The sequence below is a fragment of the Pseudomonas sp. MYb185 genome (genome assembly GCF_002979975.1).
GTDB lineage: Bacteria > Pseudomonadota > Gammaproteobacteria > Pseudomonadales > Pseudomonadaceae > Halopseudomonas.
In genome coordinates this window covers 1-56598 of the sequence record NZ_PCQD01000011.1, presented here as the reverse complement: position 1 = coordinate 56598, position 56598 = coordinate 1, and the positions used below count along the sequence as shown (strand labels likewise).

Below are 56598 nucleotides of genomic sequence, written 5' to 3'. Positions count from 1 at the left end.
GCAGGTCAGCTGCCGGGGTGCTCAGTTCCAGCAGCAGTTGCTGGCCGTCAATGACGATATCCAGGGTGCCGACGCCATGCTGGTGGGCGGCGGCATTGTGGGACCCGTGGGCATGGTCGTGCGGCTCATGGGCATGCAGAGCGAGACTGACGACAGCGGTCAGAGCGAGAGCGAGGGGGGCGAGGCGCGGCATGCGAAGATCCTTGTTCAGATAATTTGATGTTATCCTATAACAATGTGGCGCCGGATCAAGCCTGCCATGCACCGCCTGGGTAGCGGCCCGCACAATAAGGTGTTACCGGGAGTTGCTGGCGCGAGCAAGATGCTGGTACCTCGCTTGGGTACCAGCATCTTCATTGGTCTAGAAGTGCGCCTTCAATAGCAGGCTGGCGGTATTCTGGTCAGTTGTTCCGACAAATTGCTCACTGACATAGCCGCCATCTTTAATTCCAAATTTGTTCTTCCAATAGTCATACTCGATACCAACATAGACTTTCTCTCTCCAGCCCAGCGCCTTGCCCATGTCATATTTGATCTGCGGATTGATATGGACGTTGGCGTGATATTCGCCGCGGCTGTTCTTATCGTTGTCCACAACCCAATCGATATAGCCATCAATCACCAGGTCGGAGCGGCCCATCGGGATGGTATAGCTCCAGGCCGGGGTTATCTGCCAGACATTGTCGCCGGGCCGGCCACCATCGGTTTTACGCAGATAGGTATTGAGTTGGAAGAAGTCAAATCCCGGTATTGCCAGATCAATGGCAGGACCGATCAGATAGGCTTCGGTGTCGCCTTTACCAAACTCATAGGTCATCGAGACCAGTATGTCGGTAACAGGACCGAGCGCAATGTTGGTGCCACTGATTTTGCCGAACGACAGGCGAGGGGAAAACTCGCCATAGTGGGTCCGATTATCACGGCCGTCATTGGCGCCCTTGCCATTGAAGTTGATCTGATCGATGAAGAGAAATAAATCGCCTACGCTCCAGGCGCTGGCGTGTTCGAAGGTGAAGGTTTGTTGGATCGGCGGGTCTACTTTGTAATTCTTACCGTAGAGATAGGTCAGGCTGTTGGTGTGCCATTGGATAAGCTCGCCAGCGCAAACAGAGCTGGTAGCCACTGCGCCGGCGATAAGCACAAGCGAAGAGCTGGTTATTTTTTTCATGTTCTACTCCAGGATATTATTTTTATTTTACTTGGCCCGACTTCAGATACTTGGGCGCGCTTATTAATACAGGCGGACGAGAATGCCTCCGGTAATCAGCAACGCAATGCCGGCAACTCGCCCGAGACTCAGTGCATGTGGGGTAAATCCCGCCAGACCGAAGTGATCAATCAGGGCTGCAGCAATCATTTGTCCGACCAGCACCATCCCCAGCATGGTCGCTGCGCCCAGTCGTGGGCTGAGCATGACCATTGCGCTGACAAAAAAGGCCCCCATGACCCCTCCGCCCCACTGCCAGAAAGGCACCGAGGCGAGATCGTCCCAGGAAGGACGGGGCAGGCGAACAGTCATGCATACGACTATCAGGAGCAGTAGCCCGATTGCAAAGGAGACGCAGGATGCCCACAGGGCATGCCCCGCGCTCAATGCCAGCTGGGCATTCAGGCCTGCCTGTAACGGCAGGACCGCTCCTGCCGCCAACGCCATGCATAGATATATCCACACTGTGTTTTCCTCGTCCGCGCAGGGGGCTGCTTCGCTGCATCGCTAGCCTTGGCGTATCACAGGCTGCGGTGTATTCAGCTCGTTCTCACGGGCGATAGCATCGAACACCGGGCCAAAGGCGGGCCGGGGAATGTACTGGCCGGCGCCTTCCACTGCGAGAAGCTGACCGTCACGCCAGACGATCTTCCCCCGGCTCAGGGTATGGCTTGGGATGCCGGTCACCGTGCGGCCTTCAAAGATATTGAAGTCGATGTTCTGATGGTGTGTCCGGGCGGAAATAGTGCGTGTGCCGGTGGGATCCCAGACCACCAGATCCGCATCGGCACCCACGGAGACAGAGCCTTTGCGCGGATACATATTGAACAGCTTGGCCGTATTGGTTGAGGTCACCGCGACAAACTCGTTCATGGTCAGGCGACCCTTGTTGACGCCCTCATCCCACATGATCGCCATGCGATCCTCGATGCCGGCGGTGCCGTTGGGAATAAGGGTGAAGTCTTCCTTGCCAGCGGCTTTCTGATCAGCGCAGAAACAGCAGTGATCCGTCGCTGTGGTGTGCAGGTTGCCGCCGCGCAGACCCTGCCAGAGCGCTTCCTGATGTTCTTTGGCACGAAATGGCGGACTCATGACGTGGGCTGCGGCAAATGCAAAGTCAGGATGCCGATAAACGCTTTCATCAATGACCAGATGACCGGCCAGCACCTCGCCGTAAACGCGGTTTCCGTTATTGCGGGCGCGGGTAATGGCCTCCAGAGACTCCTTGCAGGACACATGCACAATATAGATAGGCACGTTCATTGCCTGGGCGATATGGATAGCCCGATTGGCTGCTTCGGCTTCAACCACGGGCGGGCGTGAGAGCGGGTGTGCTTCGGGGCCAGTCATGCCCTTGGCGAGCAACTCCTGCTGCAGTTGAAAGACCAGCTCTCCATTCTCCGCATGAACCGTCGGCATCGCGCCGAGTTCGACAGAACGGCGGAAACTTTTCACCAGGGTTTCATCGTCCGCCATGATCGCGTTCTTATACGCCATGAAGTGCTTGAAGCTGTTGACGCCATGCTCGCGCACCAGCACGCCCATTTCCTCATGTACCGACTCATCCCACCAGGTGATGGCCACGTGAAAGGTATAATCCGCCGCCGCTTTGGCGGCCCAGTCACGCCATTGGTGGAACGCCTCGAGCAGGGACTGCTGGGGCGACGGGATGACGAAGTCGATGATGCTGGTGGTGCCGCCGGCCAATCCGGCGGCCGTCCCGGTATAGAAATCATCGCTGGCCACGGTGCCCATGAACGGTAGTTGCATATGGGTATGGGGATCAATACCACCCGGCATCACATACTGGCCGCCCGCATCTATCACTTCAGCAGTGGCGGGAGCATCCAGATTCTCCCCAATCGCAACAATTTTCCCCTCGTCACAATACACATCGGCTAGATACGTCTTGTCGGCAGTGACCACAGTGCCGTTCTTTATGAGTACGGACATTTCTGGTTCTCCTTACAGGTCTTGGCGAGCCGGCACTTGCAATTGCTTTCCGGCCCGATAGATAACCGAGTTCACTCTGGTGCTTGCATACTGTTGCGCATGAGCAGCAGGTAGACACCGGCAGCAATCGCCAGGCCGACAAACCAGGCATAGGTATAGATCTCCTGGAATACAGCGGGCACGCTATCGATGAAGCCGGCGACATGCAGGAAGCCCGGCAGGTTGGGTAGAACCCCTATCACCAGCGCGATCAGGGCTGCCGGGTTCCAGCCATTGCGGTAGCTGTACTCGCCGTCGTTGCGGAAGAGGGCATGGTGATTCAGCCGGGTTTTCCGAATCACGAAGTAGTCAGCAACCATGATGCCGGCGACCGGGCCGAGCAGTGCCGAGTAGCCAATCAGCCAGGTGAAGATATAGGCACTGGTCGACTCCAGCAGCTTCCATGGCATGATCGCAATACCGATACCTGCGGTCAGGTACCCGCCCATCTTGAATGAGATCTTGCTGGGGCTGAGGTTGGAAAAGCCGTTAGCGGGGGCAACGACATTGGCAGCCAGATTGGTGGTCAGCGTTGCCAGGATCAGGGCGATCAATGCGATGACCACCGCGATACCGCCCATCTGACTGGTCAGCTCAACGGGATCCCAGATGGCCCTGCCATAGATCACCACGGTTGCCGAGGTAACGGCTACGCCGATAAAGGCGAAGAGTGCCATGGGCAAGGGTAACCCCAGGGCCTGGCCGATAAACTGGTCCTTCTGGCTGCGGGCAAAGCGGGTGAAGTCGGGAATGTTGAGGGCCAGCGTGGCCCAGTAACCTACCATCGCCGTCAGTCCTGGCCAGAACACGGACCAGAATTGTCCTTCCCGGGCGCCGCCGGCAATAAATTGCGAGGGCGTCGAGAGCATTTCACCAAAACCGCCGGCCTTGAAATAAGCCCAGCCCAGCAGGGCAAGACCCATGGCGATCAGGAAAGGCGCGGCGTAGGTTTCCAGCCAGCGGATGGATTCAGTGCCGTAGGCGATGAAGACCACATGCATGGCCCAGAACAGCAGGAAACAGACCAGCTGCCCCATATCGATACCGAGAAAACCGATAACGCTGCCGGCGATGGCATTGTCGGTCATGATGTTGACGATAATATAAATCGCCGAGCCACCCACCCAGGTCTGGATACCAAACCAGCCGCAGGCAACCAGCCCCCGCAACATGGCCGGCAACTTGGCGCCCGCTGTGCCGAAAGAAGAGCGCAGCAGCACCGGGAAGGGAATGCCGTGCTTGGTGCCCGCGTGACCAATGGCAATCATGGGGACCAGTACAATAACGTTGCCGAGTAGAACCGTGAGGACCGCTTGCCACCAGGACATGCCTTCGGCTACCAGTCCAGCGGCCATCATGTAGGTTGGAACACAGACAACCATGCCAACCCAGAGCCCCGAGATGCTCTGCCAGGTCCAGGTCTTGTCTTCTGCTCTGGCCGGAGCCAGATCTTCATTCCACAAGTCTGCGCTGGGGCTACTGCTCGCAGCGATATCGTACTGAAGTGAATCAGCTTGAGTGTGCATTGCATTGTGCCTCGAATCTATTGTTTTTATTAAGCACGTCTGTATCCCGCGCCATGCAGGATATTGTGTTCTCGAAACTCCTGGCTCATGCCGAGCGACAAATAGCCGTAATAAGCACGCCGCACCAGCAGCGCACGCTATCTGTATGTCACTGGAATGTATTAAATGTTGCCCGGATAGCCATATCCGAGAGCTGTGGGCTCTCGCTTTATTTCAAGCCGGGTTATCTGGAAGCGGGATCAAGTGGGACCTGGGGATGTAGCTGCACATGGTTTCATCCTCTTATCAGTGTTCTCTCATCGAGATGTTCAAGTCGAATGCTAGTACAACGAATGGGCGCCTATTGTCAGAAAAATATAAGCACCATCTGGTTATGCTTTCACGCTTATTGCCATCTTCTTTTTAGAATTTATAACAACATCATCAATACGATTGAGGCTGTTGTTTGCAAACCTACAATCAAGATTTGGGAGGGTCAAGCATTATTTTTCCAAAAGGTAAAATAATTCTTCCACTAGTAGGCGGGATTTTTCTGGAGCGTATGAGCGCTCCCGGTAGTGGCGTGATTCGCCGGTTTCATGAGCGCGGCCAGTGCGATTGGCTGGTCTGGGTCGCTGCCATCTGAGGACTATTCCGACAATCGATCAAGCTCTTCCAGATAGCTCTCAAGTACCAGGTTAGGCGGGGCGGCTTTGCGAGTGATGGCACTGTAATGGGTGACGTACCGGTTGGCTAACGGGTCGATTGCCTGCATGGCTTCGTCGCGCACCCAGCGTTCGGCGTAATGGGTGGGCAGATAGCCGATATAGCGGCCGGTCAGGATAAGAAAAGCGATTCCTTCGCGGTCCGTTGCCGATGCCGCGGCCTTGAGTGGCTCGTGCAGTGCCTTGATTTCTGGTGTCTGCGCATAGGCCGGCAGGACCGCATCCCAGCCGCTGAGCGTTACCGGCTCCGACGGCGGATGCCGGTACAGCGGATGGCTGGAGCTGCAATACAACTGCGAGGCCTCTTCGTACAGCGGGCGGTATTGCAACCCCGGCAGGGACTTCAAGGCGGGGATGATGCCCACATGCAAACGGCCATCCAGTACAGCCAACTCGATATCATTGGGCGGAATCATCCGGATATTGATCTGTACCTCGGGGCCGCGGTCCTTCAGCGCGCCCAGCGCCTGGGTGATCAGCATCTGCGGCATGGTAACCAGGCTGTCGGTGATGCCGATGTTGAGCTCGCCCTTCAGGTGGTCATGCAAGCTGTTCACGTGGGTGCGAAAGCCTTCGATGGCGGCCAGCATCTGCAGGGTGGCCTGGTAGACCTCGCTGCCTTCCTGGGTCAGGGAAAAGCCGCTACGACCCCGTTGGCAAAGACGCAGTGCAAGACGGCCTTCCAGCTCATTCATGGCGATGCTGATCGCCGCTCGGCTGATATTCAGCTCGACCTCGGCTGCGGAGAAACCCCCGCATTCAACCACCTTGCGAAAAATACGCAGCAAGCGCAGATCGGTATCACTGATTTGTCCAGGCAATGCCAGCTTACGGGCTTTCATCTTGTTGTTTTCCTCGATAACCGCTGTTTGGCAGGATAGCGGAGGGCGGCATGTAAGTTAAGTAATCGATTGCATGAAGATAAGTAAGTTTGGGTTTTACTTTAAATTGCTACTGGCGAGACTGGCTGCACGAACAACGTACATGAAGGGTGATGTTATGTCTGATCTCAATACCCAGCGTCATGCCGGACTGACCCCCGGGCAGCTTGATGCATACTGGCTTCCCTATTCCGCAAACCGCCAGTTCAAAGCGGACCCGCGCATTATCGTCGGTGCCGAAGGCAGTTATTACATCGATGCTGATGGCCGCAGGATATTCGACGGTCTCTCCGGTCTCTGGTGTTGTGGTGCCGGACATAACCGCCCGGAAATTGCCGAAGCGGTTGCCAGGCAGTTGCGTGAACTGGACTATGCCCCCGCTTTTCAGTTTGGTCATCCCAAGGCTTTCGAGCTGGCCGAGCGGATTACCCAGCTGACGCCGAAAGGCCTCGATCATGTGTTTTATACCAACTCCGGGTCGGATGCGGCGGATACCTCGCTGAAGATCGCCCGGGCCTATTGGCGCAAAAAGGGCAAGCCGGCAAAAACCAAGCTGATTGGCCGGGCCAAAGGCTACCATGGGGTCAACTTCGGCGGCATCAGCCTCGGCGGCATCGGTGCCAACCGGACCCTGTTCGGACAGGGTATCGATGCGGACCACCTGCCGCACACCCTGCTCAAGGAAAACCTGTTCAGCCGCGGTATGCCTGAGCGCGGTGTCGAGCGGGCCGAGGATCTGCTGGAGCTGATCGCCCTGCATGATGCCTCGAATATCGCTGCGGTCATTGTCGAGCCGCTGGCCGGTTCGGCGGGCGTATTGCCGCCGCCGGTGGGTTATCTGCAACGCCTGCGGGAGATCTGTGACCAGCATGAGATTCTGCTGATCTTCGATGAGGTGATCACTGGCTTTGGGCGAGTGGGTTCCAATACCGGCGCTGAAGAGTTTGGTGTCATCCCGGACATGATGAACGTGGCCAAGCAGCTCACCAACGGGGCAGTGCCCATGGGCGCGGTGATTGTGCAGCGCGAGATCTATCAGACCTTCATGGAGCAGGGCGGGCCGGAATATGCGATCGAATTACCGCATGGCTACACCTATTCTGGCCACCCGGTGGCCTGTGCCGCAGCGCTGGCCTCTCTGGATATCCTGCAGAACGAGCGCCTGGTTGATCGGGTTCGGGAAATGAGCCCGGTATTCGAAAATGCCCTGCATGGCCTCAAAGGCAGCCGTTACATCACGGATATCCGCAACTACGGGATGGCGGGCGCTCTGCAGATAGAGAGCCATCCAGGGGAGCCCGCGCGGCGCCCCTACGAGATTGCCATGAAGTGCTGGGAAAAAGGTTTCTACGTACGCTATGGCGGCGACACCATTCAATTGGGCATGCCCTTCATCGTCGAACGTGAAGAGATCGACAATGTCGTCAATGCCATTGGCGACGCCATCAACGAACTTGACTGATACCGCTAACAATACAGGCAGAGAGAACAGACGATGAAGACAATCGGACATTTGATCAATGGCACTATTGATACACAAGCCAGCCGTACCCAGGACGTTTTCAACCCGTCGACGGGTGAGGTATCGAAGCAGTTGGCGCTGGCGAGTAAAACCACCGTCGAAGCCGCTATCGCGGCGGCCCAGGCCGCGTATCCCGCCTGGCGCAACACCCCACCACTCAAGCGCGCCAAGATCATGTTCCGCTTCAAGGAATTGCTGGAACGCAATGCAGACGAGATCTGCCGCCTGATCGGCGAAGAGCACGGCAAGATCGCCCATGACGCCATGGGTGAGCTGCAACGGGGTATCGAGAATGTCGAATACGCCTGTGGCGCGCCAGAACTGTTGAAGGGCGAGTACAGCAAGAATGCCGGTCCGGCGATCGACTCCTGGAGCGAGTTCCAGCCCCTGGGCGTGGTGGCGGGTATTACCCCGTTCAACTTCCCGGCCATGGTGCCGCTGTGGATGTACCCGATGGCGATCGTGTGTGGTAACACCTTTGTGCTCAAACCGTCCGAGCGTAATCCATCATCGGTGCTGTTTATCGCTGAGCTGTTGCATGAGGCCGGCCTGCCGCCGGGCGTGCTCAACGTGGTCAATGGCGATAAGGAGGCAGTGGATGTTCTGCTGTCCGATGCGCGCATCCAGGCGGTCAGCTTCGTTGGCTCGACGCCCATCGCTGAATATATCTACACCACGGCGAGCGCCAATGGTAAGCGCTGCCAGGCTCTGGGCGGTGCCAAGAACCACGCCATCATAATGCCGGATGCCGATATGGATAACGCCGTGTCAGCCCTGGTTGGCGCCGCCTTTGGTTCATCGGGAGAGCGTTGCATGGCGCTGTCGGTGGCTGTGGCGGTAGGTGATGAGGCAGCAGATGCGTTGATCAGCAAGATGACCGAACAGATGAAGAACCTCAAGGTCGGTGCCTTCTCGGACAAGAGCAATGACTTCGGCCCGGTCATCACCCGGGCGCACCAGGAAAAGGTCATCGGTTATATCAACAGTGCTGAACAGCAGGGCGCAACGATAGTGGTGGATGGCCGCGAACCGACCGTGGCTGGCTATGACAAGGGGTTCTATGTCGGTGGAACGCTGATCGACAACGTGACCGCCGAAATGACCTGCTACAAGGAAGAGATCTTTGGTCCGGTGCTGTTGGTCATGCGCGTCAACAGCATGCAGGAAGCCATGCAACTGATCGATGATCATGAGTACGGCAATGGCACCTGCATCTTCACCCGTGACGGTGAGGCGGCACGCTATTTCAGTGACAACATCCTGGTGGGGATGGTCGGCATCAACGTACCGCTGCCGGTGCCGGTGGCCTATCACAGCTTTGGCGGCTGGAAGCGCTCGCTGTTTGGTGACCTGCATGCCTACGGCCCGGATGCGGTGCGCTTCTACACCAAGCGCAAGACCGTGACCCAGCGCTGGCCATCGGCCGGGGTGCGGGAAGGAGCGCAGTTCTCTTTCCCCTCCTGAGCAGGAGGTGCATCAGCACAGCCAAGGCCGGATCAGGTGATCCGGCCTTGGCTGTTTCAGTTGCGGCATCGTTCAATCACGATAGCGCCGCGGTACGCGGTTCAGGTTGCAGAACAATTGATAGGCGATGGTATCGGCCCAGGTGGCAACCTCGCTGGCCGGCAAGTCTTTACCCCATAGACGCACAGGACTGCCCAGACCGCTGGTGGGCAGATCGGTGAGATCGACTGTGAGCATATCCATTGAAACCCGACCGATCAGCGTAGTGCGTTGGTTATCGACCAGCACAGGTGTACCACTCCTGGCGTGCCGGGGGTAACCATCGGCATAACCCATGGCGACCACGCCAATCCGGGTAGGGCGCCGGGTAATGAAGCTCGCTCCATAGCCGACCGGCTCAGCGCCTGCCACCTCATGTACGGCAATGATGCTTGAATTCAATTGCATCACCGGCTGCAGCTGCTTGGCATTGTGCTGTGGAAAGTCAAAGGGTGTGGCGCCGTACAGCATGATGCCCGGCCGCAGCCAGTCACCATGAGCCTGCGGCCAGGCGAGTACACCGGGCGAGTTGCACAGGCTCGATGGGCCTGGCAGGTGGCCGGTTACTTCATTGAAGCACAGCAGCTGCTGCTCGGTAGCGCCGCAGTCCGGTTCGTCCGCACGGGCGAAGTGAGTCATTTTCACCAGGCTGGCAATGTTGCGGCTGGCCTGGAGCGCGCCCCATATGCCGGCATATTCCTCGGGCTTGAAGCCCACCCGGTGCATGCCGCTGTCCAGCTTCAGCCAGACGTTCAAGGGCTGCTTTATATCAGCCTGTGCCAAGTCGCGCAGTTGGCCATGGTGGTGGATAACCACCCAGAGGTCGTGTTGCTGGATCAAGGCCAGCTCTGCCGCATCAAACCAGCCTTCGAGTAATAGAATCGGTTGCCGAATACCTGCCTCACGGAGCAGGAGAGCCTCCTCTATACAGGCGACGGCAAAGCCATCGCTCAGGGCCGACAGCGCCTGAGCGCAAGGTATGGCGCCATGGCCATAGGCATTGGCCTTTATGACCGCCAATGCTCTGTTTCCAGAAAGCTGCCTGGCCAACTGGTAGTTATGGCGCAGGGCGCCGAGGTCGATCAGTGCGTGAGCTGGACGCATAGGTTTCATTCCGGAATGTGGTGTTTCTGGGGGCGATGGCCTCAAGAGCGGTAGCGCCCTGAGGCCAGGGTTATCGCGGTGCAGGAAGCTGGCTGGTTAAAGAGTGGCGATGATGGCAACTTCCACCAGGATATCCGGCTTGAGCGCATCGGCCTCCAGTGTGGCGCGAGCGGGTGTTACCCCTTCTGGCAGCCATTGCTTCCATATCAGGTCCATGGCTTCAATATCCGCCTCGATGTTCTTCAGGTAGATGGTGGCGGATAGAAGCCGGGTTTTGTCCGTGCCGGCCTCAATCAACAATCGTTCAATCGCCATCAGGATATTGTCTGCCTGCTCACGGAGATCGTTTTCCAGCGGGGCGCTGTCAGCAAACCTGCCAGCCAGATAAACCATATCCTGATGCACCAGGGTCTGGCTCATTCGCACATTGCTATATAGAGCTTGGGTGTTCATCTCATGCCGCTCCTTATTGTTATCCGGTTATCTCGCGTATCGGTCTACCTCAAAGCCTTCCATGCTGATAGCCATCTTGCTGCCGCCGATTCTGTCGACCAGCAACTGGCTTGAACCACAGGCCATGGTCCAACCCAGGGTGCCGTGGCCGGTATTGAAAAACAGATTGTGGAACTTGCTGGCGCCAATGATCGGTGTGCCATCCGGCGTCATGGGTCGATAACCGGTCCAGAAGTCCAGCTCCTGGGTCTGGCCGCCCTCCGGGAACAGGTCATTGACCACCATTCTTAGCGTGGCGCGGCGCTTTTCCCTCAGCTCGGTATCAAATCCGGCCAGCTCCGCCATTCCCCCCACCCGAATACGGTTGGCAAACCGGGTAATGGCAACCTTATAGGTTTCATCCATTACGGTTGAAACCGGGGCCATCAAGGGGTCGGCAACGGGGAGGGTCAGCGAATAGCCTTTGACCGGATAGATTGGCAGGCTGATACCCAAAGGTTTTACCAGTTGCGGAGAATAGCTGCCCAGCGCGAGCACATAACAATCCGCAGTCAGGATGTCATCATTGGCAAGTTTGACGGCTTGAATCCGATTATCATTTGCCAGCAGGCTGGTGATCGTACGGTCAAACAGGAAGGTGACGCCCATCTCTACGCATTTGGCTGCCAGCTGGGTAGTGAACAGATGGCAGTCGCCGGTTTCATCATTGGGCAGACGCAGGCCGCCGACGAACTTGTCCTTGCTGGGTGCCAGGCCGGGCTCATAGTGTATGCAGCCCGCCTGATCGAGCAACTGGTATGGCACGCCGCAGCGTTGCAGTACGGCGATGTCGCTGGCTGCGGCATCCAGTTGTTTCTGGGTACGCAGCAGTTGCAAGGTGCCGAGCTCGCGGTGTTCATAGTTCACGCCGCTATCCGAGCGCAGCTGGATCAGGCAGTCGCGGCTGTATTCTGCCAGGCGCATCATGCGCTCTTTGTTGACGGCGTAGCGGCCCTCGGTGCAGTTGCAGAGCATCTGCATCATCCAGCGATATTGCTGTGGATCGGAGGTTGGCCGAATGGCCAGGGGAGCATGCTCGGACATCAACCACTTGATCGCCTTGAGCGGAACGCCGGGAGCCGCCCAGGGTGCGGAGTAACCGGGAGAAATCATGCCGGCATTGCCGAAGCTGGTCTCCAGGCCCGGGCCAGGCTGACGATCCACCACGGTTACTTCATGGCCTGCTTTAGCCAAGTACCAGGCGCTGGTTACGCCAAGTACTCCACTGCCAAGGATCAACACTTTCATTGTTTCCTCACGAGCGCAACACAGTGCGCGGTTGTTCGTTTTTTTATTGTTTCAAGGGAAACGCTGGGCTGGTTATCGCAGCCGCCACCTTCTGGTGGATGTTTTTCTGCTAGTGGTGCCGCCCTCTTGTCTGGACCCCCTGGCGGTCTGGCTCGCTAGTTGCCGGGGTGACCAGGGTGTATAATCGTGCGCCTTACGAGCCCGGCTGCACTGGCTGCATGTATGATTGCGAGGCCCGAGCACCAAGGCTGGTGCGCTTGCCGCATTTTATGACTGCAACCAAGAGGTAATCCCTTGGACCAACCCCCCTACCATTTGGCTGAGAACACCCATTCAAATGGCGACGCGGCCAAACCCCGCAAACGCTCAAGCGCCAGGAAAGCCCAGGAATCCCGCATCCTGGAGGCGGCTGAAACGCTATTCGCGCAATATGGCTATAACGGCGCTTCTATCGAGGCGATTGCCGAGCAGGCCGGCCTGTCCAAACAGAACATGCTTTATTACTTCCCCTCCAAGGAAAACCTCTATCACCATGTGCTGAAAAACGTCCTCGATCTCTGGGTCGAGAAAATGACGCTGTTCGAGCAGACAGGTGATGATCCTGCCAGCAAGTTGCGTAGCTATATTCTCGGCAAACTGGAGCTGTCACATCTACGCCCCAATGGTTCCAAGATATTCGCCAACGAGATCATCAATGGCGCGCCCTACATCAAGGACTATCTGCTGCAAAAGCTTTTGCCCAAGCTCGATACCGATATTGCCCTGGTCAGAAAATGGATCGCTGATGGCGTGATGGATCCTGTCGACCCTTACCACCTGTTCTTCTCCATCTGGGCCGCGACCCAGACCTATGCTGACTTTTCTACCCAGATCGCCCTGGTACTGCATAAGGACAGTCTGGATACGCGCGATTTCGAGGATGCCGGGGATTTTCTCACCCACATCATTCTCAAGGGCACCGGGCTTACCAGATAACCTCCCGCTTTGGCTGCCCTGAAAGAGCTGCCTGCTCTATCAGGGCAGCAGCATCAGTGAGCTCAACTATTGGCGCGTTCAACCACAGCCTGAAAAAGTACATTGCAGCCGGCAGCGAGATCTTCCGGTGTCGCATTCTCGGCCTCGTTATGGCTGATGCCATTTTCACAGGGCACAAAGACCATGGCTGTGGGCGCTACACGGGAGATATAGCAGGCGTCATGTCCGGCACCGCTGACGATGTCCCGGTGGCTGTAGCCAAAGTCCTCTGCAGCCTGGCGTACCAGGGCAACACAGTCGGCATCAAAGGGCACTGGCGGGGAATACCAGATCTGTTCAAAAGCCATTTCCAGTCCCAGTTCGGTGGAGACCGAGTCGGCTGTTTCACGCAGGGCCTGATCCATTTTTGCCAGCACATCGGCATCGGGGTGGCGAAAATCAACGGTAAAGAACACCTGGCCGGGAATCACGTTACGTGAGTTGGGGAAGACCTGTAGCAGGCCGACGGTGGCGCAGGCGTTAGGTTGATGGGCGAGGCCGATCCTGTTGACCTGGTCGATCAGGCGGGCGGCACCGACCAAGGCATCACGACGACGGCTCATCGGGGTGGGGCCGGCATGGGATTCCTGTCCGGTCAGGGTGATTTCATACCAGCGCTGGCCTTGCGCATCAGTGACGACACCAATCTGTTTCTTTTCATCCTCGAGGATGGGGCCCTGCTCGATATGCGCTTCAAAAAACGCCTTGAATGGACGGCCTCCGACATCATCCGGGCCGTTATAGCCGATGCGTGCCAGCTCCTCACCCATGGTCTTGCCATCCAGGTCAGCGCGGCTCAGGCCGTAATCCAGCTCAAACACGCCGGCAAACACGCCGGATGCCACCATGGCGGGAGGGAAGCGCGAGCCTTCCTCATTGGTCCACACCGAGGCTTCAATGGGTGCGCGGGTGTCCATGCCCTTGTCATTCAGGGTACGAATCACTTCCAGGCCGGCCAGCACGCCGTAGATACCGTCGAACTTGCCGCCGGTAGGCTGGGTATCCAGATGGCTGCCCATCACCACGGGTGGCAGGGAGTCATCCAGCCCGGCGCGGTGAGCGAAAATATTGCCCATCTTGTCGATGCGAATGGTGCAGCCTGCGTCTTTGCACCATTGAACAAATAGATCACGTGCCTGCTTGTCCAGATCGGTCAAGGCCAGTCGACACACGCCGCCTTTTTCCGTTCCGCCAATCTCGCCCATGTCCATCAGGCTTTGCCACAGCCGTTGCTGGTTGATCATGGTTTTCTGCATTGTCTTTGCCTCATTCGGTCATTGTTGTTCTTGCAGACCGGTGGCGTAGACGCCACCGGTGCCAGCTCAGGCCTGGAATCGGGGAATGATGTGCTCGCCATACTGGGCAATGATGTTTTCCTCATCGCCATTATCGAGGTAGATATTGAACTGGGTGGCGCCAGCCGCCTTGAGCTCGTTGAGCTTGCTGACATGCTGCTCGGCTTCCCCCAGCACGCAGAAGCTTTCAACGATGTCCGGGGTAATGAAGTCCAGGTAGGGGTTATCGCTCTGACCATGCTTGGAATAATCGTAGCCCTTACGCTTCTCGATATAGTCGGTCAGGCTGGAAGGCACGGTGCCGCTGTCACTGCCGTATTTCTCAACGATATCGGCGACGTGGTTGCCGACCATGGCCGGGAACCACTTGGTGGCTTCGATGCACTGATCCCGGCTGCCAAAATAGGCGGGAGCGGCGACGATCACCTTGTAATTGTCCATATTGCGGCCTGCTTCCTTGCCGGCAGTGATGCTCTGCTCGGCCAGCCATTTGACGATGCTCGGCTCGCCGATCTGCAGAATGACGCCATCGCCCACTTCCCCTGCGGTTTTCAGCGCCATGGGGCCATAAGCACCGATATGAACCGGTAACTCGTAGCCATCGGACCAGGGGAATTTGACGGGCTCGGCGCATTCACCGTAGGTCACTTCTTCGCCACGGATCATGGCTTTTACCTTGGTGGTGAATTCGGCTACCCGCGCCAGCGAAGCGGGTTTCTTGCCCATCACTCGCACCGAGCTGTCACCACGGCCAAGGCCGATATCGAAGCGACCGCCGCTTTGCTTGGCGAGACTGCCAAACAGGCTGGCGGCCAGAGACCAGTCGCGGGCATTGGGGTTGGTGACACAGGGCGCAAAGCGCATCTTGGTGGTGTGTTCCATGCACATGGCAATCGCGGGATAACACTCGCGCCATAGAATATGCGAGTCATAGAACCAGCAATAAGCGAAGCCGGCTGCTTCGGCCTGTTTGACCAAGCTGCGGGCCCGTTCGGGGCTGACAAAACCTTTAAAGCAGATACCGAATTCCATTGTTATTCTCCTGTGTCGGTAGGTACTTCTCAATTGCCTCAGGCGCTGGGCGCCCAGATGCGGATTCCTGCGTGGGTGAAAGGGACTTTCTTGGAAATATTCAGGCGTATCAGAATCGGCGTAATGGCCTCGATACAGCGGGCACTGCTGGCCGGGCCGCAATCGTAGGCGGCGATGTCCATTTTGTTGATCAGCTCAATGGCCTTGTCCTTGGCGGCCAGGGTGTCGCCGCAGACCAGTACATCGCAGTTGATGGCGTGGTCCAGATTGTTCAGGGTGGCCGCGGATACGTTATGCAGCGCGCCAACAACGGGAATCGCCTCACCCAGCAGCTGCTGGGCAGCCTCGGTAGCCGAGCCGGCAGCTGGCATGGCCACGGCACGGGGATTACCCTCCGCCAGCGGGACCACGATATCGACCAGAATCTTGTTCTGCAGCAGTTCGCCAATCGATTCGAGGGTGGCGTCATGGGCCGCATAGGGTACGGCCAGTACCACTATCTCATCGGCTGCGCCGACGGCGTCGCGGATATCCATGCCCCGAATAGAGGCAGCCGAGGCTGGCAGCAAGGCCTGGAGTTCCCGGGCTGTGGTGTTGGCCCGCTCGGCATCGCGGGAGCCGATCGCCACCGGTACACCGGCACGTGCCCAGCGTAAAGCCAGTCCCCGGCCCTGCGGGCCGGTACCACCTAGAATTGCAATAGTCATCGGAAAAGGTCCTCTTTTTGTGGTCTTATCAGGTCAGTTGCCGAGCTGTGGGCGGGCTCCCAGTCCACGCCCTGGAAAAGAATCGCGGGTGTTTTGCCGTTCTTGCTCATCAGCAAGCCGGAAGCGGCAGCTATTTCATCGGCCAGGGCTGGGATGGTGACGGCCAGTTCCCGGCCAAAGGCATCCTGGTCACCGACCAGGCTGACCTGGGCGGGCACATTGGCCAGGCCTATGGCGACATTGACCAGTCCCATCCGCCAGGGGCGGCCGAAGGTATCGGTGATCACCACGCCAAGACGTACGGCAAAGGTTTCTTCGAGGGCAGCGCAGAGTCTTCTGGCACTGTTGTCGGGGTCCCTGGGCAGCAGGATGACGGTGTTTTCCTCGCCCACGTTGGACTCATCCACCGCCGCGTTGGCGCAGATAAAGCCCAGCCGGTGTTCAGCGATCAACACGCCCTCGGCCTGTTGTGGATGTTTGAAAGACCGCACCACCCGGCGGGATTCACGCAGAATGACTTCGACCTTGCGTGGGTCCTTGTTCAACTGGGTCGCTAGTTGCCGGGCCTCTTCACCTGGTTTTATGGTTTCCAGCGAAACCACCTGGCCCTCTGCCTTGGAAACGACCTTGTGGGCAATGACCAGGATGTCGCCATCCTTCAACTGAACATCATTACCTTGAATCGCCTTGACCAGGATATCGGCCAGATCGTCGCCAGGCCGGATATCCCCGATACCTGCCAGGGCAAGCATGCTCAGCCCCTGCGGTCGACTCGGCGCAGGGGCGCTCGCTGCGCCTGGCTGCGGCGCTGGTGATGGCAGGTCACCGCATGCAGCTTCGGATTGATGAGCCGGCTCGTTGGATTGACTGGCCAGATGGGCAAGATCATCCGGGGTGTCGATATCAAAACGCAGCTTGGGCAGATGTACCAGGCTGCAGGTGATTCCTCTTTGCTGCGCGGCATTGCGGTGCTGGTCACTGGAATAAGGACCGAAATGAAACGGCAGGACGTTCGGTGGCGTAGTCAGTAGAGCATTGGTGCCACGATCATGTGCCGGGCTGATCAATACCGAGGGGACTGGCCGCGGGTGATTGATCAGGGTGCGTAGCTCGACCTCATCCAGCTGGGCTATATCGGCGGGGATCAACAATTGTGAATCATAGCCGTGCGCACAACTCCACTCGGCGGCCAGTTGCGCAGCGGCTGACATGCCGCTGGCATAGGGTTCACGCAATACCGCAGCGCCATAGCTGCTGGCCAGCTGGGCAATGGTTTCGCACGCCGTGACGACCAGTACATCCTGCTCGGGCATCCGGTCACGGAAGAACATCAGGGTTCGCTCACATAACCAGCGGGCCAGCCCTTCACGCCGGCTGGGTTCGAGCAAGGGCTCCAGCCGGGACTTGGCGTCAGCGAAGTCCCGCACCGGAATCACCACCAGGGTTTTCATCAGCATGCCAGCTTCTCCACGGTAACCAGCTCTTGCGCGAACTGCAGCAGCTCCCGGGCCAGGCGTGCCTTGTCGGCGGTATGCTGCATCAAGGTATGGGTGACCATGACGTTGAGACCGCGTTGTTCAAGGTCGCTGGTCTCGGACTGGTCCTGATGATCGATGATCAGTCCATCAATCAGGTCGGTATAGCAATCAGCGATCCCGACGTTGTCGCAGCTGTAACCACAGGCGCTCAGCATGCGATCGGCCGGGCCTTTCACGGTGGCGCCACCAATCAACGGGGAGACGGCGATCTTGACGGCGTTGGACAGGGCAAAGGCCTGCCCCAGGCCGGGCACCGCCAGGATCGGTCCGATACTGACAATCGGATTGCTTGGCGCGATGACCAACAGGTCCGCCTCGCGGATGGCAGCAAGGGCTTCCGGCGTTACCGTGGCGTGTTCAAGGCCATCCAGCTGGATCTCCAGAATCTCGGGCTGACATTGCTCGCGGACAAAATATTCCTGGAATGACAGCCAGCCCTGAGGGGTCCTGACCCGGGTTTGCAAGCGGTCATCGGTGGGCAGAACGATATTGCTCTGTACGCGGAAGGACTCGGCAATCCGCTGGGCGATAACGCTGGGTCGAACACCCTGCTGGCGCAAATGGCTACGCATGATGTGGGTAGCCAGGTCCTGGTCGCCCAGGTACATCCAGCTGTCGCAGCCCAGGCGTTTCAGGCCGTCGAGTACGCGGTTGCTTTCATTCGCCAGCCCCCAGCCTTTGTCACTGTCGATCCGGCCAGCCAGGGTATAAGTCAGGGTATCGATATCCGGGGATACCCATAGGCCATGGAACTCCTGATCATCCGCGACATTGCCGATAATGCTGAGCTGGCCGGGCTCGCAGATGGCTGCCAGGCCAGCCGCGAGCTTGGCCCCGCCAACCCCGCCGGCGAGCAGGGTGATGCGTGGTTGGTGTCTGTTCATCGCAGCCCCCCGGCAACCTGGGGTAGTTGCACGACAGGCACGATGTCGGGACTGTCATAAACGGTAACGTGACGGTACAGCGTATTGCGCCGGACCGGCTGACGGCCCATGTTGCGCATGATCTGAATGAAACTGTCCGGGTGCATTTCCTGACCGTGCTCAGCCCCTGCCGCCCGGGAGATACTCTCGTTCATCAGCGTGCCACCCAGATCATTCACTCCGGCGGAAAGCATTTGCTGAGCCAGCTCTGGTCCCAGTTTCACCCAGGACGCCTGAATGTTGTCGATCCAGCCGTTGAGCATGAGGCGGGCGACAGCATGCATGCGAATATGCTCCAGCCGGGTGGGGCCCGGCCTGACGCCGTCCTGCTCCAGATACAACGGGGTTTTATGATGGATGAACCCCAGGGGGACGAACTCGGTGAAGCCGCCGGTCTCTTTCTGAATGTCACGCAGCAACGCCAGATGAGCAGCCCAATGTTCTGGCCCGTCAATATGGCCGTACATGATGGTGGAGGTGGTTGGCAGGCCCAGCCTGTGAGCCGTCTTGACGATCTCCACCCATTCTTCGGTGGTCAGTTTGTCGCGGGTCAGCTGTTTGCGGATGGTCGTGTCGAGAATTTCCGCCGCTGTACCGGGCATGGAGCCCAAGCCGTGGTCAATCAGGTCCTGGATAAATTCGGCATAGGACATTTTGCTCTTGCGTGCGCCAAACCAGATTTCGAAAGGTGAAAATGCATGGATATGCATATCCGGCAGCTTGGCTTTGATCGCCTTGAGTATGTCTCGATAGAAGTGCCCGGGAATGCCTGGGTGCAAGCCGCCCTGGATACAGACTTCGGTTGCACCGCGTGCCCATGCCTCTTCGGCCCGGGAAACGATCTCTTCCAGGTCGAAGAACTCGGCGTCAGGGTCATCTTTACGCTTGGCAAAACTGCAGAAGCGGCAACCCATGTAGCAGACATTGGTGTAATTTATATTGCGGTTGATTACGAAGGTCACCGCGTCGCCGACACTGGCGTACCTCAAATGATCAGCGCAGGCAGTTAATGCATCCAGCTCGGCACCCTCGGTGCTGAATAAAAGGATGGCGTCCGCTTCATTAAGTTCCTGGCCCGCTAGTACGCTTTCCAGAATGCGCCGTACTGTTGTACTTACTCCGGGCTGGTAGAGTTCTTTTACCGAGGTAGGCAAGGCGATACTTCCTGGCACTTGTGCATTCATTACGGAACTCCTCATGACAGGCACTGCTGTAACGCCAAGCCGTCAGCGCGAGCGAGAGTGGATAGCCGGGGAGCAATCTCACCAGCAAAGAAATGATCGGGGCGTTCAAGGTAGCTGGGATATACCGCGAGGCGCTCTTCAAGTCCGTAGCCGCAGGCAGCGGTAGCCTGGCGAAGCGCCTCTATTTGTGGCCAGGCACGTTCGGGATTGATGTGATCGATAGTCAGCGGCGAAACACCGCCCCAGTCGTTGATTCCGGCAGCGATGTAAGAGGCAAACCGGGTTTCCAGGTTCGGCGGCGCTTGCAAACTGATGGATGGATCCAGCAGTAGCCGGGCCAGCACCAGCGTGCGAACCATGTCGTTCAGGCTTGGCTCCGGATGGTTAGCCATGGCAGTCCCGGGTTTGGCCCGGAAGTTCTGCACTATGACTTCTTGGATGTGCCCATGCTCAAGATGCAGGTTGTTGATGGTTAGAAGGCTATCCACGCGTTCGGCCCAGGTCTCGCCGATCCCGATCAGGATGCCGGTGGTGAAGGGAACACCGAGGCGACCAGCCCGATCCAGGGTACGGATACGCTGCACGGGGACTTTGTCGGGACAGGCGTAATGGGCTCCGCCCTTGGCAATCAAACGGCGACTGACATTTTCCAGCATCATTCCCATGCTCACGCAGTGGGGCTTGAGCAGCCTGATATCGGCTTCCGAAAGAGTGCCAGCATTCACATGGGGCAGCATGCTGCTTTCATTCAGCACCATGGCGCAAACTTCTGCCAGGTAGCTGATCATGCTGCTATGTCCCTGGCCGGCCAGCGCCGCGCGTGCCTCCGGATAGCGTAACTCGGGCTTTTCTCCAAGACTGAAAAGTACTTCCTTACAGCCCATGCGCTCGCCGTCGCGAACAACCTGCATGACGTCTGCAGGTGTCATCAGTCGTGCATTGGGGGAGCCCGGTTTTTGAACGAAGGTGCAATAACCGCAGTCATCACGGCACATGTTGGTAAGGGGAACGAAAACAGCTCGTGAGTAGCTCAGAGCCTTACCCCAGTGCGTATCTCGAATGCCAGCAGCTTGGCGAGCCAGCTCTATGATTTCGCTGTCAGACGCCTTTTCAAGCGCGAGTGCCTGTGGACGGGTCAACATAATGACCATTGCCTCCGTTATTTTTTTTGTGGAGTCTTAATCATGCCCGTTTTACCAAACGGTAAAAACAGAATAGACCTAATTTTCCCAAATGGTCAAATCTTTAATTGCAATATTGCCAGTCATATTTTCCGGCAGGCGCACGAGTGCCTCTAGAGCGCATGTTTGCTCTATTTCATGGGTGTCTTGCAGGAGTGCAAAAGGCGAGTCGGAGGGCGGCGGAAGATGGAAAATGCGAGATGCCTGGAGCCAGCCATTCGCATGCTCTGCAAGAGCCCGGGCATGCGCCGTTCAAGCGACGTCTTGCATTGATTTCATCGAGTAGGCGGATTTGAGCAGAAGTATTCCCCGGCTTTGCCGGGGAAATTCAGGGCTGTAGCAACGACTTGCCTTTGAAGCCCTGGTTGTTGAGCTGCTCTCAGGCTTTCCTCGTCGCAGTGGAACCTTTGAAGCGAAAGCCTGGGTTATCGCTCATTGCCGTCCCGCGCCCGCCGGCGTGTTGTCTGATATGGAATGACGCCTGTTCAGGCCCATCCATCATTGCGTTTGCGCCCTGAACGCAGCATCGGCGGCAGGACCAGGCCCAGCAGCAGGCCGACACCGGCTATGCCGCCGCCGTAGACCATATAGCGCATCAGTACCTGCTGCTGTTCTGCACCCAGTTGTGCCTGAGCCTCCCGCAGTTGCGAGTGGGCGGCGGTCAGTTCGGCATCCAGCGCTGTGCGCGTGGCCTGCAGCTCGTCGATCAGTGTCTTGCGGGTGTCCAGGGTCTCCTGCATGCCTTGCACGCGAGCTTTCCAGGCGTTGTCGATGTCGGCCAGTTCGGCAGACAGCTGCGCCACCTGCTGCTCCAGTTGCGGCAGGCGCTCGGCATGGCCGGGCACGTTCTGCAGGTCGCTGCTGGGAATCCACACGGTATTGCCATTGGCGCTGCGCACCTGGCTGTAGTCGCCCTGGGTGGCCAGCAGTTGTACTTTCTGCCCGGAGTTCAGTGTGCCGACTATGCGGTAACCATCGGTCGGGCCGCTGCGCACATAGCTGCTCAGGTTGTCGCTGACCCAGCGGGCAGTGTCTGCAGTCTCCTCGGCCTGTGCCGGCAGGATCATGCCCAGCAGGCAGGTGCCGAACAGAGCGGCCCGCAACTGGGAAATACAGGGGATACGGCGGTATGGGGGCATGGGGAAGTCTTCATGTCATGAGGAATGAAACCTGACCTGCAGCCACGGCAGGTGCCAAATTAATCGATAGGAGACAGTAACCAGGCCGCAAAGTTCAAGCGCTGGGTGCTCTGATCAACGAAGCCTTGCCCATGCAGGCAGAAGAGACGCGCTTGGCGTCTGCTTCTTCTGGTCTGTTTCAATACAGCAGCTGGTATAGCTTGCGCCGGTAGCTGATGCTCAGCGGGTGACCATTGCCCAGCAGCTCGAAGGTCTGCAACAGGGTACGTTGCGCGGCGTTGTCGGCATAGCTGCGGTCGCGCTGCATCAGTTGCAGCAGGCCTTCCAGCGCTGCCTGGTGCTGTTGTCCGGCGAGCTGGTGGATGGCCAGCTGGTAGGCCGCTTCGCTGTCGTTCGGGTCGCTGGCCAGGCGTTGCTCCAGCTGGCCGGGGGCGGGCAGGTCGGCGGTCTGGCGAGCAAAGTCCAGCCCGGCGCGCAGCCCGGCAATGGTCTGTTTATGGCTTTCCTTGTCCTCGATCGCGCCGAGTACGGTATCGACATCGTCAAACTGCCGGCTATCCACCAGCGCCCGGGCCAGTAGCAGCAACAGGGGATCGCGACTGTCCTCGGCCATGGTCTGTTGCAGCAGGGCGATGGCCTGCTCCGGCTCACCGGCATCCAGCAGCGCTGCTACCCGGGCTTCCACATCCTCGCCGCTGTCATCGGCTGGCTGGGGCTCTGCCACATGGGGTTCGAGCATGGTACGGATGGCGCTTTCCGGCTGGATACCGGCAAACCCATCCACCGGTTGGCCATCCTTGAACAGCACCACGGTCGGCAGGCTGCGGATGCCGAAGCGTTCGGTCAGTAACGCTTCGGCATCACAGTTGACCTTGGCCAGCAGCAGCTCGCCACCCAGGCTCTCGGTAATGCTGGCGAGCATGGGCATCAGCGCCTTGCACGGGGCGCACCATTCAGCCCAGAAATCCACCAGCACCGGCTTGTGGTGGGAGTTTTCGATCACCAGTTGATCGAAGTTGTCGCTGGTGACGTCAAAGATATAGGGTGACTGGCTCATGCGGAATCCTGAGTAAGAGAAGCTGGCTGTCTTATATGTAGGGGCAATTGATCAATTATCAAGCTGTGGCCTGGTACAAGGCGACCTGGCGAAACGCCAGCGGCTCGCCGAGCTCCGGCCAGGTCTGGCCGTGCAGTATGGCCAATTTGCGGTAGTGCGCATGTTGCAGATCACGTACCCGTGAGTCAGCGACCAATACCGCGCTGGCGCGTTGACGGAACTGGTCGAGAAAACCATGGTTGTCCCGGTCATAGAGCACATCGGCGGCAAGGATCAGATCCAGCTCACCTGCTACGGTGAAGTAATCGGAGGCCAGCTCCAAGGTCAGTCCATTCAATTCGGCATTCAGTGCGCAGGCCAGTTGCGCCGCGGGGTCCAGGTCACAGGCAATACTGCGTTCGGCCCCCGCCGCCCTGCAGGCCAGCGCCACCACACCCGAGCCGCTGCCGAAATCCAGCACCCGTTTGCCACGCACCTGTTCAGGGTTATCCAGAACCCAGCGCGCCAGGGCCACCCCACTGCCCCAGCAGAAGCCCCAGTAGGGCGGTTGCTCAAGCAGGCGTCGGGTTTCATCACTGGCGAAGGCGCGATCCAGGTTCGCCGGGTCCAGCAGCCATAGCTGCAGCTCCGGCAGGCCCGGCAGGCTGGTCGGTTGCAGGCGGGCGTCAGGCAGTATGCGGTGCAGGGTGTGGTGTAGTTGATCGAGCGGCATCCTGGTTATCCGGTCGGTTCAGGGGTAGGCATTATTGTCGGTAACCGTGGCGCTGACTATAGTCATTCGTTTCCGGCTTCGGCGACAGCACAGCGAGAGAACAACAATGACTGCAGAACTGTTTTTTTCCGGCTCCCGACTGAGCCCCGATCAGGTTGAACAGCGCGGCTGGCAACTGTCTGGCGGGCTGGCGCGGTTGGGTGTCGAGGAGGGTGAGGTGATTGCCCTGATGCTGCGCAACAGCGTGCCCTTTGTCGATGCCATCCAGGCCGGTCAGATCGCCGGTTGCTATTACTGTCCGATCAACTGGCATTTCAAGGCGGATGAGGTGGGTTACATCCTGCGCGACTCCGGCGCCAAGGTGTTGCTGATCGAGGCGGATCTGCTGGATCAGGTGCGTGAGGTCATCCCCGCACAGGTATGGGTGCTGGCGGTGGGTGCTGAACCGGGCGCGCTGCAGGGGCGGGAGCGGGATTATCAGGCCTGGCTGGCGGAACAGGCGGCCTATGATGGCCCGCCGCGTACCCCGCGCATGCAGATGGCCTATACCTCCGGCACTACGGGCCGGCCCAAGGGTGTCAAGCGTCTGCCACCGGCGCCGGAGGAGGCGGAGCAACTGCGCCAGCGCATGGGCAGGATGGTTGAAAAAGCCTGGGGAATTCGACCGGGCGTGCGTGCCCTGGTCTCTGCGCCGCTGTACCACAGTGCCCCCGGCTCCTTTACCCAGCAGGCTCTGCAACAGGCTGGAACCCTGGTACTGATGCCGCGCTTCGATGCCGAGCAGACCCTGGAGCTGATCCAGCGGCATCGCATCGATACGGTGTTCCTGGTACCGATCATGTACGTGCGCCTGTTGCGATTGCCCGAGGCGGTGCGGGCGCGCTATGACCTGTCATCGGTACGCTTCGTCGCCTGCACAGGGGCACCCTGCGCACCGGATGTGAAACAGGCGATGCTCGATTGGTGGGGGCCGGTGATCCACGAGACCTACGCCTCCAGCGAGACCGGCATGATCACCATCCAGGATCCGGCCTCGGCCCGGCTCAAGCCCGCCAGCGTCGGTCGACCGATCGGCGATGCGCGTATCCACATCATCGATGCGGACGGCAACGAGTGCGCCACTGGCGAGCCGGGGGTGATCTATGTGCGTCAGCCGGCGGTGACGGATTTCACCTATGCCAACAATCCGCAGGCGCGCGCCCGGGCCGGAAGGGGTGACCTGGTCAGTGTGGGCGATATCGGCTACCTGGATGAGGACGGCTATCTCTACGTCTGCGACCGGTCCTCGGACATGGTCATTTCCGGTGGCGTGAATATCTATCCGGCGGAGATCGAGCATGTACTGATCGGCCTGCCCGGCGTTGCCGATTGTGCGGTGTTCGGCGTGCCCGATACGGAATACGGCGAGGCATTGGTAGCCGTGGTGGCCAGCACCGATCCGCAGCTGGATGCCGAGGCGGTGCGCGCTCATGTGCGTCAGCGCCTGGCGGGCTACAAGACGCCGAAGGAAGTGCGGTTCATCGAGCAACTGCCACGGGATGACAACGGCAAGGTGGCCAAGCGCAAATTGAAGGACAGTTATCTCGCTGCGTCTGGAGCGGGTATGCCGGCAGACGGGCAGGGCATTTAACCGTGGCGGACATCGGGGTAAGATGCCCGCTGCTTGCCTAACAGGAATTCTGCCATGTACTGTCCATTTTGCGGCGCCAACGACACCAAGGTGATCGACTCCAGACTGGTAGCCGATGGCGCCCAGGTGCGTCGTCGGCGGGAATGTCTGGCTTGCCAGGAACGCTTCACCACCTTTGAAACCGCCGAGCTGGTCTTGCCGCGGATCATCAAGCAGGACGGCCGGCGCCAGCCATTCGATGAAGATAAATTGCGCGCCGGTCTGCTGCGCGCGCTGGAGAAGCGTCCGGTCAGTGTCGAGCAGATCGAAGCCGCGCTGGGACGTATCAAGCATCGACTGCGGGCCACCGGCGAGCGCGAGATCAAGGCGATGGTGGTCGGCGAGATGGTCATGGCCGAGCTCAAGCAGCTGGATGAAGTGGCCTATATCCGCTTTGCCTCGGTGTACCGGCGCTTCCAGGACCTCAATCAGTTCCGCGAGGAAATCGACCGCCTGTCCCGTGGCGAGCCGGGCGATGTCTGAACAGCAGAGCGATCATGACTGGATGGCCCGGGCCATCCAGCTGGGCGCGCGGGGGCTGTATACCACCGAGCCGAATCCGCGGGTGGGCTGTGTGCTGGTCCAGGCTGGCGAGCTGGTGGGGGAGGGCTGGCACGTCCGTGCCGGTGAAGGCCATGCCGAGGTCAATGCCCTGCGCCAGGCTGGCGCGCGGGCCCGGGGCGCGACCGCCTACGTCACCCTGGAACCCTGCAGTCATTTCGGCAAGACCCCGCCCTGTGCCGATGCCTTGATTGCCGCCGGCGTCAGCCGGGTGGTGGCGGCCATGCAGGACCCCAACCCACAGGTCGCCGGCCGTGGCCTGCAGCGCCTGCGCGACGCCGGCATCGAGGTGCAGTGCGGCCTGCTGGAAGCCGAGGCCCGCCAGCTCAATCCGGGCTTCATCAAGCGCATGCAGCAGGGCCTGCCCTGGGTGCGCCTCAAGCTGGCGATGAGTCTGGATGGCCGCACCGCCATGGCCAGTGGCGAAAGCCAGTGGATCACCGGGCCCCAGGCCAGGGCCGATGTGCAACGGCTGCGGGCGCGCAGCGGCGCGGTGATCAGCGGTGCCGACAGCGTGCTGCTGGATGATTCGGCATTGACCGTGCGGGCCGCCGAGCTGGGGCTGGAGCCGGCAGAGGCACAGGCCGCGGCGGCGCGGCAGCCGTTGCGGGTGTTGATCGACGGCCGCCTGCGTGTGCCGCTGTCGCAACGTCTGTTCCGCGAGACGGGTCCAGTGCTGGTGGTCTGCACCGACGCTGGCCGGCGCGAGGCCGAATACCAGGCCCACCAGGCCGAGCTGCTTACCTTGCCTGACCATGCCGGCCGGGTCGATCTGGCCCAACTGTTGGCCGAACTGGCCGGGCGCGGCTGCAACGAGGTGCTGGTCGAATCCGGTGCGGCACTGGCCGGGGCCTTCTGGCAAGCCGGGCTGGTCGATGAACTGATCGTATATATGGCACCGAGGTTGCTGGGCAGTCGCGCCCGGCCGCTGCTGGAGCTGCCCTTCGACAGCATGGCCGAGGCCATGGATGTACAGATCACCGACCTGCGTGCGATCGGTAATGATTGGCGAGTCACCGCCCGCCCAGTGGGCTGAGCGGACTGGCGCAACCAGTGCCGCCGGGGTGCGGTGGTCGACTTATGCTGTCGATATGCTGCATCCCTGCTTATAATTGGCGCCGCCACCGGGATCGTGGCCAGGTCGCCGGACTGCCATTCATGTCCTGCTGCCCTTGTTCAGGCTGGCCCGCCATCATCGAGCGGCGGCCTGGCGGAGTGTGATGCGGGAGTGCCGAGCACGCCCTGATAATGCATAGGTAACCGAGGCGAACATGTTTACCGGGATAATCGAAGCAGTTGGACAGATCAGCAGCCTGCAGCCGCGTGGCGGCGACGTACGGGTCCAGGTCAAGACCGGCAAGCTGGATCTTGCCGACGTCAGGCTGGGCGACAGCATTGCGGTCAATGGCGTGTGCCTGACGGTGGTGGAGTTGCCCGGCGATGGTTTCTGGGCCGATGTCAGCCAGGAAACCATGCGCCGCAGCGCCTTCGTCAATCTTGAGGTGGGCAGCCGGGTCAATCTGGAAAAAGCCCTGACCGCGACTACCCGCCTGGGCGGTCACCTGGTCAGCGGTCACGTGGATGGTGTCGGCAAGGTACTGTCGCGTGACGAAGAGGCGCGCTCGGTACGTTTCCGCATCGAGGCGCCGGCGGCGCTGGCACGCTATATAGCGGAAAAGGGCTCGATCACCGTGGATGGCACCAGCCTGACGGTCAACGGGGTGGACGGTGCGGTATTCGATCTGAACATAGTGCCGCACACCCTGCAGGAAACCGTGATGGGCGATTACCAGCCCGGGCGCGCAGTGAACCTTGAGGTCGACGTGATTGCCCGTTACCTTGAACGCCTGCTGCTGGGCGACAAGGCCGCCGAGTCCGGTGCGGCCAGCGGCATCAGCATGGCATTCCTTGCCGATAACGGCTTTTTGAAGTCCTGACGCGCCCGGGAGGGCCGTATGAAACTGAATACTGTTGAAGAACTGCTTGAAGATATCCGCGCCGGCAAGATGGTCATCCTCATGGATGACGAGGACCGCGAGAACGAAGGTGACCTGATCATGGCCGCCGAGGCCTGCCGGGCCGAGGACATCAACTTCATGGCCCGCTATGGCCGTGGCCTGATCTGCATGCCGATGAGCCTGGAGCGCTGCGAGCGGCTCAAGCTGCCGCTGATGGTACAGCGCAACGGTTCCGGCTTCGGCACCAAGTTCACCGTTTCCATCGAGGCGGCCGAAGGCGTGTCCACCGGCATTTCCGCCGCTGATCGGGCGCGCACCGTGCAGGCGGCTGCCGCCACCGATGCGGTAGCCGAGGATATCGTCAGCCCCGGCCACATCTTCCCGCTGATGGCCCAGCCCGGTGGGGTACTGGCCCGCGCCGGGCATACCGAAGCCGCCTGTGATCTGGCGCGCATGGCCGGCTTCGGCGAGTCCGGGGTGATCTGCGAGGTCATGAACGAGGATGGCAGCATGGCCCGTCGCCCTGAGCTGGAGGCCTTTGCCGAGCAGCACGGGTTGAAGATCGGCACCATCGCCGACCTGATTCACTACCGTCTGCTCAATGAGCGCACGGTCAAGCGCGTCTCCGAGCAGCCGCTGGATACCGAACTGGGCACCTTCAACCTGGTGACCTACCGCGACAGCCTGGAGAACGCCGTACACCTGGCGCTGACCCTGGGCGAGATCGAGCCGGAGCAGCCGACCCTGGTGCGGGTGCACAACATGGACCCGCTGCGCGACCTGTTCATGGTCAAGCAGCCGGGACGCTGGAGCCTGCGTGCGGCCATGGCCAAGCTGGCCGAGCAGGGCAATGGCGTGGTGTTGTTGCTGGGCAATCAGATGGAAGGCGACGAACTGCTGCACCACGTGCAGCAACTGACTGGCGATGAGCCGGCGGTGCGCCGTCCCACGACCTACAATACCGTAGGTGCCGGCTCGCAGATCCTGCGCGATCTGGGTGTGCGCAAGATGCGCCTGTTGTCGATGCCGATGCGCTTCAACGCCATATCCGGTTTCGACCTGGAAGTAGTAGAATACCTGCCCTGCGAATAAACGCATTGGATTCACGGCGGCGCCCGGGCGCGCCGCCGGTTCTTTAAGAGAGATTGATATGACTGCTATCCGTACCATCGAAGGCGACTTCGTCGCTGCACAGGGTCGCTATGCCCTGGTTGTTGGCCGCTTCAACAGCTTCGTGGTTGAAAGCCTGGTCGACGGCGCTGTCGACACCCTCAAGCGTCACGGAGTCAAGGAAGCCGACATCACCATCGTGCGGGTTCCCGGTGCCTTTGAAATCCCGCTGATGGTGCGCAAGGTTGCCGAGCTCAAGCAGTTCGACGCCATCATCACCCTGGGTGCAGTCATCCGTGGCGGTACGCCGCACTTCGAATATGTCGCTGGCGAGTGCGTCAAGGGCGTCGGTGCCGTGTCCCTCGACACCGGTATTCCGGTTGCCTTCGGCGTGCTGACCGTGGACAGCATCGAGCAGGCCATCGAGCGTTCCGGCACCAAGGCCGGCAACAAGGGTGCCGAGGCGGCGCTGTCGGCAATCGAAATGGTCAGCGTGCTCAAGCAGCTGGAGGCCTAAGTGGCCGACCACGACGCAAAACCCAAGCGCTCCGGCGGACAGTCGCGCAGCGCCATGCGGCGCAAGGCGCGCAGTCTGGCTCTGCAGGCGCTGTACTCCTGGCAGATGGCCGGCCAGGCGCTGTCGGATATCGAAGCGCAGCTGCGCAGCGATGCCGAGTACGACTTCGACAGTGCCGATGGTGCCTATTTCCGCGAGCTGCTGTTGGGCGTGCCGCAGAACCTGCACGAGATCGACGGGCACCTGGCCCAGGTGCTCGACCGCGCGGTGGATGAGGTCGATCCGATCGAGCTGGCGATTCTGCGCATCGGTGTATTCGAGATGACCCACCGTGTCGATGTGCCCTACAAGGTGGTGATCAACGAAGGTATCGAGATGGCCAAGGTGTTTGGCGCCACCGATGGCCACAAATACATCAATGGCATCCTCGACAAGCTGGCCCCGCGCCTGCGCAGTGTCGAAGTGAATGCGTCCCGCCGGGGGCGTTGAGCCACCGCGGAGGCCGCTGCCATGCCGTTGGGCGAATTCGCACTGATCGGCCGTTACTTCCAGCGTTCTGTGCTGGAGCAGGCCGGTGGTCATGCGGCAGTCGCCCTGGGCATCGGTGACGATGCCGCCTTGCTGCAACCGGCGCCGGGCTGTCAGTGGGTGATATCCACCGACAGTCTGGTGCAGGGTGTGCACTTTCCTGAGCAATACGCCCCTGACGATCTGGGCTATCGCGCACTCGCCGTGGCGGTCAGTGATCTGGCGGCGATGGCTGCCAGACCACTGGGGTTCACCCTGGCGCTGACCCTGCCCGAGATTGATGAGCCCTGGTTGCAGTCCTTCTCCGACGGGCTGGCGCAATGTGCTGTCGATCATCGCATCAGCCTGATCGGCGGCGACACTACCCGGGGTCCGCTGAATATCGGCATCAGTGTCTTCGGTGAGGTAGCCGTGGGGCAGGCGCTGCGCCGCAGCGGAGCGCAGCCGGGCGATCTGCTGTGCGTCGGTGGGCCGCTGGGGGATGGTGCCGGCGGCCTCGCCGTGGTGACGGAACAGGTGTTGCCGCAGGCGCTGCGCCCGGCCGAGCGGGACTATCTGCGCGCACGCTTCTGGCGCCCGCGCGCCCAGTGTGAGCTGGGCCTGGCGCTGGCCGGCGTGGCCTCGGCGGGCCTGGATGTTTCCGATGGTCTGCTGCAGGATGCCGGGCATCTGGCTGCCGCCAGCGGGCTGGCGCTGCACCTGTGCAGTGAGGACGTTCCCTGTTCCACGGCATTGCTGGCCTGGCCAGCGGCACAGCGGCAGGCATGGATGCTGCGCGGTGGTGATGATTATGTACTGCTGTTCACCCTGCCTGCGCAGCAGGCAGGTCAGCTCGACCACTGGCGTCAGCAGGGCTGGCCGGTCAGCGTGATCGGCCGGGCCCAGGCCGGGGCCGGCGTCTGGCTGGATGGTCAACCTGTCGCCGGCGCTGGCGGCTACCAACATTTCAAGGAGTCCGCCGATGGCTGAATCCCACTCGCCCACGCCGCCGTCGGTCTGGCGTAACCCGATTCACTTCCTGGCCTTCGGCTTCGGCAGCGGCGCATTGCCCAAGGCACCGGGCACCTGGGGCACCCTGGTGGCGCTCCCCTTCGTGTTGCTGTGGCAGCAACTGCCACCGGGCGGTTATGCACTGGTGCTGGTGATCAGCACCTTGCTGGGGATCTGGCTGTGCCACCGCACCGCAGCGGATCTGGGGGTGCATGACCATGGCGGTATCGTCTGGGACGAGTTCGTCGGCGTGTGGATTGCCCTGTGGCTGGCGCCGACCGGCTGGCTATGGCTGTTGGCCGGGTTCGTGCTGTTCCGCCTGTTCGACATCTGGAAGCCCTGGCCGATCGGTTGGGCCGACCGGCGCGTCAGCGGTGGTCTGGGCATCATGCTCGATGACATCCTGGCCGGCGGCATGGCGCTGGTGGTACTGCTGATAGCAGAGTGGCTGCTGGCGCTGCTGTAACCAATGATCTGGTACAGGCACTGTGGCTTCGGAAATGCACTGGCATATCGGCGCTGACTGGCAGGCCCATGTCCTGCTAAGATAGCGACCCTCTTACAGCGTGGTGTACAGGAGACAGCGTGTCAGTCACCTTTGTTGCGTCATCCCAACTGCCTACCAAGTGGGGCACTTTTACCATGCACGGCTTCCTCGAGCCCGGTACGGGCAAGGAGCACGTGGTATTGACCATGGGCGATGTGAGCGATGGCCAGCCGGTGCTTGGGCGTCTGCATTCGGAATGCCTTACCGGCGATGCGTTGTTCAGCCTGCGCTGCGACTGCGGCTTCCAGCTGGAAGCGGCATTGAAGGCGATCGCCGAGGAAGGCCGTGGTGCCCTGTTGTACCTGCGCCAGGAAGGCCGGGGTATCGGCCTGATGAACAAGATCCGCGCTTATCATCTGCAGGATGGCGGCGCCGACACCGTCGAAGCCAACGAACTGCTCGGCTTTGGCGCCGACCAGCGTGACTACGCCATCTGCAAGCCGATGCTGGCGCACCTGGGTATCACCAGCCTCAAGTTGCTGACCAACAACCCGCGCAAGGTCAAGGCGCTGGAAGACTTCGGCATTACCGTGGCCGAGCGCATCCCGTTGAAGACCGGTCTCAACCCGTTCAATCGCAATTACCTGGCGACCAAGGCCGGTAAGCTCGGCCATCTGCTGGGTACCATTCACCAGGCCGAGGCAGAATGATGCTTGATGCACGCCCCCACTGGCAGGCCATGCGCCGCAACTGGCGCATGCAGTGCCTGGCTTCGTTGATCCTGCCAATCGCCGTGGTATGGTTGTTCCATGATCGTGATGGCGGTGCCTATGCCAGCGTCGGCGTTCCGCTGTTCATAGCCGGTCTGCTGACCCTGCTGCTTACCGTCTGGCGCTTCCGCCATTACAAGCAGGCGCTGCTGCAGGTCGACGCCCTGGGTGACGACAGCCAGGCCGAGTCGGCATGGAATCGACTGCACCATAACCAACTGCTGGGCCTGACCAACGCCAAGCTGCCCGGCTGGATCGGCATGCTGCACTATGTCTGCACCATGGAAGCAGTACCCCTGGTGCTGCTGGTACTGGCCAGCCAGGGGGCCATGCTGCTGTATCGGCCGCCATCACAGCGCTTCAGATAACCGCCGCTGGCACCGCGTAATCATGGCGCCAGCCCCTGCAAGGGAGTGGGACATGATCGGAAACGGAAAGGCTGACAGCCTCGCGGTACTCATCGATGCAGACAATGCCAACCCGGCGATCGTCGAAGGTCTGCTGGCAGAAGTCGCCAAGCTCGGTGTGGCCAGCGTCAAACGCATCTACGGTGACTGGACCACACCGGGGCTGGGCAAGTGGAAGGCCAATCTGCTGGAGCATTCGATCCAGCCCATCCAGCAGTTCGCCTATACCTCCGGCAAGAATGCCACCGACAGCGCTATGATCATCGATGCCATGGACCTGCTGTATACCGGTACCTTCGATGGCTTCTGCCTGGTCTCCAGCGACAGCGACTTCACCCGCCTGGCCGCGCGCCTGCGCGAATCCGGCAAGGCGGTCTACGGTTTCGGCGAACAGAAGACGCCCAAGCCGCTGGTGGCCGCCTGTGACCGTTTCATCTACACCGAAATCTTTCTGCAGCCCGATGTGGCAGAGCACCCCGAGTCAGCAGGCAACCAGGGCAGTATTCGCCGCCGCAGCAGCCAGGAACTGCGCCAGGATGCCAAGCTGTGCAATCTGTTCCGCCAGGCCATCGATGCGACTGCCGACGATGACGGCTGGGCCAGTCTCGGGCCCGTGGGCAGCCAGATCACCAAGCAGATGCCGGAGTTCGACCCACGCAACTATGGTTACAGCAAGCTCAGCGAGCTGGTGGAAGGCATAGGGCTGTTTACCCTCCGGCGCGAACACAACCTGCTGAGCATCAAGGACCAGCGGCCCGGCAAGCGGGGCAGTTAAGCCGTAGTCCAATGATGCATAGTCAAGGCGTTGATCGCCGCCTCATGGCTGATATTTCTATCCGCGTCATTGCGAGCTGCGTAGCAGCGTGGCAATCCACGGGGCTGGCCATCCAGTGTTGGCGAGGGCGCGGTGCTCATGGATTGCTTCGCCCTACGGACTCGCAATGACGCCGTAGCCCTCTGGCCCCTATGCCCGGTTACACCACCTCCATGAAGTCCAGCAATCCCTGCTGACGGATGACCCGGCGGTGCTGGGCCCACAGCTCGGCCACTCGTTCGCGGTTGAGCTGCTGGCGGTCGAGCAGCACCCGGGTGTTGAGCTCGCCCACCGGTTGGCTTGCGGGCACCTTGCTGAACACGAACTGGTTGCTGATCAGGTCGAGGAAGGGACCGGCCTTGCTGGTCGGCATGATGAAGATCAGCTGCAGGCCGAGGGTCTCGGTCAGGTAGCCGATCACTTCCCGTGAGCGGGTCTCGTCCATGTGCATGAACGCCTCGTCGACGATCACCATGCGCAGATGGCTGTCACCTTCGTTGAAGCGGAAGGCGCTGGTCACCGCCGCGGCGCGGATGATGTAGGCCGGGGTCTCCAGCTGACCGCCGGAGCCGGTGCCGTATTCACTGAGACGGATCGCTGGCTTGCCCTGCGGGTGCTTGAGAATGTCGTAGCGGCGATAGCGCCGGTAATCGCTGATGCGTTCCAGTTCACGCAGCGCCTGTTGCTCGTCGCCATCGAGCAGCAGTGACAGCAGGCGGTCGCGGACCTCGGCGGCCTGCGCCGACAGGCTGTCGCCAAACAGGCTGGTGCCGTCACCGAGGTTCGGCAGGGTCATCACCTCCTGGAAGAACTCCCAGTATTCCCGGTATTCCGGCAGCCAGTCCCAGTCGAACTGGAAGCGCTCGCGGTCGGCGCCGAACTGGTGGTGCTCCAGTTCGCGGTTCAGCTGTTCCAGTGCCCGCCGGCCATCGTTGATCGCCTGGTGGATTTCATGGCACAGATCGCTGACGAAGGTGGTGTTGAAGCTGTCGCGCAGGCTGGCCAGCTGGCTCTGCTTTTCCAGCAGCACGTTGTTGCGCAGGCGGTTGTACAGGTTGTCGAGCTGCAGGCGCAGGCCGCCGATGTGTTCATAGAAGCCCAGGCTGTGCAGCGGCTCGGCGCTGTCATGCAGCAGGCTGTCCGCGGGCTGGGCCTGCTGGTTGTACTGTTCCAGCGCACGCTCCAGGGCGATCGCCTGCTGATGCAGGCGGGCGGTGAGGGCGGCACTGTCGGCGGCGAAATCGAACTTGCCGTGGCTCTGGTCGAGCATGTCGTCGAGCTGTTCCAGGCGCGCCTGTGGATCCTGGCCCGCCAGCTTGCCGGCGGCCTCCAGCAGGTGCTGTTCGGCCTGATCCTTGCGCTCCAGCAGGGTGTCGCTCTGATCGGCCAGTTGCTTGATGCGCTGGCTGACCTGATGGTGCTTTTCATCCAGCCGGCCCTGCTGCTCCACCAGTTCCCGCTGGCGTTGCTGGAGCTGGCGGTGGCGTTCGCTGACCCGTTGCTGTTCATCCTCCAGGTCATGGTGCTCGCCCAGATCCAGGCTGCTCAGCTGCTGTTCCACCTCGCGCAGCTGGCGCTGCTGCTCGAGCAGGTTGCCAGCGCAGGCGGCGTAGTCGAGCGGGCGGATCTGGGCCAGCAACTGTGCCAGTTGCTGCAGCCCCTGCTGTTGCTGACGCAGGCTGTGGCGCTGGACCTGCAGCTGCTCCAGCTGCTTCTGCTGCGCCTGCAGGTTGCGCTCGCGGGCGCCGGCGCCGAAGACCAGCTGGGCGTCGTCGATATCGCAGCGGAACAGGGCGTAGTTGCCTGAGCCGAGCCCTTCCCGGGTGATGCCGCGCCGGGTGCGGCGCAGGGCTTCGGCGTCCTCGACGCGCAGCACGCTGGCATAGGAGGCGCGAAGATAGTATTCGGCGATCTTGTGGCCGAAGCCCATGACCTTGAGGATGGAGTCTTCCGGCAGGCTGATCCGTTCGGCATCCTGGCGCGCCTTGTCACCCTGGATGACCCGGGCGCGGTTGCGTTCGCGGCTGCTCAGCTGGCGGACGATGCGGATGGCTTCGGCCTCGAATGGCGGTTCGACCAGGATGGCGAAACGGCTGCCGCCGATATAGCCCTCGATCGCCATCTGCCAGTCGGGATCGAGTACGTCGACATAGTCGCAGAGTACCCGTGGGTCGGCCTGCGGGCATTGCTGGCGGATGGCGCGCAGGGCGTCTTCCACGTAACCGGGATAGCTTACCCGACTGGCTTGCAGGCCCTTGATCTGCTGCTCGATATGACTGATCTGGCGCTCGGCCTGAGTCAGGCTGGCACTGCGCTCCTGGCCCAGGCGGTCGACTTTCTGCAACAGGCTGATGCCCTCGGGCAGCGCTTCCTGCAGGCGGGTGGCCAACTGGTTGTGGCAGTGCTGCTGGGCATGAATGGCATCCAGCCCGGCATCCAGCGGGGTCAGGTCGATCCAGTCGCGGGCCAGTAACTGGTTGAGGTCGGCCACGGGTTGCTGCTCGGCGGCGAGTACCGCCTGGCTCAGGTCGCGCCAGCTGCGACCGGTGAGCTGCGGTAGCTCCATGCCGAGGCTGTGCTGGGTCAGCAACTGCTGCAGTTGCTGCAGCGCCTCGACGTTGCGGTCGCGCTGTCGGGCCTGCTCCAGCAGCGGGGTCACCCCGGCCTGCAGCTGCCCGTGCAATTGCTGTTGCCGGCTCTGCAACTGGTCCCGGGAATGCAGCGCCGGGATACCCTGGCGCCGGGCTTCCAGTTGCACCAGCTCATGGTGGGCCTGCTCCAGGCGCTCGCTGGTCAGGTGTTGCTCATCGGTGCTGGCGGCCAGCTGCGCCGCCAGCTGTTGCTGTTCTTCCTTGGCGCCGAGGTACTGCTGCTGGTTGTGCCGCCAGCTCTGGGCGGCGGCGGCGTATTCCAGCCCGGTACGCTCCAGCCAGATATCCAGGTACTGGTCGGCCTGACCGCGGGCCTGCTGCAGTTGCTCGACTGCGTTGCGTACGCGGCTGGCTTCCTGCTCCATGCCGTGCACGGTGCGCAGCAGGTCGCGGATGCGGCGGATGGTGTCGCCGAAGTCGCGGGCTTCCAGCACTTCCTCGGCGACGAACTGGTCGATCGAGCGAACTGGCTTGTAGGCCATGAAGTTGGCGAAGGTACGTGCGGCATTCTTGGCCTCGCGTACCGGAACGGCATCGCTGCGCCCGCGCAGGGCGCCATACAACCGGGCGAGATAGGCGCTCTTGCGCTCATAGACCTCGACCCCGGTCTTGCCGAACTGGCGGCGCAGCAGGGTCGGCAGTTCGGTCACCGGGACCACATGGCGACCGTCTTCGCCGTCGCGCACGAAGTGCGACAGCGATAGCATCTCGTCGGGCACTATCATCAGCAGCAATTCGTGCTGCCGCGCCTGACGGCTGCTACCGGCGTTGTCCAGATGGGCGCGCACACCGATCACCGCGGTGAAGGGTTCGCCGGTTTCACCCCGGGTCGGGTGGAACACGCCGGCGATATAACCATCGGTATCCCAGGGCCGGGCATAGGCGCCATCGTCGCAGCCCAGTACATAGGAGGCGAGGGTACGCACCTGCTTGCCGCCGCGCCCGCGCTGGGTGGTTTCGTCCTGCCCCGGGTTGTAGTTGAACAGGTTGTCATGGGCGGCGGTCATCAGCGTCTGCAGGGCATCGGCGGCGGTGGTCTTGCCGGAGCCGTTGCCTCCGGAGAACAGGTTGACCGGGCCGTATTCCAGCTCTTCGACCGGCAGGTTGCCCCAGTTGACGGTAATCGAACGTTTCAGGTACATCAGGGCGTCTCTTGTGCGGAATCGTGATCGGCGTCCTGGCGGCTCAGTTGGCTCAGCACGCTATCGGTCACCAGGCTGATGATGCCGGGGCGGATGGTCAGCCAGGCTTCGCCATTGTCCAGCTCGGCATCGCTGGGGCTGCGGATCAGGCGCAGTTGGCGCAGGCGGCGCAGCAGGGTCTGACGTTCGGTGAGGCTTTCCGGCAGGCTGCGACCGAGCAGGTTGCGGCTGCTCAGGTTGAGTGCTTCCAGCGACAGCATCGCCTGGCCCTGCTCGTCGAGCAGGCCTTCGCGCAGGGCCTTGTCGTATTCGGCGCGCAGCACCAGGATCAGTGCTACTTCCTGCTGGTTCAGGCGCTGGCGCAGGCCGCTGCCCGGCTCGTCGTCGGCATCGGGCATACCAGGCACTTCGGCACCGGGCGGGAAGATGCGCAGCAGGTTGAAGCGGGGCTCATGCAGCAGGCGGATACGCAGCACTGCCAGGTAGTCCTCCACCAGCTCGCGGACCTGCAGGAAGCGGTCATACAGCTCGGCCTCGCGCTTGCTCTCGTCGCGGCACAGCACGCCGCGGTCCAGCAGGCGGATCATCAGCTCGGAAAAGTCGGCACTGTTGACACCGAGTTCGCCCAGTCGGGCTTCCAATGCGTCACGCATGGTCGTTGGGTTCCAGTTCGATAATGAAGCCGTCGCGGCGGCTGAAGTAGGGTTCGTCGCGCAGGATCTCGCCGCTGCGCTCGATGCGTACCCGCAGGCCGCGGGCGGCATGCTCGGCGCCGGCCAGTTCGATCAGGTGGCTGGCCGCCAGCAGGTCGCCGGCGCTGTTGATCGGCAGGTCGCGGCTGTCGATCCGGCGCTTCTCGCCCAGCGCCGCATGCAGATAGTCGCGCAGGCTGCCGGCATTGATGTTGAACGCCTGGTCCAGCAAGCGTTGCACGGCCAGGTCATGCAGGGTGTCGTCATCGGGGATGCCGGGGTCCTGCATCAGGCTATGCACCGGTGGGCGCTGCTGGCGCTCGCGCAGGCGCACCTGGCCCGGATCGACCAGGGTCAGGTTGACACTGGCCATGTCCTGGCCAGCGGCATCCAGGCGGGCATTCAACTGCTCCTGCGGCAGGCCGGCCAGCTCGCGGCACAGACCGACGATATCGGTGTGCTGCTGGCTATGCAGGTAGCTGAGCTGGCGGATGATGATGTCGGCGCGCTGGGTGAAGCTCTGCAGGGTCTTGCGCAGTGCCGGCAGCATGATGTCGGCGGCGTTGCGCAGGCGGCTGTCGATGCTGTCGAGCAGCCGCCAGAGCACCGAGCTGCGCTGGTCGATCACCATATCCGGGGCCAGGCGTCGCAGTTCGCGTTCGGCCTGGGCCTTCCAGGTGTCGGGCATGCGGCGGATGCGCTCGATCTGCTGCAGCAAGTGCTCGCGGTGGCGTTCGACGCTATCGGCGGACAGGCGGATGGCCAGGTCGGGCTGGAAGCGCTTTTCCATGAACTCGAAGAACTGATCGCTGGCTTCCTGTACCAGTTGCCGGTCCTCCACCTCGCGTACCAGCTGGCGCTTGCGCTCTTCCAGTTCGGCGATGATATCGGTGAAATCGGCAATGATGCGCTCGGAATACTCGTGGGCATCCAGCAGGTCATAGACTTCGCCACGCTCGGCGAATGCTGACAGCGCATTCAGGGTGTTGCGGGTATTGCGGTGGCGGGTACGCACACTGTGGTTGACCGCCTCGGTCAGCGACTGGGTGAACAATCGCCCCAGCCGACTGAACGGGTAGGTGGACTGGAAGGTGGCCTGGTCGACCTGGCGTTCCAGCCAGCCATGCTCGACCAGATTGTTGAGAATCCAGCCTGCCTGCTCGCGGCTGTTGCGAAAGCGCCCATGCTCCTCGTCGTCACCTTCGAGCAAGGGCGCGCGCTGCAGTGCTTCGCAGAACACATCCACCACCTGCTCGCGCTTGAGTGATTCGCCATAGTCGGCGCTGGCGCTGTACAGCCGCGTGTGCAGCAGGCGCAGGCATTCGACGATCTGCTCACGGTACTTGCTGGTCAGCGGCTTGAAGAATTGCAGGCGCTCGTTGCTGAAGAACATGGCTTATGCCCGGAAAATTCAAAGGGGTATTATGCCGGAGTGGGAACCCGTGCGGATACAGGCTCCGTGCCGGTGGATTGCTTCGTCCTTCGTCCTCGCAATGACGGATGAGGTGGCATGGAAACGCCATGGACAAGCCAGGCACTCGTCATTGCGAGCCACGTAGTGGCGTGGCAATCCAGTGCTGCAACGGGGCGCTGAGGTAGCCACCCACGTTGCGCCTGACCGCTATTAGTGGTCGGCGGACAGCCGCTGACGAATGGCGCGCTCGATGCCGGCGGCATCCAGGCCGCACTCGGCGAGCATGCGGGCCGGCTTGTCATGCTCGATGTACAGGTCGGGCAGGCCGAGGTTGAGTACCTGGAGCTGGATGCCCTGGGCCAGCAGCCATTCGTTCACCGCGCTGCCGGCACCGCCCATGATGGCGTTTTCTTCCAGGGTCACCAGCAGGCTGTGGCTGTCGGCCAGTTGTTGCAGCAGCTCGGTATCCAGCGGCTTGACGAAGCGCATGTTGGCCACCGTGGCGTTCAGCGACTCGGCAGCGGTCAGGGCGTCTGCATGCAGGGTGCCGAAGTTGAGAATCGCCACGTGCTCGCCCTGGCGGGTGATCACGCCCTTGCCGATCGGCAGGGGTTGCAAGGCCGGATCGACCGGCACACCCGGCCCGGTGCCGCGCGGGTAGCGCACGGCGGCGGGGCCGTTGTGCAGGAAGCCGGTAGTGAGCATCTGCCGGGTCTCGTTCTCGTCCGCCGGTGCCATGATCAGCATGTTGGGGATGCAGCGCAGGTAACTCAGGTCGAAGCTGCCGGCATGGGTCGGTCCGTCCTCGCCAACCAGCCCGGCACGGTCGATGGCGAACAGCACGTCCAGATCCTGTACCGCGACATCATGGATCAGCTGGTCATAGGCGCGCTGCAGGAAGGTCGAGTAGATGGCGACCACTGGCTTGGCGCCTTCGCAGGCCATGCCGGCGGCCAGGGTGACGGCGTGTTGTTCGGCGATGGCGACATCGAAATAGCGCTGCGGAAAGCGTTCACTGAAGGCGATCAGGTCGGAGCCTTCCTTCATTGCCGGAGTGATGCCGACCAGTCGTGCGTCGGCCTCGGCCATGTCGCACAGCCACTGGCCGAAGATGTTCGAGTAGCGCGGTTTGCTCTGGCCGTTGCTGCTCGGCTTGGGCTCGAGCTTGGTGATCGCGTGGTAGCCGATCGGGTCGGCCTCGGCCGGGGAAAAGCCCTTGCCCTTGCGGGTGACCACATGCAGGAACTGCGGGCCCTTGAGCTGGCGCATGTTGCGCAGGGTGGTGACCAGGGTCGGCAGGTCGTGGCCGTCGATCGGGCCGATGTAGTTCCAGCCCAGTTCCTCGAACAGCACGCCGGGGGCGAGCATGGCCTTGGCGGTCTCCTCGGTCTTGCGTGCCAGCTCCCAGGCTGGCGGAATCTTCGACAGCACTTTCTTGCTGCCTTCGCGCATGTGCGAGTAGGTGCGGCTGGAGAGAATCTTGGCCAGGTAATTGGACAGCCCGCCAACATTGTGCGAGATCGACATGTCGTTGTCGTTCAGCACCACCAGCATGTCGGCATCCACCTCACCGGCGTGGTTGAGCGCTTCGAAGGCCATGCCGGCGGTCATGGCGCCATCGCCGATGACCGCCACGGTACGCCGGTCCAGGCCCTGCAGGCGGGAGGCGATGGCCATGCCCAGGCCGGCGCTGATCGAGGTGCTGGAATGCCCAACGCCGAAGGTGTCGTAGGGGCTTTCACTGCGCCGGGGGAAGGCGGAAATACCATCTTTCTGGCGCAGGGTGGCCATCTGCTCGCGGCGCCCGGTGAGAATCTTGTGCGGATAGGCCTGGTGACCGACGTCCCACAGCAGCCGGTCTTCCGGCGTGTGATAGATGTAGTGCAGGGCGATGGTCAGTTCGATTACCCCGAGTCCGGCACCGAAGTGGCCGCCGGTCTGACCAACGCTCCAGAGCAGGAACAGGCGCAGCTCATCGGCCAGCTCCGGCAACTGCGCCGCATCGAGTTCACGCAGCTGTGCGGTGCTGTCGAGGCTGTCCAGCAGAGGTGTGCACGGACGTTCAAGGGGTATTTCGTGGAAGGTGCTAGGCATCGAACAAGGGCTCTGATTGCCGCTGGGGGCGGCAGGAAACAAGGGCGCAGTTTAACCGATGAGGGTGATTAGCCCAACACCGCCTGTACCGACAAGACGAACTGGTGCTCAGAATCGGCGTTCCACTATGTAGCGGGCCATCTGTCGCAGGCGCTGGGCATCGTCACCGAACGGCTCAAGGGCGGCGGTCGCCTGGTCGCATAACGAATGCGCCAACCGGTGGGCGCCATCCAGCCCGAGCATGGCGGGGTAGGTGGGCTTGTCGCGGGCCAGGTCGGCGCCCTGCTGCTTGCCCAGCACACTGGTGTCGCTTTCCACATCGAGAATGTCGTCCTGCACCTGGAAGGCCAGGCCGATGCAGTCTGCATATCTTTCCAGGGCCGCCAGTTGGTCGGTGTCGGCCCGCTCGCTGGCCAGCGCGCCGAGCTGTACGCTGGCGCGGATCAGTGCGCCGGTCTTGCGCTGGTGCATGTCCTGCAGGGTGCTCTGGTCCAGTTGCTCGCCCACCGCGCCGAGGTCTATGGCCTGGCCGCCGACCATGCCCTGCGGGCCGGCTGCCCGGGCCAGAAGGGTAGTCATGCGCAGCCGGGTATCTGCCTGCCAACTGCTGGTCTGGCTGATCCACTCGAAGGCCAGTGCCTGCAGTGCATCACCGGCGAGGATCGCCGTGGCCTCGTCGAAGGCGCGGTGACAGGTCGGACGACCGCGGCGCAGGTCATCATCGTCCATCGCCGGCAGGTCGTCATGAATCAGCGAGTAGGCATGGATCAGCTCCACTGCGCTGGCGGCCACATCCACCGGTGTGTCGCTGGCGCCGAACGCCTCGCAACTGGCGTAGGTGAGGATCGGGCGAATGCGCTTGCCGCCACCGGTGACGCTGTAGCGCATGGCGGCGTACAGCCGTTCCAGCCGTGGCAGGCCATTGCCCAGTTGCTGTTCGAGGTAGTGATCGATGCGTGCCTGGCAGGTCTTGAGATACTGCTCGAAGTCGGTCATTGGTCATCGCCCTCAAAGGGCGCTGTACTCAACTGGCCATCCTGCTCCAGCAGTTGCGATACCTTCTGTTCGGCCTGGGTCAGCGCCTGCTGGCACTCGCGGGTCAGGGCCACGCCCTGCTCGAAGGCGCTGAGTGATTCTTCCAGGCTCAGGTCGCCGCTTTCCAGCCGTTCAACCAGGGTTTGCAGAGCACCCAGCGATTGCTCGAAATCGACTGCAGTTTTTTTTCGGGCCATGGGAGCTACCTCGGTGGTGATAGTGGATGGAAAAACGGCTGAACATTACCCAAGCCGATGGACACGGTCAATCAACCGCAGCCGATGCAAAATACCGCAGGTTCAGAAATCACCCCACAATTGCTGGGCGATGCTCAGGGCCACCACGGGAGCGGTCTCGGTGCGCAATACCCGTGGGCCAAAGCGGGCGGCCTGGAAGCCTGCCGCTTCGGCCTGGCTGATCTCCGCTGCACTGAGGCCGCCTTCCGGGCCGATCAGCAGCCCCAGACTGGTGGGCCGCGCCAGGCTGCCCAGCTCCTGCTCGGTGCGGTGGTGCAGCACCAGCTTCAGTTCGGCCTGCAGGTTGCTCATCCAGTCAGTCAGCGCCATGGGCGCGTTCACCACCGGCACCCGGCTGCGGCCGCATTGCTCGCAGGCGCTGATGGCGACCTGTTGCCAGTGCTGCTGGCGCTTGTCCGCACGCTCGCCCTGCAGCCGCACCTCGCAGCGTTCGGTGACCAGCGGGGTGATCTGCGCCACGCCCAGTTCCACGGCCTTCTGGATCGCCCAGTCCATGCGCTCGCCCCGGGACATGGCCTGGCCCAGATGAACCTGCAGTGGTGATTCGGCCAGGCCCGCCACCGGGGCGGCGAGGGCGATGCGCACCTGGCGCTTGCCCGCCTCCAGCACCTCGCCCGGCCATTCCTGCCCGGAGCCGTTGAAGATCTGCACCGGCGCGCCGGGGCCCAGGCGCAATACCCGGCCGACATAATGGGCCAGATCGCCGTCCAGCAACTGTTCACCTTCGGCCAGCGGTGCATCCAGGTAGAAGCGGGAGACACGCATCGGTCAGTTCCTGGTGGCCCGTTCGATCCCTTCCCAGGCGACGCTGGCCAGGTGGTCGATCTGCTCGGGGGTGATCACGTAGGGGGGCATGAAGTACACCACGCTGCCCAGTGGCCGCAGCAGGGCTTCATGCCGCAGGCCATATTCATAGACGCGGATCCCACGGCGCTCCTGCCAGGGGTAGGGGGTGCGGTTGGCCTTGTCCTGTACCATCTCGATGGCCAGCACCATGCCGGTCTGGCGTACCTCGGCCACGTGCGGATGCTCGGTGAAATGCGCGGTGGCCTTGGCCATGTGCGCGGCCAGCGCCTTGTTGCTTTCAATGACGTCGTTCTGCTCGAACAGATCCAGCGTGGCCAGCGCCGCGGCACAGGCCAGCGGGTTGCCGGTGTAGCTATGCGAATGCAGGAAGGCGCGCAGGGTTTCGTAGTCGTCGTAGAAGGCTTCGTAGATGCGGTCGGTGGTCAGGCACACGGACATCGGCAGATAGCCGCCGGTCAGGGCCTTGGACAGGCACAGGAAATCCGGGCTGATATCGGCCTGCTCGCAGGCGAACATGCTGCCGGTGCGACCGAAGCCGACCGCGATTTCATCGTGGATCAGGTGCACGCCATAACGGTCGCAGGCCTCGCGCAGCAGCTTGAGGTAGACCGGATGGTACATGCGCATGCCGCCAGCGCACTGGATCAGCGGCTCGACGATCACCGCGGCGACCTGCTCATGGTGTTCTGCCAGTGCGCGCTCCATATGCTCGAACATCAGCCGGCTGTGCTCTTCCCAACTGCTGCCAGGCTCGCGTTCATAGCAGTCCGGTGACGGCACGGTGATCACGTCCATCAGCAGCGGCTCGTAGGTTTCCTTGTACAGCGCCACGTCACCTACTGCCAGGGCCGCCAGGGTTTCCCCATGGTAGCTGTTGGACAGGGTGATGAAGCGCTTCTTCTGGGGTTTGCCGGTATTGAGCCAATAGTGAAAGCTCATCTTCAGCGCCACCTCGATACAGGAGGAGCCGTTGTCGGCATAGAAGCAGCGGGTCAGGGGGGCAGGCGTCAGCGCCACCAGACGCTCCGAGAGTTCGATCACCGCCGGATGCGAGAAGCCGCCGAGAATGACGTGTTCGAGGGTATCGAGCTGCTGTTTGACGCGCTGATTGATGTAGGGGTTGGCGTGGCCGAAGACATTCACCCACCAGGAGCTGACCGCATCCAGATAACGGTTGCCATCGAAATCATGCAACCACACGCCTTCGCCCCGCTGGATCGGGATGATGGGCATGTGTTCATGATCCTTCATCTGGGTGCAGGGGTGCCAGAGCACCGAAATGTCCCGCTGCATCCACTCGTTGTTCAGCCCCATGACAGCCTCGCCGGATAAAAAGTATCCAGCGATTGTACCTCAGGCGATGGCTAATGAAACGGCAACAGGCCCTAGCGGGTGCCGTACACCACCATGGTCTTGCCCTTGACGCTGATCAGGCCCTGCTCCTCGAGGGTCTTGAGTACGCGCCCGACCATCTCCCGGGAGCAGCCGACGATGCGGCCGATTTCCTGGCGGGTGATCTTGATCTGCATGCCGTCGGGATGGGTCATGGCGTCGGGCTGTTTGCACAGTTCCAGCAGGGTGCCGGCGACGCGGCCAGTCACATCGAGAAACGCCAGGTCGCCGACCTTGCGGGTGGTGCGGCGCAGGCGGTCGGCCATCTGCCGGCCCACGGCATATAGCAGCTCGGGGTCGCGTTCGGTGATCTCGCGGAACTTGGCATAGGTCAGTTCGGCCACTTCGCATTCGCTCTTGGCCTTGACCCAGGCGCTGCGGTCCTGCTCGACCTGATCTTCCTCGAACAGGCCCATCTCGCCGAAGAAGTCGCCCTGGTTGAGATAGGCGATGATCATGTCGCGGCCCTGATCATCCTCGATCAGGATGGTGACCGACCCCTTGACGATATAGTAGAGACGATCGGAAACGTCTCCGGCGTGAATGATGGTGCTGCGCGGGGCGAAGCGACGGCGATAACACTGTCCCAGAAACGCATCGATATTCTTTATTTTGGGTGTCAGGGAAAGAGCAACCATTTTTGTCATCCTGTCAGATATGATCGGGCAGACCATGCAAACATGGGCATCCTTGCAGCCTCTTCATGAGACCAATCGCGATTATGTCCAGTTTCACGTGGAATGACCAGCATCGGCGGCTGTACCGGCGGTGTGCTATTCTCCGCCGCCAGCGAAAAACTCATTGCAGCGGGAGAGCGGAATGAAAGCGCATATCAAGTGGGTAGACGGCGTCATGTTTCTCGGCGAGTCGGGCAGCGGGCACACCATCGTCATGGACGGGCCGTCGGAGTCCGGTGGGCGCAACATGGGCGTGCGTCCCATGGAAACGGTGCTGATCGGTCTCGGCGGCTGTGCCAGCTATGATGTGGTCAGCATTCTGAAAAAAGGCCGTCAGGACATTCGGGATGTGCACACCGTGCTGGAGTCCGAGCGTGCCGAGAGCGAGCCCAAGGTATTCACCAAGATTCATATCCACTTCGTGGTGACCGGCAAACAGCTGAAGGAAGCGCAGGTCAAGCGTGCCGTCGAGCTGTCGGCCGAGAAATACTGCTCGGCGTCGATCATGTTCGGCCGCGCCGGGGTGGAAATCACCCACGACTACGAGATTGTCGAAATCGACTGACCGCAGCCCGCAAGCCGGGCTGCGCTGGATCAGATGCGATAGGTAGCGCTGGCCATTACCTTGGACATCAGCTTCATCGCGGCTTTCACCGGCCGGGGGAAGACCACGCCGCCGGCCTGCAGTGCCTGGCTGCCGTGCTCGATCTCATCCTCGCGCATCTGCTCGAGGATCGCCCGGGACTTGAGGTCATCCTCCGGTAGCTGGCGCAGGTGATCATCCAGATGGCGCTCCACCAACTGCTCGGTGGCAGCGACAAAGCCAAGACTGATACGGTCACTGATCTTGCCGGCGGCCGCGCCAAGGCCGAAAGACAGACCGTAGAATAGCGGGTTGAGCAGGCTGGTGCGGCTGTCCAGCTCGCTCAGGCGTTGCTCGCACCAGGCCAGATGATCGATCTCTTCGGTGGCGGCCTGTTCCATCTTGTCACGCACATCCGGCAGTTTGGCGGTCAGCGCCTGGCCCTGGTACAGCGCCTGCGCGCACACCTCGCCGGTATGATTGATGCGCATCAGCCCGGCTATATGCCGGCGCTGCTCTTCGGTTACCGCATCGGCGCGCAGATGCTGGGCCGGCGATGGCCGACCGGCCTGGGCTGCACCCGGGACCAGGGTGCGCATGGCCTGCTCGGACTGGCTCAGCAGGCGGTCGAACAGGCTGTATTGACGTGTGCTCATGCATTCTCTCCTGAAACTGTTCCCAGTATAGCGGTTGACTCAGCCGCAGGCGTTGTCGCGGATCAACCCGGAGGCCAACCCATTTGCCGCTGACCCAGCACGTGCAGGTGAATGTGATAGACCGTCTGGCTGCCCATCTCCTTGCAATTGAACACGGTACGGAAACCGCCCTCGCAGCCCAGCTCCAGGGCCAGGCGCTGGCCCACGTAGTTCATGTAGCCAACCAGTTCACAATCTTCCTCTGTCATGTCGTTCAGAGTGGCGATATGCTTTTTCGGGATCACCAGAAAATGCACGGGAGCCTGGGGGTTGATATCGTGGAAGGCCAGGACACGGTCATCCTCGAAGATCTTCTTTGACGGGATCTTGCCTTGGGCAATGCTGCAGAACAGACAATCCACTGTGTGCTCCTCGTTAACGGTGGTAGTGTCGTCAGTGTAACCAACCGACGATGGAATGGAACAGCGCTGGGAAGCACAATGAAGAATGATATCCATGATCTGGGGCTGATGCTGGATTCCCGGACCCGCCTGATCGTTATCGAATCCTGGGAAGAGCTGCGCGTGCTCGAGGCGATCGCCACCCTGGCGGTCAAGCGCAGCCAGAGCTGGTATACCTGGAATCAGGTCGAGGGTCTGCAGCGCCTGGGCTTCGGCACGGCAATCGATGCCGCCGAGGATCTGACCGACCCGGAACAGGCGCTCGAGTACATCCGCCGCCAGCGCGAGCCGGCGCTGTTCGTGTTCTGCGACCTGCATCCGTTCATGTCGTCGCCACGCCTGGTACGTCTGCTGAAGATGATCGCCATGGAGCCGGCCGACCCGGCGCCGACCCTGTTGCTGGTCAGCCACGAATTGCCATTGCCGCCGGAGCTGCGGCGGCTGGCGGCGCGGATCAGCTTGAGCATGCCCTCGGACGAGCAACTGGCGGCGATCATCCGTGAGGAGGCGGCGCGCTGGACCGAGCGCAACCAGGGCCGCCGCGTGCGCACCGACAGCCGCACGCTGGAACAGGTGGTGCGCAACCTGCGCGGGGTGACCCATGAGGAGGCCAGGCTGCTGGCACGCAAGCTGATCGTCGATGATGGCGCCATCACCCAGGAAGACCTGCCGGTGCTGAACCGCGCCAAGTTCAGCCTGCTCGACATGCAGGGTGTGTTGAGCTTCGAGCAGGATACCGCACGCTTCGCCGACGTCGGCGGGCTGGCGCAGTTCAAGCGTTGGCTGGCGGATCGCCAGGCGGCCTTCACTGGTTCCAGCGCGGCTGACATTCCCAAGGGGGTGCTGTTGGCCGGCGTGCAGGGGTCGGGCAAGAGTCTGGCGGCACGGGCCGTGGCGGGGCTGTGGGGGCTGCCGCTGCTACGCATGGATTTCGGCGCGTTGTATGACAAGTACATTGGTGAAACCGAGAAGAACCTGCGCGAGGCGCTAGCCATGGCCGATGCCATGGCGCCCTGTGTGCTGTGGATCGACGAGATCGAGAAGGGCGTGGCGCAGGAGAGTGCCGACCAGGGTGTTTCCCGGCGGGTGCTTGGCACCCTGCTGACCTGGATGGCTGAGCGCAAGAGCCGGGTATTCCTGGTCGCGACGGCCAATAATGTGATGCAATTGCCGCCGGAGCTGATCCGCAAGGGGCGGCTGGACGAGCTGTTCTTCGTCGACCTCCCCGATGCGCGGGTACGTGAGGATATCTTCCGTATTCACTTGGGCAGCCGTGAGTTGCCGATCGAGCGCTTCGACCTGGTGACGCTGGCCGCTGCCAGCGATGGTTTTGCCGGGGCCGAGATCGAACAGGCGGTGGTTTCGGCGGTCTACAGTGCCGCGGCCCGCCAGGAAGAGGTGGGCCTCGGTCATGTGCTGGGAGCGCTCAATGACACGTCGCCGTTGTCGGTGGTCATGGCCGAGCGCATCCAGGCGCTGCGCGACTGGGCCCGTCACCGCGCGGTGATGGCCGACTGATCAGAACGGCTTGAGTACTACCAGTAACACCGCGCCGACCAGAATCAGTACCGGCGCTTCGTTGAACCAGCGGTAGAACACGTGGGAGCGGGTATTGCTGTCATTGGCGAAGCGCCGCAGTTGGGCACCACACAGGAAATGGTAGACGATCAACAGCGCTACCAGCGTCAGCTTGGCATGCAGCCAGCCTTGCTGCAGCCACTGCGGCATCAATACCAGCAGGCCGATGCCAAGGCCGACGGCGATCAGCATGGAAGGGGTCATGATGCCGCGATACAGCTTGCGCTCCATGACCTTGAATCGCTCGCGGCTGACCTGGTCCTCGCTCATGGCGTGATAGACGAACAGCCGGGGCAGGTAGAACAGCCCGGCGAACCAGGTAACGACGGCCATGATGTGAAAGGCTTTGATCCACAGATACACGTTAGGCTCCTGAACGGCAGATAGGGGCTCGGATACTGGCAGCCGTGCTGGTAATTTCCAGCGGCGCTTTTATCATAGAGAGCTAGTCAGCCATGTTAATCGATATGAGGCGTAAAATGGTCAAGGTAGGCATTGTTGGGGGAACCGGCTATACCGGTGTCGAATTGCTGCGTTTGCTTGCGGCACACCCGCAGGCCCAGGTCGAGATCATCACCTCACGATCGGAGCAGGGCGTGCACGTGGCGGACATGTATCCGAACCTGCGTGGCCATTACGACGGGCTGGCTTTCAGCGTGCCGGACACTGCCGCCCTGGGTGCCTGCGATGTGGTGTTTTTCGCCACGCCCCACGGTGTCGCCCACGGCCTGGCTGCCGAACTGCTTGCCACCGGTACCCGCATCATCGACCTGTCGGCGGATTTCCGCCTGCGTGATGCCGAACTCTGGGCCAAATGGTATGGCCAGCCGCACGGAGCGCCGGCGCTGCTGGGCGAGGCGGTCTACGGCCTGCCAGAGGTCAACCGCGAGGCGATCCGCAATGCCCGGCTGATTGCCGTGCCCGGCTGCTACCCGACCTCGGTGCAACTGGGGCTGATCCCCTTGCTCGAGGCGGGCGTGGCACAGCCGCACAACCTGATCGCCGACTGCAAGTCCGGGGTCAGCGGTGCCGGGCGTGGGGCCAAGGTGGCTTCGCTGTTCTGCGAGACCACCGAAAGCATGAAGGCCTATGGTGTGCCGGGACACCGGCACCTGCCGGAGATCGTGCAGGGGCTGCAGCGTGCTGCCGGTGGCGAGGTTGGCCTGACCTTCGTGCCACACCTGACACCCATGATTCGCGGTATCCATTCCACCCTGTACGCCCACGTGCCGGACCACAGCATCGATCTGCAGGAGCTGTTCATGCAGCGCTATGCCGGTGAGCCGTTCGTCGATGTCATGCCGGCCGGCAGCCATCCGGAAACCCGCAGCGTGCGCGGCGCCAATATCTGCCGCCTGGCGGTACACCGGCCGCAGGGCGGTGACCTGGTGGTGGTGCTGTCGGTGATCGACAACCTGGTCAAGGGCGCATCCGGGCAGGCGATCCAGAATATGAATATCGCCCTGGGGCTGGATGAGCGCATGGGGCTGGAACAGCCGGCGCTCATGCCTTGATGGATAGCGAAAAGATCGACCAGCCCATAGCCGAGCAGAGCGTTGAGCGGCCGCCAGCCAGTCCGCAGCAGCGCCGCCCGCGATGGCTGTCGTGGCTGTTATTGGCCGGTTTGCCGGTGTGCGCATGGCTGGGCTGGGCCGCGGCGATGCATTCGGCGCAGATGCAGGATTACCAGCATCTGCGTGAGGAGCGGGCCGGCATCCAGGCCGAACTGGAAGACACCCGCCTGCGCTACCAGCAACTGGAGGTGGACCTGCTGGTCGCCCGCCAGTCCCTCAGCGATGGCCAGGAGGTAATCACCGATCTGGAGCAGCAGTTGTTCCGCCTGCAGCAGGACCTGGCGCAATACCAGGGCGCGTTGGCCCCCAATGCCATGGCGCCGGGGGTGCGAATTCAGGCTTTTGAGCTGCAGCGCACGGACGTGCCCGGGGTTTTCCGGTACAAAGTCATGGTCAGCCGTGTCGGTAATGAAAGCGACACGGTGCAGGCGACACTGGGTATCGAGGTGCAGGGCAAGCAGGAGGGCCAGGAAGTGCGGATTCCATTAGCGGAGCTCACCACTGATGGTGCCGAGAGCCTGGCGCTGAACTTCCGCTATTTCCAGGTGGTGCCGGCCAACGGCAATGAGGCCGAGCTGATGCTGCCGGTGGGTTTCGAGCCTGAGCGGGTGCACTTGAAAGTGGAGCATGACGGCCAGCTGCTGCTGGAGCAGACTGTGGAATGGACCGAGACGGGAGTCGGATCCTGATGTTGAAACTGGACAGAGGCAAGAAAACCACCATTGGCCAGCATGCTGGCAAGACTACCGTGATTGCCGGGGAAGCAGAATTGCGCGGCAACCTGCGTTTCAGCGGTGCGGTACAGGTGGATGGCCGGGTGATCGGCAATATCGATGCGGACGAAGGGTTGGTCAGCGTCACCCAGGAAGGTTACGTCGAAGGCATCATCAAGGCGCCGAGCGTTGTGATCAACGGCGTGATCGTCGGGGACGTGCATGCCTTCGAGCATCTGCAGCTGGATGCAGAGGCACGTGTCGATGGCGACCTGTACTATCGGTTCATGGAGATGGTGTCCGGCGCGCAGATCAATGGCCAGCTGCATTATCTGGGTGATGGGCGTGCCGAGGCGGCTGTCGGCGAGTTGGCGGGCGGTCGTGAATTCAAGAGTAGTTGACCAAAAGAGTCGGATAAACGGATAATAGCCGGCTTAGTTGTGCTGCGGCACTGCCGCCGGAGGATGTATGTCTAGTGCTGAAGTTTTTACCCCTGCTCCGATGCAGTTTTCCGATAGTGCGGTGGGCAAGGTCCGGGCGCTGATCGAGGAGGAGGGCAACGAGCGCCTGAGTTTGCGCGTATTCGTCACCGGCGGGGGCTGCTCCGGGTTCCAGTATGGCTTCACTTTCGACGACGAGCTGGCCGAAGATGACACCATCATCGAGCGCGGCGGTGTGCGTCTGGTGGTGGATCCGATGAGCTTCCAGTATCTGGCCGGCTCCGAGGTGGACTACCAGGAAGGCCTGGAAGGCTCGCGTTTCGTCATCAACAACCCGAACGCCGCCACTACCTGTGGTTGTGGTTCGTCGTTCTCCATCTGAGTTTTTTGGTCGATGCTTCAGGCCGGGTAGATCGCGCCTAGAATACGCTTTCCTTTGGCCCCGGTGACCGCGGGGAGGTTGCCACTCTGGCGCAGTTGGCAACGCCAGGCCAGCCAGGCGAAGGCCATCGCTTCCATCCAGTCCGGGTCCACTCCCAGCGCGGCGGTGCTCTGCACCGGCCGGGGAACCAGCAATTGCTGCAGGCGTTCCATCAGAAAACCGTTGCGGGCCCCGCCGCCACAGATATATACCGCTTCGGGCTGCGACTGGCAGCCGGCGAGCGCCTCGGCAATAGTGCGGGCGGTCAGCTCCAGCAAGGTTGCCTGCACATCGGCGGGGCGGTCATGGCGACCGTCGAGGTGTTGTTGCAGCCAGGCGGGATGAAAGTACTCGCGACCGGTGCTTTTCGGTGCCGTCCGGCTGAAATAGGGATCCTGCAATAGTCTGTCCAGCAGACCGGGGATCACCTGGCCGCTGCGTGCCCAGGTGCCATCGGCATCGAACAGCTGACCGGTATGCTGCTGCGTCCAGTAATCCAGTAGTACATTGCCGGGTCCGCTATCGAAGCCGCAAACCTGCTCATCACCGCTGAGCAGGGTCAGGTTGGCGAAGCCGCCGATATTGATCAGCACCCTGGACTGCTCCGGGTCGCTCAACAGCCAGGCATGAAAGGCAGGTACCAATGGTGCGCCTTCGCCACCGGCGGCCAGGTCGCGGCTGCGAAAGTCGCTGATGACGTCGATTCCGCACAGCTCCGCCAGCAATGCTGGCGCACCGATCTGCACGCTGAAGCCGGATTCGGGGTGGTGGCGGATGGTCTGGCCGTGGCTGCCGATGGCGGCCACCTGGCTGGCGCTGATGCCGTGTTGCTGCAACAACTGATTCACGCCTTGTGCGGCCAGACGCGCCCACTGCTGGCCGGCGATGCCTGCGCGACGAACTTCATCCGCTCCGGGTTGGCAGAGGGCGAGCAGGTCGCTGCGCAAGTCTGGAGGAAGTGGCAGACAGAGAGCGCCAATGAGCGTAGCGCGTGGTGAGGCCGGGGAAAAACTGGTCAGGGCGATGTCGACACCATCCAGGCTGGTGCCTGACATGATGCCGACATGGAACGCTGTCACTTATTCGTCCAGCTGAGCCAGTTGGGTCGCGCCTTGCTGATCCAGGCTGGCCATCAGTTGATTGCTCAGCGCCATGAAGGCGGTGCGCTCGCCCTGCGGAATGGGATCGGATGCCGGCAGCTTGACGCTCAGGGGGTCCACATGGGTGCCATTGACCTGGAACTCATAATGCAGGTGCGGGCCGGTCGCCAGACCGGTCGCGCCGACGTAGCCGATCACCTGGCCCTGGGACACATTGCTGCCGGCACGGAGGCCGGAGGCGTAACGACTCATGTGCGCATACAGGGTCTGGTAGGTCTGGCCATGCTTGATCACCACGGTGTTGCCGTAGCCACCCTTGCGACCCACGTGTACCACGCGACCATCACCGGTGGCCTTGATCGGCGTGCCGGTAGCGGCTGCATAGTCCACACCCTTGTGAGCGCGGATCTTGTTCAGCACCGGGTGGCGACGGCCGGGATTGAAGCGCGAGCTGATGCGCGCGAACTCCACCGGCGTGCGGATGAAGGCCTTGCGCATGCTGGTGCCGTCTGCCCGATAGTAGCTGCTCTGGCCGTTACGGTCGGTATAGCGCACCGCGGTATAGGTCTTGCCCCGGTTGGTGAATCGGGCAGCCAGGATATTGCCGGTGCCGACGCGCTGATCATCAATGTGCTTTTCTTCGAACAGCACTTCGAAGCTATCGCCCTGGCGGATCTCACGGGCGAAGTCCACGTCATAGCCGAAGATGTTCGCCATCTGCATGGTCAGGTTGTGCGACAGGCCGGCATTCTGCGCAGCGACGAACAGGGAACTGTCGATGCTGCCGTTGGCAAAACGGGTGCTGACATCAGGCTCGATGACATCCTTGCTGAATGCATAGCTGTCACCGTCCCGGTCGACGCGAATGGTTTCCAGGCTGTTGAGCTTGGAGCGCATGCCGAGTAGCTGGCCTTCGTCATCCAGCTTGAGTTCCAGCTCCTGGCCGACGCGCAGGCGAGTAAATGCCTTGGCATCCTTGCTGCTGTTCACTACCGCGTGCAGGGTGTTGGCGGACAGTCCGGCATTCTGGAACACGATGGACAAGGTGTCGCCGGGGGCCACGGTCACGCTGCTCCACTCGGGGGCGGGTGCTTCCGCAGGCTCGGCGGCCACGGGCTGCAAGCTGATGCCGGCCTGAACGACTTCCGGCGAGGCGGCGGTACTCATGGATTCGGAAGTGCTGGTCAGCTGCAATGGCGAGGTGATTGTGACTGTTTCGCTGATCAGTGCATCCAACTCTTCAGAGAGTGCCGGTTCCGAACCTTCCAGGCGCAGCTCCTGCAGGTCGAGTTGGACGAGGGTTTTCTTGGCTTCGACTTCGGTTGTGGGGATGACGAGCAGAAAAATGCTCAGCGCGGCGGCGATACCACTGGCAGCCATCAGATGGCTTTTCGGGTAGCGCGGTGACTTTGACTTGTGATGACCCATAAGCGCTCTTCTGGTTGATTCTGTGAAAAGTGAAGTAACTTGCTAAATTATAACCGAAAGTGCCTCAAGGCAAGTTTTTGCGTACCCGTCCGTCAGGTTTTCGGCGTCATTTTTTGACCTGTGCTAGGGCGGTGCCGCGTGTATCGCTGGGCCAAGTTTAATCTTGGTCGTCAATGTTGTATCGTTTCTCCCCTTTCTTCTTTGACTTTTATCAAACTTCACTGAACAGGAATCAAGCATGAAGCCGGTTGACGAGCAGTTGGCGCTGATCAAGCGTGGGGCGGACGAAATTCTGGTGGAAGCCGAGCTGCGAGCCAAGCTGGGGCGCGGCACGCCACTGCGTGTCAAGGCCGGTTTCGATCCGACGGCCCCTGATCTGCATCTGGGGCATACCGTACTGATCAACAAGCTGCGTCAGTTCCAGGAACTCGGGCACGATGTACTTTTCCTTATTGGCGACTTCACCGGCATGATCGGTGACCCCAGCGGCAAGAATGCCACGCGTCCGCCGCTGACCCGCGAGCAGGTTCTGGCCAACGCCGAGACCTATAAGGAGCAGGTGTTCAAGATTCTTGATCCGCAGCGTACCCAGGTGGTGTTCAACTCGCAGTGGATGGACGACTTCTCCGCTGCCGACATGATCCAGCTGGCCGGCAAATACACCGTGGCGCGGATGCTGGAGCGGGATGATTTCGACAAGCGTTACAAGGGCGGACAATCGATCGCTATCCATGAATTTCTCTATCCGCTGATCCAGGGTTACGACTCGGTGGCGATGCGTGCGGATATCGAGCTGGGCGGCACCGACCAGAAATTCAACCTGCTGATGGGGCGTGAGCTCCAGCGTCAGTATGGGCAGGAGCCACAGATCACCCTGACCATGCCGCTGCTGGTCGGCCTGGATGGTGAGATGAAGATGTCCAAGTCCCTTGGCAACTATGTGGGGATCAATGACCAGCCGGGGGTAATGTACAACAAGATCGTATCCATGCCTGATACCTTGATGTGGCGCTACTTCGAACTGCTCAGCTTCCGTAGCATGGAAGAGATTGATGGCCTGCGGGCCGATGTCGAGGCGGGAGCCAATCCGCGGGACATCAAGATCAAGCTGGCAGAGGAGCTGGTGGCGCGCTTCCATGGCGAGGAAGCGGCGGCCAGCGCCCATCGTTCGGCGGGTAACAGGTTGAAGGATGGCGAACTGCCGGAAGATCTGCCGGAAGTGATCATCGAATCGGAAGCGAGTCTGCCGATCTCGGCAGTGCTGAACCAGGCCGGGATGGTGAAGAATGCCGCGGCGGCGCGGGATCTGCTCAGCGCTGGCTCGGTGAAGGTGGATGGCGAGGTGGTGGACCGGGATTTCGTATTCCAGCTCGGCTCGGTGCATGTCTGCCAGGCGGGCAAGAAGAAGTTTGCCAGGATTGCTGTGAAAACCGCTTGACGGCAGATCTGAGCGGCCTATAATGCGCGCCTTGCTTGTCGCGGTGGGGTTGCAAAACTCCAGTACAATCAAAGGGTTATCCTTGTTGTAGCAGTAAAGGACAGGATGATTTAGCGGTTGACAGACAAGCGAAACGGCGTAGAATGCGCCGCTCACCGCCAGGGCGGTTCGGACGCAAGTCCGGGCAGAACAGGCCGGTGAAAACGGATTGAAAGGAAGGCGTTGACAAGGGGCTAGGCTCCTGTAGAATGCGCCTCCCTGGCCCGGAACGGCGGTAAGGTTTCAGGTCGGAGA

General features: G+C 61.3%; 55 protein-coding genes (1 of these 55 only partly in view). 22 read left to right on the top strand and 33 right to left on the bottom strand.

The genetic code is table 11. From position 1 onward, the window contains the following. The 6 genes from CQ007_RS15370 to CQ007_RS15345 all read right to left on the bottom strand — a co-directional run. On the bottom strand, positions 1–193 hold the 5' portion of the coding sequence (locus CQ007_RS15370; RefSeq protein ID WP_105646723.1) for a DUF2796 domain-containing protein. Its footprint begins 410 nt before the window's first position; only the first 193 of its 603 coding nucleotides appear in the window; the start codon lies at positions 191–193; its stop codon lies off the left edge, out of view. A gap of 168 nt (positions 194–361) precedes the next feature. Then, the gene (locus CQ007_RS15365; protein ID WP_105646722.1) at positions 362–1168 is read right to left on the bottom strand and encodes an outer membrane protein OmpK; all 807 of its coding nucleotides are present in this window, start codon (positions 1166–1168) and stop codon (positions 362–364) included. Between the two features lie 63 nt (positions 1169–1231). Then, on the bottom strand, positions 1232–1654 hold the full coding sequence (locus tag CQ007_RS15360; protein ID WP_105646721.1) for a DMT family transporter: 423 nt from the start codon (positions 1652–1654) through the stop codon (positions 1232–1234). A 60-nt stretch (positions 1655–1714) separates the two neighbouring features. Beyond that, positions 1715–3160, bottom strand: coding sequence for a dihydropyrimidinase (hydA, locus tag CQ007_RS15355; RefSeq protein WP_105646720.1), 1446 nt, complete (start codon positions 3158–3160; stop codon positions 1715–1717). A gap of 71 nt (positions 3161–3231) precedes the next feature. Beyond that, positions 3232–4725, bottom strand: coding sequence for an NCS1 family nucleobase:cation symporter-1 (locus CQ007_RS15350; protein ID WP_105646719.1), 1494 nt, complete (start codon positions 4723–4725; stop codon positions 3232–3234). A 628-nt stretch (positions 4726–5353) separates the two neighbouring features. Further along, positions 5354–6271: a LysR family transcriptional regulator gene (locus CQ007_RS15345; protein ID WP_105646718.1), complete on the bottom strand. Its 918-nt coding sequence runs from the start codon at positions 6269–6271 to the stop codon at positions 5354–5356. 157 nt (positions 6272–6428) lie between these two features. Here CQ007_RS15345 and CQ007_RS15340 point away from each other — a divergent pair, with 157 nt between their 5' ends. Together CQ007_RS15340 and CQ007_RS15335 are read left to right on the top strand one after the other, a co-directional pair. After that, entirely contained in the window at positions 6429–7772 is a 1344-nt protein-coding gene (locus CQ007_RS15340) for an aspartate aminotransferase family protein (RefSeq protein WP_105646717.1), read from the top strand. Positions 7773–7805: 33 nt separating this feature from the next. Continuing rightward, a complete protein-coding gene (locus CQ007_RS15335; protein WP_105646716.1) occupies positions 7806–9296 on the top strand; it encodes a CoA-acylating methylmalonate-semialdehyde dehydrogenase in 1491 nt (496 codons plus the stop codon). A gap of 72 nt (positions 9297–9368) precedes the next feature. Here the strand turns inward: CQ007_RS15335 and alr are convergent, their stop codons facing one another. The 3 genes from alr to CQ007_RS15320 form a co-directional block, all read right to left on the bottom strand. Beyond that, positions 9369–10439 carry an alanine racemase gene (alr, locus tag CQ007_RS15330; protein WP_105646715.1) on the bottom strand — a complete coding sequence of 357 codons (1071 nt, stop codon included), beginning with the start codon at positions 10437–10439 and terminating at the stop codon, positions 9369–9371. 96 nt (positions 10440–10535) lie between these two features. After that, positions 10536–10892, bottom strand: coding sequence for a RidA family protein (locus CQ007_RS15325; protein ID WP_105646714.1), 357 nt, complete (start codon positions 10890–10892; stop codon positions 10536–10538). Between the two features lie 27 nt (positions 10893–10919). Continuing rightward, a complete protein-coding gene (locus CQ007_RS15320) occupies positions 10920–12179 on the bottom strand; it encodes a D-amino acid dehydrogenase (RefSeq protein WP_105646713.1) in 1260 nt (419 codons plus the stop codon). A 294-nt stretch (positions 12180–12473) separates the two neighbouring features. Here CQ007_RS15320 and CQ007_RS15315 point away from each other — a divergent pair, with 294 nt between their 5' ends. Next, positions 12474–13154, top strand: coding sequence for a TetR family transcriptional regulator C-terminal domain-containing protein (locus CQ007_RS15315; protein WP_218278895.1), 681 nt, complete (start codon positions 12474–12476; stop codon positions 13152–13154). A 62-nt stretch (positions 13155–13216) separates the two neighbouring features. On the opposite strand, the gene CQ007_RS15310 is transcribed toward CQ007_RS15315, so the two are convergent. The 10 genes from CQ007_RS15310 to CQ007_RS15265 all read right to left on the bottom strand — a co-directional run bounded on the left by CQ007_RS15310 (position 13217) and on the right by CQ007_RS15265 (position 23961). Next, positions 13217–14449 (bottom strand): Zn-dependent hydrolase, encoded by a 1233-nt coding sequence (locus CQ007_RS15310; protein WP_105646712.1) that lies wholly within the window; start codon positions 14447–14449, stop codon positions 13217–13219. A 66-nt stretch (positions 14450–14515) separates the two neighbouring features. Further along, a complete protein-coding gene (locus tag CQ007_RS15305) occupies positions 14516–15520 on the bottom strand; it encodes a TIGR03842 family LLM class F420-dependent oxidoreductase (RefSeq protein WP_105646711.1) in 1005 nt (334 codons plus the stop codon). Positions 15521–15558: 38 nt separating this feature from the next. Further along, entirely contained in the window at positions 15559–16227 is a 669-nt protein-coding gene (gene npdG, locus CQ007_RS15300) for an NADPH-dependent F420 reductase (protein ID WP_105646710.1), read from the bottom strand. Further along, the gene (cofE, locus tag CQ007_RS15295; RefSeq protein WP_105646709.1) at positions 16224–17684 is read right to left on the bottom strand and encodes a coenzyme F420-0:L-glutamate ligase; all 1461 of its coding nucleotides are present in this window, start codon (positions 17682–17684) and stop codon (positions 16224–16226) included. Before cofE ends, npdG begins: the two co-directional genes overlap by 4 nt. Then, positions 17678–18649 (bottom strand): 2-phospho-L-lactate transferase, encoded by a 972-nt coding sequence (cofD, locus tag CQ007_RS15290; RefSeq protein ID WP_105646708.1) that lies wholly within the window; start codon positions 18647–18649, stop codon positions 17678–17680. The genes cofE and cofD overlap by 7 nt, the downstream gene beginning before the upstream one ends. After that, on the bottom strand, positions 18646–19872 hold the full coding sequence (gene cofH, locus CQ007_RS15285) for a 5-amino-6-(D-ribitylamino)uracil--L-tyrosine 4-hydroxyphenyl transferase CofH (RefSeq protein ID WP_105646707.1): 1227 nt from the start codon (positions 19870–19872) through the stop codon (positions 18646–18648). The genes cofD and cofH overlap by 4 nt, the downstream gene beginning before the upstream one ends. An 11-nt stretch (positions 19873–19883) precedes the next feature. Beyond that, positions 19884–21014 (bottom strand): 7,8-didemethyl-8-hydroxy-5-deazariboflavin synthase CofG, encoded by a 1131-nt coding sequence (gene cofG, locus CQ007_RS15280; RefSeq protein ID WP_105646779.1) that lies wholly within the window; start codon positions 21012–21014, stop codon positions 19884–19886. A 524-nt stretch (positions 21015–21538) separates the two neighbouring features. Beyond that, positions 21539–22192, bottom strand: coding sequence for a TIGR04211 family SH3 domain-containing protein (locus CQ007_RS15275; protein WP_105646706.1), 654 nt, complete (start codon positions 22190–22192; stop codon positions 21539–21541). Between the two features lie 178 nt (positions 22193–22370). Beyond that, complete coding sequence (trxA, locus tag CQ007_RS15270; RefSeq protein ID WP_105646705.1) at positions 22371–23249, bottom strand: thioredoxin; 879 nt, start codon at positions 23247–23249, stop codon at positions 22371–22373. Positions 23250–23307: 58 nt separating this feature from the next. Further along, on the bottom strand, positions 23308–23961 hold the full coding sequence (locus tag CQ007_RS15265; protein ID WP_105646704.1) for a methyltransferase: 654 nt from the start codon (positions 23959–23961) through the stop codon (positions 23308–23310). Between the two features lie 106 nt (positions 23962–24067). On the opposite strand from CQ007_RS15265, the gene CQ007_RS15260 reads away from it, so the two are divergent. From CQ007_RS15260 to CQ007_RS15205, 12 genes are all read left to right on the top strand, one after another. Beyond that, the gene (locus CQ007_RS15260) at positions 24068–25591 is read left to right on the top strand and encodes an AMP-binding protein (protein WP_105646703.1); all 1524 of its coding nucleotides are present in this window, start codon (positions 24068–24070) and stop codon (positions 25589–25591) included. Between the two features lie 54 nt (positions 25592–25645). Beyond that, positions 25646–26113 carry a transcriptional regulator NrdR gene (gene nrdR, locus CQ007_RS15255; protein ID WP_105646702.1) on the top strand — a complete coding sequence of 156 codons (468 nt, stop codon included), beginning with the start codon at positions 25646–25648 and terminating at the stop codon, positions 26111–26113. Further along, entirely contained in the window at positions 26106–27227 is a 1122-nt protein-coding gene (gene ribD, locus CQ007_RS15250) for a bifunctional diaminohydroxyphosphoribosylaminopyrimidine deaminase/5-amino-6-(5-phosphoribosylamino)uracil reductase RibD (RefSeq protein ID WP_177424375.1), read from the top strand. Before nrdR ends, ribD begins: the two co-directional genes overlap by 8 nt. Positions 27228–27462: 235 nt before the next feature. Next, the gene (locus tag CQ007_RS15245) at positions 27463–28128 is read left to right on the top strand and encodes a riboflavin synthase (protein ID WP_105646701.1); all 666 of its coding nucleotides are present in this window, start codon (positions 27463–27465) and stop codon (positions 28126–28128) included. Positions 28129–28146: 18 nt separating this feature from the next. Next, a complete protein-coding gene (gene ribBA, locus CQ007_RS15240) occupies positions 28147–29241 on the top strand; it encodes a bifunctional 3,4-dihydroxy-2-butanone-4-phosphate synthase/GTP cyclohydrolase II (RefSeq protein ID WP_105646700.1) in 1095 nt (364 codons plus the stop codon). 58 nt (positions 29242–29299) lie between these two features. Beyond that, positions 29300–29776 carry a 6,7-dimethyl-8-ribityllumazine synthase gene (gene ribE, locus CQ007_RS15235; protein ID WP_105646699.1) on the top strand — a complete coding sequence of 159 codons (477 nt, stop codon included), beginning with the start codon at positions 29300–29302 and terminating at the stop codon, positions 29774–29776. Between the two features lie 54 nt (positions 29777–29830). Then, positions 29831–30265, top strand: a complete 435-nt coding sequence (nusB, locus tag CQ007_RS15230) for a transcription antitermination factor NusB (protein WP_105646777.1) — start codon at positions 29831–29833, stop codon at positions 30263–30265. A 27-nt stretch (positions 30266–30292) separates the two neighbouring features. After that, a complete protein-coding gene (gene thiL, locus CQ007_RS15225) occupies positions 30293–31273 on the top strand; it encodes a thiamine-phosphate kinase (protein ID WP_105646776.1) in 981 nt (326 codons plus the stop codon). Then, the gene (locus CQ007_RS15220; RefSeq protein WP_105646698.1) at positions 31266–31760 is read left to right on the top strand and encodes a phosphatidylglycerophosphatase A; all 495 of its coding nucleotides are present in this window, start codon (positions 31266–31268) and stop codon (positions 31758–31760) included. The genes thiL and CQ007_RS15220 overlap by 8 nt, the downstream gene beginning before the upstream one ends. A 119-nt stretch (positions 31761–31879) precedes the next feature. Next, positions 31880–32491 carry a GTP cyclohydrolase II gene (gene ribA / locus CQ007_RS15215; RefSeq protein ID WP_105646697.1) on the top strand — a complete coding sequence of 204 codons (612 nt, stop codon included), beginning with the start codon at positions 31880–31882 and terminating at the stop codon, positions 32489–32491. Further along, a complete protein-coding gene (locus CQ007_RS15210; RefSeq protein ID WP_105646696.1) occupies positions 32491–32919 on the top strand; it encodes a hypothetical protein in 429 nt (142 codons plus the stop codon). Before ribA ends, CQ007_RS15210 begins: the two co-directional genes overlap by 1 nt. Before the next feature lie 52 nt (positions 32920–32971). After that, complete coding sequence (locus CQ007_RS15205; protein ID WP_105646695.1) at positions 32972–33733, top strand: NYN domain-containing protein; 762 nt, start codon at positions 32972–32974, stop codon at positions 33731–33733. 199 nt (positions 33734–33932) lie between these two features. Here the strand turns inward: CQ007_RS15205 and CQ007_RS15200 are convergent, their stop codons facing one another. The 9 genes from CQ007_RS15200 to crp form a co-directional block, all read right to left on the bottom strand. Continuing rightward, the gene (locus CQ007_RS15200) at positions 33933–37565 is read right to left on the bottom strand and encodes an ATP-binding protein (RefSeq protein ID WP_105646694.1); all 3633 of its coding nucleotides are present in this window, start codon (positions 37563–37565) and stop codon (positions 33933–33935) included. Then, positions 37565–38218 carry a DUF4194 domain-containing protein gene (locus tag CQ007_RS15195; RefSeq protein WP_105646693.1) on the bottom strand — a complete coding sequence of 218 codons (654 nt, stop codon included), beginning with the start codon at positions 38216–38218 and terminating at the stop codon, positions 37565–37567. The genes CQ007_RS15200 and CQ007_RS15195 overlap by 1 nt, the downstream gene beginning before the upstream one ends. Then, positions 38211–39650: a Wadjet anti-phage system protein JetA family protein gene (locus CQ007_RS15190; RefSeq protein ID WP_105646692.1), complete on the bottom strand. Its 1440-nt coding sequence runs from the start codon at positions 39648–39650 to the stop codon at positions 38211–38213. The genes CQ007_RS15195 and CQ007_RS15190 overlap by 8 nt, the downstream gene beginning before the upstream one ends. A 231-nt stretch (positions 39651–39881) precedes the next feature. Beyond that, on the bottom strand, positions 39882–41765 hold the full coding sequence (dxs, locus tag CQ007_RS15185; RefSeq protein ID WP_105646691.1) for a 1-deoxy-D-xylulose-5-phosphate synthase: 1884 nt from the start codon (positions 41763–41765) through the stop codon (positions 39882–39884). Positions 41766–41873: 108 nt separating this feature from the next. Further along, a complete protein-coding gene (locus tag CQ007_RS15180) occupies positions 41874–42761 on the bottom strand; it encodes a polyprenyl synthetase family protein (protein ID WP_105646690.1) in 888 nt (295 codons plus the stop codon). After that, the gene (locus CQ007_RS15175; RefSeq protein ID WP_105646689.1) at positions 42758–42997 is read right to left on the bottom strand and encodes an exodeoxyribonuclease VII small subunit; all 240 of its coding nucleotides are present in this window, start codon (positions 42995–42997) and stop codon (positions 42758–42760) included. The genes CQ007_RS15180 and CQ007_RS15175 overlap by 4 nt, the downstream gene beginning before the upstream one ends. A gap of 102 nt (positions 42998–43099) precedes the next feature. Next, complete coding sequence (locus CQ007_RS15170) at positions 43100–43822, bottom strand: 16S rRNA (uracil(1498)-N(3))-methyltransferase (RefSeq protein ID WP_105646688.1); 723 nt, start codon at positions 43820–43822, stop codon at positions 43100–43102. 3 nt (positions 43823–43825) lie between these two features. Further along, positions 43826–45178 (bottom strand): adenosylmethionine--8-amino-7-oxononanoate transaminase, encoded by a 1353-nt coding sequence (locus CQ007_RS15165; protein WP_105646687.1) that lies wholly within the window; start codon positions 45176–45178, stop codon positions 43826–43828. Positions 45179–45249: 71 nt separating this feature from the next. After that, the gene (gene crp, locus CQ007_RS15160; protein WP_105646686.1) at positions 45250–45894 is read right to left on the bottom strand and encodes a cAMP-activated global transcriptional regulator CRP; all 645 of its coding nucleotides are present in this window, start codon (positions 45892–45894) and stop codon (positions 45250–45252) included. Positions 45895–46075: 181 nt separating this feature from the next. Here crp and CQ007_RS15155 point away from each other — a divergent pair, with 181 nt between their 5' ends. Then, complete coding sequence (locus CQ007_RS15155) at positions 46076–46498, top strand: OsmC family protein (protein ID WP_105646685.1); 423 nt, start codon at positions 46076–46078, stop codon at positions 46496–46498. A gap of 29 nt (positions 46499–46527) precedes the next feature. On the opposite strand, the gene coq7 is transcribed toward CQ007_RS15155, so the two are convergent. Both coq7 and CQ007_RS15145 read right to left on the bottom strand, forming a co-directional pair. Beyond that, positions 46528–47172 carry a 2-polyprenyl-3-methyl-6-methoxy-1,4-benzoquinone monooxygenase gene (coq7, locus tag CQ007_RS15150; RefSeq protein WP_105646684.1) on the bottom strand — a complete coding sequence of 215 codons (645 nt, stop codon included), beginning with the start codon at positions 47170–47172 and terminating at the stop codon, positions 46528–46530. 62 nt (positions 47173–47234) lie between these two features. Then, a complete protein-coding gene (locus CQ007_RS15145) occupies positions 47235–47573 on the bottom strand; it encodes a histidine triad nucleotide-binding protein (RefSeq protein WP_256582302.1) in 339 nt (112 codons plus the stop codon). 78 nt (positions 47574–47651) lie between these two features. Between CQ007_RS15145 and CQ007_RS15140 the strand changes: the two genes are divergently transcribed. Beyond that, positions 47652–49130: an AAA family ATPase gene (locus tag CQ007_RS15140; RefSeq protein ID WP_105646682.1), complete on the top strand. Its 1479-nt coding sequence runs from the start codon at positions 47652–47654 to the stop codon at positions 49128–49130. On the opposite strand, the gene hemJ is transcribed toward CQ007_RS15140, so the two are convergent. Then, positions 49131–49553, bottom strand: a complete 423-nt coding sequence (gene hemJ, locus CQ007_RS15135) for a protoporphyrinogen oxidase HemJ (protein ID WP_105646681.1) — start codon at positions 49551–49553, stop codon at positions 49131–49133. Positions 49554–49669: 116 nt separating this feature from the next. Between hemJ and argC the strand changes: the two genes are divergently transcribed. The 4 genes from argC (at position 49670) to erpA (ending at position 52299) form a co-directional block, all read left to right on the top strand. Further along, complete coding sequence (gene argC / locus CQ007_RS15130) at positions 49670–50704, top strand: N-acetyl-gamma-glutamyl-phosphate reductase (protein WP_105646680.1); 1035 nt, start codon at positions 49670–49672, stop codon at positions 50702–50704. Next, the gene (locus CQ007_RS15125) at positions 50704–51453 is read left to right on the top strand and encodes a DUF6776 family protein (RefSeq protein ID WP_105646679.1); all 750 of its coding nucleotides are present in this window, start codon (positions 50704–50706) and stop codon (positions 51451–51453) included. The genes argC and CQ007_RS15125 overlap by 1 nt, the downstream gene beginning before the upstream one ends. Continuing rightward, on the top strand, positions 51453–51878 hold the full coding sequence (locus tag CQ007_RS15120; protein WP_105646678.1) for a polymer-forming cytoskeletal protein: 426 nt from the start codon (positions 51453–51455) through the stop codon (positions 51876–51878). The genes CQ007_RS15125 and CQ007_RS15120 overlap by 1 nt, the downstream gene beginning before the upstream one ends. A 67-nt stretch (positions 51879–51945) precedes the next feature. After that, positions 51946–52299 carry an iron-sulfur cluster insertion protein ErpA gene (erpA, locus tag CQ007_RS15115; protein ID WP_105646677.1) on the top strand — a complete coding sequence of 118 codons (354 nt, stop codon included), beginning with the start codon at positions 51946–51948 and terminating at the stop codon, positions 52297–52299. A 17-nt stretch (positions 52300–52316) separates the two neighbouring features. Here the strand turns inward: erpA and CQ007_RS15110 are convergent, their stop codons facing one another. Continuing rightward, positions 52317–53417, bottom strand: coding sequence for an anhydro-N-acetylmuramic acid kinase (locus tag CQ007_RS15110; protein WP_256582301.1), 1101 nt, complete (start codon positions 53415–53417; stop codon positions 52317–52319). Next, positions 53418–54866, bottom strand: coding sequence for a peptidoglycan DD-metalloendopeptidase family protein (locus CQ007_RS15105; RefSeq protein ID WP_105646676.1), 1449 nt, complete (start codon positions 54864–54866; stop codon positions 53418–53420). A 238-nt stretch (positions 54867–55104) separates the two neighbouring features. Here CQ007_RS15105 and tyrS point away from each other — a divergent pair, with 238 nt between their 5' ends. Further along, positions 55105–56304 (top strand): tyrosine--tRNA ligase, encoded by a 1200-nt coding sequence (gene tyrS, locus CQ007_RS15100; RefSeq protein ID WP_105646675.1) that lies wholly within the window; start codon positions 55105–55107, stop codon positions 56302–56304. The last annotated feature ends 294 nt before the right edge of the window (positions 56305–56598 follow it).

Coding starts and splice junctions, on each gene's coding strand:
- CQ007_RS15275 (WP_105646706.1), bottom strand. CDS start 22,192: ATGCCCCCATACCGCCGTATCCCCTGTATTTCCCAGTTGCGGGCCGCT.
- argC (WP_105646680.1), top strand. CDS start 49,670: ATGGTCAAGGTAGGCATTGTTGGGGGAACCGGCTATACCGGTGTCGAA.
- CQ007_RS15340 (WP_105646717.1), top strand. CDS start 6,429: ATGTCTGATCTCAATACCCAGCGTCATGCCGGACTGACCCCCGGGCAG.
- CQ007_RS15180 (WP_105646690.1), bottom strand. CDS start 42,761: ATGACCGACTTCGAGCAGTATCTCAAGACCTGCCAGGCACGCATCGAT.
- erpA (WP_105646677.1), top strand. CDS start 51,946: ATGTCTAGTGCTGAAGTTTTTACCCCTGCTCCGATGCAGTTTTCCGAT.
- CQ007_RS15195 (WP_105646693.1), bottom strand. CDS start 38,218: ATGCGTGACGCATTGGAAGCCCGACTGGGCGAACTCGGTGTCAACAGT.
- CQ007_RS15200 (WP_105646694.1), bottom strand. CDS start 37,565: ATGTACCTGAAACGTTCGATTACCGTCAACTGGGGCAACCTGCCGGTC.
- CQ007_RS15175 (WP_105646689.1), bottom strand. CDS start 42,997: ATGGCCCGAAAAAAAACTGCAGTCGATTTCGAGCAATCGCTGGGTGCT.
- CQ007_RS15335 (WP_105646716.1), top strand. CDS start 7,806: ATGAAGACAATCGGACATTTGATCAATGGCACTATTGATACACAAGCC.
- cofH (WP_105646707.1), bottom strand. CDS start 19,872: ATGAATGCACAAGTGCCAGGAAGTATCGCCTTGCCTACCTCGGTAAAA.
- CQ007_RS15345 (WP_105646718.1), bottom strand. CDS start 6,271: ATGAAAGCCCGTAAGCTGGCATTGCCTGGACAAATCAGTGATACCGAT.
- trxA (WP_105646705.1), bottom strand. CDS start 23,249: ATGAGCCAGTCACCCTATATCTTTGACGTCACCAGCGACAACTTCGAT.
- ribBA (WP_105646700.1), top strand. CDS start 28,147: ATGAAACTGAATACTGTTGAAGAACTGCTTGAAGATATCCGCGCCGGC.
- cofG (WP_105646779.1), bottom strand. CDS start 21,014: ATGTTGACCCGTCCACAGGCACTCGCGCTTGAAAAGGCGTCTGACAGC.
- CQ007_RS15125 (WP_105646679.1), top strand. CDS start 50,704: ATGGATAGCGAAAAGATCGACCAGCCCATAGCCGAGCAGAGCGTTGAG.
- CQ007_RS15260 (WP_105646703.1), top strand. CDS start 24,068: ATGACTGCAGAACTGTTTTTTTCCGGCTCCCGACTGAGCCCCGATCAG.
- CQ007_RS15205 (WP_105646695.1), top strand. CDS start 32,972: ATGATCGGAAACGGAAAGGCTGACAGCCTCGCGGTACTCATCGATGCA.
- CQ007_RS15140 (WP_105646682.1), top strand. CDS start 47,652: ATGAAGAATGATATCCATGATCTGGGGCTGATGCTGGATTCCCGGACC.
- CQ007_RS15325 (WP_105646714.1), bottom strand. CDS start 10,892: ATGAACACCCAAGCTCTATATAGCAATGTGCGAATGAGCCAGACCCTG.
- CQ007_RS15210 (WP_105646696.1), top strand. CDS start 32,491: ATGCTTGATGCACGCCCCCACTGGCAGGCCATGCGCCGCAACTGGCGC.
- CQ007_RS15305 (WP_105646711.1), bottom strand. CDS start 15,520: ATGGAATTCGGTATCTGCTTTAAAGGTTTTGTCAGCCCCGAACGGGCC.
- CQ007_RS15360 (WP_105646721.1), bottom strand. CDS start 1,654: ATGGCGTTGGCGGCAGGAGCGGTCCTGCCGTTACAGGCAGGCCTGAAT.
- npdG (WP_105646710.1), bottom strand. CDS start 16,227: ATGACTATTGCAATTCTAGGTGGTACCGGCCCGCAGGGCCGGGGACTG.
- CQ007_RS15320 (WP_105646713.1), bottom strand. CDS start 12,179: ATGAAAGTGTTGATCCTTGGCAGTGGAGTACTTGGCGTAACCAGCGCC.
- nrdR (WP_105646702.1), top strand. CDS start 25,646: ATGTACTGTCCATTTTGCGGCGCCAACGACACCAAGGTGATCGACTCC.
- ribE (WP_105646699.1), top strand. CDS start 29,300: ATGACTGCTATCCGTACCATCGAAGGCGACTTCGTCGCTGCACAGGGT.
- dxs (WP_105646691.1), bottom strand. CDS start 41,765: ATGCCTAGCACCTTCCACGAAATACCCCTTGAACGTCCGTGCACACCT.
- cofD (WP_105646708.1), bottom strand. CDS start 18,649: ATGAACAGACACCAACCACGCATCACCCTGCTCGCCGGCGGGGTTGGC.
- CQ007_RS15350 (WP_105646719.1), bottom strand. CDS start 4,725: ATGCACACTCAAGCTGATTCACTTCAGTACGATATCGCTGCGAGCAGT.
- CQ007_RS15265 (WP_105646704.1), bottom strand. CDS start 23,961: ATGCCGCTCGATCAACTACACCACACCCTGCACCGCATACTGCCTGAC.
- hydA (WP_105646720.1), bottom strand. CDS start 3,160: ATGTCCGTACTCATAAAGAACGGCACTGTGGTCACTGCCGACAAGACG.
- CQ007_RS15190 (WP_105646692.1), bottom strand. CDS start 39,650: ATGTTCTTCAGCAACGAGCGCCTGCAATTCTTCAAGCCGCTGACCAGC.
- CQ007_RS15245 (WP_105646701.1), top strand. CDS start 27,463: ATGTTTACCGGGATAATCGAAGCAGTTGGACAGATCAGCAGCCTGCAG.
- alr (WP_105646715.1), bottom strand. CDS start 10,439: ATGCGTCCAGCTCACGCACTGATCGACCTCGGCGCCCTGCGCCATAAC.
- CQ007_RS15155 (WP_105646685.1), top strand. CDS start 46,076: ATGAAAGCGCATATCAAGTGGGTAGACGGCGTCATGTTTCTCGGCGAG.
- nusB (WP_105646777.1), top strand. CDS start 29,831: ATGCGGCGCAAGGCGCGCAGTCTGGCTCTGCAGGCGCTGTACTCCTGG.
- coq7 (WP_105646684.1), bottom strand. CDS start 47,172: ATGAGCACACGTCAATACAGCCTGTTCGACCGCCTGCTGAGCCAGTCC.
- crp (WP_105646686.1), bottom strand. CDS start 45,894: ATGGTTGCTCTTTCCCTGACACCCAAAATAAAGAATATCGATGCGTTT.
- CQ007_RS15310 (WP_105646712.1), bottom strand. CDS start 14,449: ATGCAGAAAACCATGATCAACCAGCAACGGCTGTGGCAAAGCCTGATG.
- CQ007_RS15170 (WP_105646688.1), bottom strand. CDS start 43,822: ATGCGTGTCTCCCGCTTCTACCTGGATGCACCGCTGGCCGAAGGTGAA.
- CQ007_RS15365 (WP_105646722.1), bottom strand. CDS start 1,168: ATGAAAAAAATAACCAGCTCTTCGCTTGTGCTTATCGCCGGCGCAGTG.
- tyrS (WP_105646675.1), top strand. CDS start 55,105: ATGAAGCCGGTTGACGAGCAGTTGGCGCTGATCAAGCGTGGGGCGGAC.
- cofE (WP_105646709.1), bottom strand. CDS start 17,684: ATGCTGATGAAAACCCTGGTGGTGATTCCGGTGCGGGACTTCGCTGAC.
- CQ007_RS15105 (WP_105646676.1), bottom strand. CDS start 54,866: ATGGGTCATCACAAGTCAAAGTCACCGCGCTACCCGAAAAGCCATCTG.
- CQ007_RS15120 (WP_105646678.1), top strand. CDS start 51,453: ATGTTGAAACTGGACAGAGGCAAGAAAACCACCATTGGCCAGCATGCT.
- CQ007_RS15220 (WP_105646698.1), top strand. CDS start 31,266: ATGGCTGAATCCCACTCGCCCACGCCGCCGTCGGTCTGGCGTAACCCG.
- CQ007_RS15165 (WP_105646687.1), bottom strand. CDS start 45,178: ATGGGGCTGAACAACGAGTGGATGCAGCGGGACATTTCGGTGCTCTGG.
- ribD (WP_177424375.1), top strand. CDS start 26,106: ATGTCTGAACAGCAGAGCGATCATGACTGGATGGCCCGGGCCATCCAG.